Source organism: Lysobacter sp. S4-A87, from assembly GCF_022637455.1.
Classification (GTDB): domain Bacteria; phylum Pseudomonadota; class Gammaproteobacteria; order Xanthomonadales; family Xanthomonadaceae; genus Lysobacter_J.
Genome location: NZ_CP093341.1, coordinates 1144005 through 1199199 on the forward strand (window position 1 = coordinate 1144005; position 55195 = coordinate 1199199).

General features: G+C 67.9%; 55 protein-coding genes, 5 tRNA genes and 1 other RNA gene (2 of these 61 only partly in view). 16 read left to right on the forward strand and 45 right to left on the reverse strand.

Annotated features, from left to right (window positions below):
• The 5 genes from lepB to rpoE all read right to left on the reverse strand — a co-directional run.
• Positions 1 to 375, reverse strand: the 5' portion of a protein-coding gene (gene lepB, locus MNR01_RS05065; RefSeq protein WP_241919863.1) for a signal peptidase I. 411 nt of this gene lie to the left of the window's left edge; 375 of the gene's 786 nt are visible here — the first part of the coding sequence; it begins with the start codon at positions 373 to 375; the stop codon falls past the left edge of the window.
• 213 nt (positions 376 to 588) lie between these two features.
• The gene (gene lepA / locus MNR01_RS05070) at positions 589 to 2382 is read right to left on the reverse strand and encodes a translation elongation factor 4 (RefSeq protein WP_241919864.1); all 1794 of its coding nucleotides are present in this window, start codon (positions 2380 to 2382) and stop codon (positions 589 to 591) included.
• A gap of 178 nt (positions 2383 to 2560) precedes the next feature.
• Positions 2561 to 4081, reverse strand: coding sequence for a DegQ family serine endoprotease (locus MNR01_RS05075; protein WP_241919865.1), 1521 nt, complete (start codon positions 4079 to 4081; stop codon positions 2561 to 2563).
• Between the two features lie 88 nt (positions 4082 to 4169).
• Positions 4170 to 5105 carry a sigma-E factor negative regulatory protein gene (locus MNR01_RS05080; protein WP_241919866.1) on the reverse strand — a complete coding sequence of 312 codons (936 nt, stop codon included), beginning with the start codon at positions 5103 to 5105 and terminating at the stop codon, positions 4170 to 4172.
• A complete protein-coding gene (gene rpoE, locus MNR01_RS05085; RefSeq protein WP_241919867.1) occupies positions 5102 to 5722 on the reverse strand; it encodes an RNA polymerase sigma factor RpoE in 621 nt (206 codons plus the stop codon). Before rpoE ends, MNR01_RS05080 begins: the two co-directional genes overlap by 4 nt.
• Positions 5723 to 5976: 254 nt before the next feature.
• On the opposite strand from rpoE, the gene MNR01_RS05090 reads away from it, so the two are divergent.
• Positions 5977 to 8031, forward strand: coding sequence for a 3-hydroxyacyl-CoA dehydrogenase NAD-binding domain-containing protein (locus MNR01_RS05090; RefSeq protein ID WP_241919868.1), 2055 nt, complete (start codon positions 5977 to 5979; stop codon positions 8029 to 8031).
• A 64-nt stretch (positions 8032 to 8095) separates the two neighbouring features.
• Here the strand turns inward: MNR01_RS05090 and MNR01_RS05095 are convergent, their stop codons facing one another.
• The 13 genes from MNR01_RS05095 to MNR01_RS05155 all read right to left on the reverse strand — a co-directional run bounded on the left by MNR01_RS05095 (position 8096) and on the right by MNR01_RS05155 (position 19066).
• Positions 8096 to 8461, reverse strand: coding sequence for a PilZ domain-containing protein (locus MNR01_RS05095; protein WP_241919869.1), 366 nt, complete (start codon positions 8459 to 8461; stop codon positions 8096 to 8098).
• Positions 8458 to 9435 carry a DNA polymerase III subunit delta' gene (locus MNR01_RS05100; protein ID WP_241920540.1) on the reverse strand — a complete coding sequence of 326 codons (978 nt, stop codon included), beginning with the start codon at positions 9433 to 9435 and terminating at the stop codon, positions 8458 to 8460. Before MNR01_RS05100 ends, MNR01_RS05095 begins: the two co-directional genes overlap by 4 nt.
• A gap of 5 nt (positions 9436 to 9440) precedes the next feature.
• A complete protein-coding gene (tmk, locus tag MNR01_RS05105) occupies positions 9441 to 10094 on the reverse strand; it encodes a dTMP kinase (RefSeq protein ID WP_241919870.1) in 654 nt (217 codons plus the stop codon).
• Entirely contained in the window at positions 10091 to 11161 is a 1071-nt protein-coding gene (mltG, locus tag MNR01_RS05110) for an endolytic transglycosylase MltG (RefSeq protein ID WP_241919871.1), read from the reverse strand. Before mltG ends, tmk begins: the two co-directional genes overlap by 4 nt.
• Positions 11158 to 11979, reverse strand: a complete 822-nt coding sequence (pabC, locus tag MNR01_RS05115) for an aminodeoxychorismate lyase (RefSeq protein ID WP_241919872.1) — start codon at positions 11977 to 11979, stop codon at positions 11158 to 11160. Before pabC ends, mltG begins: the two co-directional genes overlap by 4 nt.
• Entirely contained in the window at positions 11976 to 13343 is a 1368-nt protein-coding gene (locus tag MNR01_RS05120; protein ID WP_241919873.1) for an aminodeoxychorismate synthase component I, read from the reverse strand. Before MNR01_RS05120 ends, pabC begins: the two co-directional genes overlap by 4 nt.
• A 158-nt stretch (positions 13344 to 13501) precedes the next feature.
• Positions 13502 to 14755 (reverse strand): beta-ketoacyl-ACP synthase II, encoded by a 1254-nt coding sequence (fabF, locus tag MNR01_RS05125; protein WP_241919874.1) that lies wholly within the window; start codon positions 14753 to 14755, stop codon positions 13502 to 13504.
• A 128-nt stretch (positions 14756 to 14883) separates the two neighbouring features.
• Positions 14884 to 15123 carry an acyl carrier protein gene (gene acpP / locus MNR01_RS05130; RefSeq protein WP_031373652.1) on the reverse strand — a complete coding sequence of 80 codons (240 nt, stop codon included), beginning with the start codon at positions 15121 to 15123 and terminating at the stop codon, positions 14884 to 14886.
• Between the two features lie 142 nt (positions 15124 to 15265).
• Positions 15266 to 16012, reverse strand: coding sequence for a 3-oxoacyl-ACP reductase FabG (gene fabG / locus MNR01_RS05135; RefSeq protein WP_241919875.1), 747 nt, complete (start codon positions 16010 to 16012; stop codon positions 15266 to 15268).
• Positions 16009 to 16971: an ACP S-malonyltransferase gene (fabD, locus tag MNR01_RS05140; RefSeq protein WP_256451868.1), complete on the reverse strand. Its 963-nt coding sequence runs from the start codon at positions 16969 to 16971 to the stop codon at positions 16009 to 16011. The genes fabG and fabD overlap by 4 nt, the downstream gene beginning before the upstream one ends.
• Positions 16972 to 17180: 209 nt before the next feature.
• Positions 17181 to 18161, reverse strand: a complete 981-nt coding sequence (locus tag MNR01_RS05145) for a beta-ketoacyl-ACP synthase III (RefSeq protein ID WP_241919876.1) — start codon at positions 18159 to 18161, stop codon at positions 17181 to 17183.
• A gap of 172 nt (positions 18162 to 18333) precedes the next feature.
• Positions 18334 to 18528, reverse strand: coding sequence for a 50S ribosomal protein L32 (gene rpmF, locus MNR01_RS05150; protein ID WP_115842959.1), 195 nt, complete (start codon positions 18526 to 18528; stop codon positions 18334 to 18336).
• 19 nt (positions 18529 to 18547) lie between these two features.
• On the reverse strand, positions 18548 to 19066 hold the full coding sequence (locus MNR01_RS05155) for a YceD family protein (RefSeq protein ID WP_241920542.1): 519 nt from the start codon (positions 19064 to 19066) through the stop codon (positions 18548 to 18550).
• Positions 19067 to 19217: 151 nt separating this feature from the next.
• Here MNR01_RS05155 and MNR01_RS05160 point away from each other — a divergent pair, with 151 nt between their 5' ends.
• Together MNR01_RS05160 and MNR01_RS05165 are read left to right on the forward strand one after the other, a co-directional pair.
• On the forward strand, positions 19218 to 19574 hold the full coding sequence (locus tag MNR01_RS05160) for a hypothetical protein (RefSeq protein WP_241919877.1): 357 nt from the start codon (positions 19218 to 19220) through the stop codon (positions 19572 to 19574).
• 14 nt (positions 19575 to 19588) lie between these two features.
• Positions 19589 to 20167 (forward strand): Maf family nucleotide pyrophosphatase, encoded by a 579-nt coding sequence (locus tag MNR01_RS05165; RefSeq protein WP_241919878.1) that lies wholly within the window; start codon positions 19589 to 19591, stop codon positions 20165 to 20167.
• 1 nt (position 20168) lies between these two features.
• Here MNR01_RS05165 and MNR01_RS05170 read toward each other — a convergent pair whose 3' ends face one another.
• From MNR01_RS05170 to MNR01_RS05180, 3 genes are all read right to left on the reverse strand, one after another.
• Positions 20169 to 22028, reverse strand: a complete 1860-nt coding sequence (locus MNR01_RS05170) for a hypothetical protein (RefSeq protein ID WP_241919879.1) — start codon at positions 22026 to 22028, stop codon at positions 20169 to 20171.
• Positions 22025 to 23026: a glycosyltransferase family 2 protein gene (locus tag MNR01_RS05175; protein ID WP_241919880.1), complete on the reverse strand. Its 1002-nt coding sequence runs from the start codon at positions 23024 to 23026 to the stop codon at positions 22025 to 22027. The genes MNR01_RS05170 and MNR01_RS05175 overlap by 4 nt, the downstream gene beginning before the upstream one ends.
• A 74-nt stretch (positions 23027 to 23100) precedes the next feature.
• On the reverse strand, positions 23101 to 24918 hold the full coding sequence (locus tag MNR01_RS05180; RefSeq protein ID WP_241919881.1) for a glycosyltransferase family 39 protein: 1818 nt from the start codon (positions 24916 to 24918) through the stop codon (positions 23101 to 23103).
• A 150-nt stretch (positions 24919 to 25068) separates the two neighbouring features.
• Between MNR01_RS05180 and MNR01_RS05185 the strand changes: the two genes are divergently transcribed.
• From MNR01_RS05185 to MNR01_RS05200, 4 genes are all read left to right on the forward strand, one after another.
• Entirely contained in the window at positions 25069 to 26022 is a 954-nt protein-coding gene (locus MNR01_RS05185; RefSeq protein WP_241919882.1) for an AAA family ATPase, read from the forward strand.
• 78 nt (positions 26023 to 26100) lie between these two features.
• A complete protein-coding gene (locus tag MNR01_RS05190) occupies positions 26101 to 27030 on the forward strand; it encodes a DUF58 domain-containing protein (protein ID WP_241919883.1) in 930 nt (309 codons plus the stop codon).
• A complete protein-coding gene (locus MNR01_RS05195) occupies positions 27023 to 29014 on the forward strand; it encodes a DUF3488 and transglutaminase-like domain-containing protein (RefSeq protein WP_241919884.1) in 1992 nt (663 codons plus the stop codon). The genes MNR01_RS05190 and MNR01_RS05195 overlap by 8 nt, the downstream gene beginning before the upstream one ends.
• Positions 29011 to 29499 carry a Slp family lipoprotein gene (locus tag MNR01_RS05200; RefSeq protein WP_241919885.1) on the forward strand — a complete coding sequence of 163 codons (489 nt, stop codon included), beginning with the start codon at positions 29011 to 29013 and terminating at the stop codon, positions 29497 to 29499. The genes MNR01_RS05195 and MNR01_RS05200 overlap by 4 nt, the downstream gene beginning before the upstream one ends.
• Positions 29500 to 29538: 39 nt before the next feature.
• Here the strand turns inward: MNR01_RS05200 and MNR01_RS05205 are convergent, their stop codons facing one another.
• From MNR01_RS05205 to dnaX, 4 genes are all read right to left on the reverse strand, one after another.
• Positions 29539 to 29889: a histidine triad nucleotide-binding protein gene (locus MNR01_RS05205; protein WP_241919886.1), complete on the reverse strand. Its 351-nt coding sequence runs from the start codon at positions 29887 to 29889 to the stop codon at positions 29539 to 29541.
• A gap of 59 nt (positions 29890 to 29948) precedes the next feature.
• Entirely contained in the window at positions 29949 to 30551 is a 603-nt protein-coding gene (gene recR, locus MNR01_RS05210) for a recombination mediator RecR (RefSeq protein WP_241919887.1), read from the reverse strand.
• 134 nt (positions 30552 to 30685) lie between these two features.
• Positions 30686 to 31006, reverse strand: coding sequence for a YbaB/EbfC family nucleoid-associated protein (locus MNR01_RS05215; RefSeq protein WP_241919888.1), 321 nt, complete (start codon positions 31004 to 31006; stop codon positions 30686 to 30688).
• Between the two features lie 78 nt (positions 31007 to 31084).
• Positions 31085 to 32899 carry a DNA polymerase III subunit gamma/tau gene (dnaX, locus tag MNR01_RS05220; RefSeq protein WP_241919889.1) on the reverse strand — a complete coding sequence of 605 codons (1815 nt, stop codon included), beginning with the start codon at positions 32897 to 32899 and terminating at the stop codon, positions 31085 to 31087.
• Between the two features lie 156 nt (positions 32900 to 33055).
• On the opposite strand from dnaX, the gene MNR01_RS05225 reads away from it, so the two are divergent.
• Positions 33056 to 33148 (forward strand) — tRNA-Ser (locus tag MNR01_RS05225).
• A gap of 104 nt (positions 33149 to 33252) precedes the next feature.
• Positions 33253 to 33349, forward strand: an RNA gene (gene ffs / locus MNR01_RS05230) — signal recognition particle sRNA small type.
• Positions 33350 to 33402: 53 nt separating this feature from the next.
• Here the strand turns inward: ffs and MNR01_RS05235 are convergent.
• The 7 genes from MNR01_RS05235 to MNR01_RS05265 are packed head-to-tail and all read right to left on the reverse strand — an operon-like array spanning position 33403 to position 38209.
• Positions 33403 to 34404 carry a YncE family protein gene (locus MNR01_RS05235; RefSeq protein WP_241919890.1) on the reverse strand — a complete coding sequence of 334 codons (1002 nt, stop codon included), beginning with the start codon at positions 34402 to 34404 and terminating at the stop codon, positions 33403 to 33405.
• Between the two features lie 30 nt (positions 34405 to 34434).
• Positions 34435 to 34860 carry a molybdenum cofactor biosynthesis protein MoaE gene (locus tag MNR01_RS05240; protein WP_241919891.1) on the reverse strand — a complete coding sequence of 142 codons (426 nt, stop codon included), beginning with the start codon at positions 34858 to 34860 and terminating at the stop codon, positions 34435 to 34437.
• A gap of 19 nt (positions 34861 to 34879) precedes the next feature.
• The gene (locus MNR01_RS05245; RefSeq protein WP_241920543.1) at positions 34880 to 35122 is read right to left on the reverse strand and encodes a MoaD/ThiS family protein; all 243 of its coding nucleotides are present in this window, start codon (positions 35120 to 35122) and stop codon (positions 34880 to 34882) included.
• The gene (gene moaC, locus MNR01_RS05250; protein ID WP_256451869.1) at positions 35119 to 35628 is read right to left on the reverse strand and encodes a cyclic pyranopterin monophosphate synthase MoaC; all 510 of its coding nucleotides are present in this window, start codon (positions 35626 to 35628) and stop codon (positions 35119 to 35121) included. The genes MNR01_RS05245 and moaC overlap by 4 nt, the downstream gene beginning before the upstream one ends.
• 21 nt (positions 35629 to 35649) lie before the next feature.
• Positions 35650 to 36687, reverse strand: a complete 1038-nt coding sequence (gene moaA / locus MNR01_RS05255) for a GTP 3',8-cyclase MoaA (RefSeq protein ID WP_241919892.1) — start codon at positions 36685 to 36687, stop codon at positions 35650 to 35652.
• Positions 36684 to 37457, reverse strand: a complete 774-nt coding sequence (locus tag MNR01_RS05260; protein WP_241919893.1) for an MBL fold metallo-hydrolase — start codon at positions 37455 to 37457, stop codon at positions 36684 to 36686. The genes moaA and MNR01_RS05260 overlap by 4 nt, the downstream gene beginning before the upstream one ends.
• A gap of 2 nt (positions 37458 to 37459) precedes the next feature.
• Complete coding sequence (locus tag MNR01_RS05265; protein ID WP_241919894.1) at positions 37460 to 38209, reverse strand: 3-deoxy-D-manno-octulosonic acid kinase; 750 nt, start codon at positions 38207 to 38209, stop codon at positions 37460 to 37462.
• A gap of 170 nt (positions 38210 to 38379) precedes the next feature.
• Between MNR01_RS05265 and MNR01_RS05270 the strand changes: the two genes are divergently transcribed.
• Both MNR01_RS05270 and MNR01_RS05275 read left to right on the forward strand, forming a co-directional pair.
• Positions 38380 to 39486 carry a glycosyltransferase family 9 protein gene (locus MNR01_RS05270; protein ID WP_241919895.1) on the forward strand — a complete coding sequence of 369 codons (1107 nt, stop codon included), beginning with the start codon at positions 38380 to 38382 and terminating at the stop codon, positions 39484 to 39486.
• Positions 39486 to 39836: a hypothetical protein gene (locus MNR01_RS05275; RefSeq protein WP_241919896.1), complete on the forward strand. Its 351-nt coding sequence runs from the start codon at positions 39486 to 39488 to the stop codon at positions 39834 to 39836. Before MNR01_RS05270 ends, MNR01_RS05275 begins: the two co-directional genes overlap by 1 nt.
• Positions 39837 to 39877: 41 nt before the next feature.
• Here the strand turns inward: MNR01_RS05275 and MNR01_RS05280 are convergent, their stop codons facing one another.
• Positions 39878 to 40285, reverse strand: coding sequence for a DUF6165 family protein (locus tag MNR01_RS05280; protein WP_241919897.1), 408 nt, complete (start codon positions 40283 to 40285; stop codon positions 39878 to 39880).
• A gap of 119 nt (positions 40286 to 40404) precedes the next feature.
• Between MNR01_RS05280 and MNR01_RS05285 the strand changes: the two genes are divergently transcribed.
• Positions 40405 to 40495: transfer RNA gene (locus tag MNR01_RS05285), tRNA-Ser, on the forward strand.
• A gap of 181 nt (positions 40496 to 40676) precedes the next feature.
• Positions 40677 to 41381: a PP2C family serine/threonine-protein phosphatase gene (locus tag MNR01_RS05290; RefSeq protein ID WP_241919898.1), complete on the forward strand. Its 705-nt coding sequence runs from the start codon at positions 40677 to 40679 to the stop codon at positions 41379 to 41381.
• Between the two features lie 42 nt (positions 41382 to 41423).
• On the opposite strand, the gene dnaQ is transcribed toward MNR01_RS05290, so the two are convergent.
• The 3 genes from dnaQ to MNR01_RS05305 form a co-directional block, all read right to left on the reverse strand.
• Positions 41424 to 42161, reverse strand: coding sequence for a DNA polymerase III subunit epsilon (gene dnaQ / locus MNR01_RS05295; protein ID WP_241919899.1), 738 nt, complete (start codon positions 42159 to 42161; stop codon positions 41424 to 41426).
• Positions 42162 to 42231: 70 nt separating this feature from the next.
• Positions 42232 to 42732 carry a ribonuclease HI gene (gene rnhA / locus MNR01_RS05300; RefSeq protein WP_241919900.1) on the reverse strand — a complete coding sequence of 167 codons (501 nt, stop codon included), beginning with the start codon at positions 42730 to 42732 and terminating at the stop codon, positions 42232 to 42234.
• Between the two features lie 65 nt (positions 42733 to 42797).
• On the reverse strand, positions 42798 to 43358 hold the full coding sequence (locus tag MNR01_RS05305) for a class I SAM-dependent methyltransferase (protein WP_241919901.1): 561 nt from the start codon (positions 43356 to 43358) through the stop codon (positions 42798 to 42800).
• Positions 43359 to 43599: 241 nt separating this feature from the next.
• Between MNR01_RS05305 and gloB the strand changes: the two genes are divergently transcribed.
• The 3 genes from gloB (at position 43600) to MNR01_RS05320 (ending at position 46538) form a co-directional block, all read left to right on the forward strand.
• Positions 43600 to 44367, forward strand: coding sequence for a hydroxyacylglutathione hydrolase (gloB, locus tag MNR01_RS05310; protein WP_241919902.1), 768 nt, complete (start codon positions 43600 to 43602; stop codon positions 44365 to 44367).
• Between the two features lie 23 nt (positions 44368 to 44390).
• On the forward strand, positions 44391 to 45584 hold the full coding sequence (locus MNR01_RS05315) for a lytic transglycosylase domain-containing protein (protein ID WP_241920545.1): 1194 nt from the start codon (positions 44391 to 44393) through the stop codon (positions 45582 to 45584).
• 159 nt (positions 45585 to 45743) lie between these two features.
• Positions 45744 to 46538, forward strand: a complete 795-nt coding sequence (locus tag MNR01_RS05320) for an enoyl-ACP reductase (RefSeq protein WP_241919903.1) — start codon at positions 45744 to 45746, stop codon at positions 46536 to 46538.
• A gap of 235 nt (positions 46539 to 46773) precedes the next feature.
• Here the strand turns inward: MNR01_RS05320 and MNR01_RS05325 are convergent, their stop codons facing one another.
• The 9 genes from MNR01_RS05325 to tig all read right to left on the reverse strand — a co-directional run.
• Positions 46774 to 48753 carry a SurA N-terminal domain-containing protein gene (locus tag MNR01_RS05325; RefSeq protein WP_241919904.1) on the reverse strand — a complete coding sequence of 660 codons (1980 nt, stop codon included), beginning with the start codon at positions 48751 to 48753 and terminating at the stop codon, positions 46774 to 46776.
• 248 nt (positions 48754 to 49001) lie between these two features.
• Positions 49002 to 49078: transfer RNA gene (locus MNR01_RS05330), tRNA-Asp, on the reverse strand.
• Positions 49079 to 49188: 110 nt separating this feature from the next.
• A tRNA-Asp gene (locus MNR01_RS05335) sits at positions 49189 to 49265 on the reverse strand.
• Between the two features lie 35 nt (positions 49266 to 49300).
• Positions 49301 to 49375, reverse strand: a tRNA-Val gene (locus MNR01_RS05340).
• Positions 49376 to 49388: 13 nt separating this feature from the next.
• On the reverse strand, positions 49389 to 49661 hold the full coding sequence (locus MNR01_RS05345; RefSeq protein WP_158734067.1) for an HU family DNA-binding protein: 273 nt from the start codon (positions 49659 to 49661) through the stop codon (positions 49389 to 49391).
• 207 nt (positions 49662 to 49868) lie between these two features.
• Positions 49869 to 52301 carry an endopeptidase La gene (lon, locus tag MNR01_RS05350; RefSeq protein ID WP_345779032.1) on the reverse strand — a complete coding sequence of 811 codons (2433 nt, stop codon included), beginning with the start codon at positions 52299 to 52301 and terminating at the stop codon, positions 49869 to 49871.
• Between the two features lie 244 nt (positions 52302 to 52545).
• Entirely contained in the window at positions 52546 to 53838 is a 1293-nt protein-coding gene (gene clpX / locus MNR01_RS05355) for an ATP-dependent Clp protease ATP-binding subunit ClpX (RefSeq protein ID WP_241919905.1), read from the reverse strand.
• A 185-nt stretch (positions 53839 to 54023) separates the two neighbouring features.
• Positions 54024 to 54650 carry an ATP-dependent Clp endopeptidase proteolytic subunit ClpP gene (gene clpP, locus MNR01_RS05360; RefSeq protein WP_241919906.1) on the reverse strand — a complete coding sequence of 209 codons (627 nt, stop codon included), beginning with the start codon at positions 54648 to 54650 and terminating at the stop codon, positions 54024 to 54026.
• Between the two features lie 165 nt (positions 54651 to 54815).
• On the reverse strand, positions 54816 to 55195 hold the 3' portion of the coding sequence (gene tig / locus MNR01_RS05365; RefSeq protein ID WP_241919907.1) for a trigger factor. It continues 916 nt past the right edge of the window; 380 of the gene's 1296 nt are visible here — the last part of the coding sequence; the start codon falls outside the window, past its right edge — the gene reads right to left on this strand; it ends in the stop codon at positions 54816 to 54818.

The following is a 55195-nucleotide window of genomic DNA, read 5'->3' on the forward strand; positions in this document are numbered from 1 at the left end:
CGGGTGGTGCGGCGGGCGGAACACGACCACGTCGCCCCGGGACGGTTCGCCCAGGCCGACGAACTTGTGGTTGTTGATCGGCAGGCGCAGGCCGTAGGTGAACTTGTTGACGAGGATGAAATCGCCCGTCAGCAGCGTCGGCATCATCGAGTTGGACGGGATGCGGAAGGGTTCGGCGACGAAGCTGCGCAGGATCAGCACCACCGCCAGCACCGGGAAGAACGCCTTGGAGTAGTCGACGACCACCGGCTCCTTGTCGTCATCAAGCAGGCCCTGGCGCGCGGCACGGCGCTTGGCCAGCCACAGCTTGTCGAGCAGCCAGACCAGGCCGGAGAACAGGGTCAGGACGACCAGGATGATTTCAAACCAACGCATGCTTGCTCCTCGGGAGAGCCGGAAATGGAGAATCGGGATTGGAGGAACGGAACAGCGTGGATTGGCGAGGGGTTGCCCCCCGGCAACCTCTCATCCCGAGCATAGCGAGGGATCTGCTGTTCGTCATGGGCGCCATGAGGCGGCTGGGTTGCCCGATTGCGTACGCCCGCTCCCCGGCCGCGACGTCCTGCTGGGATGCCGACTGCCCCGACATTACTTGTTGTCGACCTGCAGCACGGCGAGGAAGGCCTCCTGCGGGATCTCCACGCGGCCGACCTGCTTCATCCGCTTCTTGCCCTCTTTCTGCTTCTCGAGGAGCTTCTTCTTGCGGCTGATGTCGCCGCCGTAGCACTTGGCCAGGACGTTCTTGCGCATCGCCTTGACGGTCGAGCGGGCGATGATCTGCGAGCCGACGGCGGCCTGGATGGCGACGTCGAACATCTGTCGCGGGATCAGCTCCTTCATCCGCTCGCACAGGTCGCGACCGCGGCGGTCGGCATGGCTGCGGTGGGTGATGATCGACAGCGCGTCGACCTTGTCGCCGTTGATCAGCGTGTCCACGCGCACGAACGGACCGGCCTGGAAGCGCAGGAAGTGGTAGTCCAGCGAGGCGTAGCCGCGGCTGACCGACTTGAGCTTGTCGAAGAAGTCGAGCACGACTTCGGCCATCGGCAGCTCGTAACTGATCTGCACCTGGCCGCCCATGTAGTTGATGCCGATCTGCACGCCGCGCTTTTCTTCGCACAGCGTGATCACGTTGCCGACGTAATCGGGCGGCGTGAGGATGTTGGCGCGGATGATCGGCTCACGGACCTCTTCGATCATGTTCACCGGCGGAAGCTTGGCCGGGTTGTCCATCGGCACGATCGAGCCGTCGGTCTTGAGCACCTCATAGATCACCGTCGGCGCGGTGCTGATGAGGTTGAGGTTGTACTCGCGCTCCAGGCGCTCCTGCACGATCTCCATGTGCAGCATGCCCAGGAAGCCGCAGCGGAAACCGAAGCCCATCGCCTCGGAGCTTTCCGGCTCGAAACGCAGCGCGGCATCGTTCAGGCGCAGCTTGTCGAGGGCTTCGCGCAGGTCCGGGTAGTCCTCGGCGTCGACCGGGAACAGACCCGCGAACACGCGCGGCTGCATTTCCTGGAAGCCCGGCAGCGGCTTGGCCGCCGGATCGGCTGCCGAGGTCAGCGTGTCGCCGACCGGCGCGCCGTGCACGTCCTTGATGGCGGCGTGGATCCAGCCCACTTCGCCGGCACCCAGCTTGGGCAGGTCCTTGCGCTTGGGGGTGAACACGCCGACCTTGTCGACCTGGTGGGTGCGGCCGGTCGACATCACCAGCAGCTTGTCACCGGGCTTGATCTCGCCCTGCATCACGCGCACCAGCGAGACCACGCCCAGGTAGTTGTCGAACCACGAGTCGATGATCAGCGCCTGCAGCTTGTCGGTGTCACGCGGCTTCGGCGGCGGGATGCGGTGGACGATCGCCTCGAGCACGTCGACGACGTTCAGGCCGGTCTTGGCGCTGATCGCCACGGCGTCTTCGGCGTCGATGCCGATCACCGCTTCGATCTCGGCCTTGGCGCGCTCGATGTCGGCGGTGGGGAGGTCGATCTTGTTGAGCACCGGCACCACTTCCAGGCCCTGCTCCACCGCGGTGTAGCAGTTGGCGACCGACTGCGCTTCCACGCCCTGGGCGGCGTCGACCACCAGCAGCGCGCCTTCGCAGGCGGCCAGCGAGCGACTGACTTCATAACTGAAGTCGACGTGGCCGGGGGTGTCGATGAAGTTCAGGAAATAGGTCAGCCCGTCCTTGGCCTTGTACGGCAGGGAAACAGACTGCGCCTTGATGGTGATGCCGCGCTCGCGCTCGATCGGATTGGAATCCAGGACCTGCGCTTCCATCTCGCGGGCTTCGAGGCCGCCACAGAGCTGGATGATGCGGTCGGCCAGGGTCGATTTGCCGTGGTCGACGTGGGCAATGATGGAAAAGTTTCTGATCTGCTGCATGCGGGGCCGCGCGAGGCTAGCCGGTTCCTGGAAAATCAACGCGCGATTATCGCACACGCCCCGGTTGCACCGGCTCCACGCCTTCTGGAGGCGCCCCGCCCAGACGCGCAGGCCGGACGGCAGGCGCGCAGGGAGGTCATGGCGTCGGCGCAGACGGGTGAGCGCAGGGCGGCCGGGCTCAGCCCGCCTTGGCGGCGTCGTCGGCGGTGACGGCGATGAACTGGGTGCCGCCCTGGCGGCGCACCAGCAGCATCACCGTCTGCCCCGGCTTGACCGAGGCCAGCTCGCGGTCCAGCGCCGAGGCACTGGCAACCGAGTTGCGGCCGACCGACAGGACCACGTCTCCGGGACGCAGGCCGGCGTCGGCGGCGGCATCACCCGGGGTGCGTACGAGCACCCCTTCGTTGCCGCGCAGGCCCAGCCGCTGGCGGTCGCCACTGCTCAGGTCCTGCCCGACCAGGCCCAGCGCATTGCCGGCCGAGGGTCGCGACGGCTCGCCACCGGCGGCCGGAGGCGGCGAACCGGAGGCGCCGGCCGCCGTGGCGTCGAGCTCGGCGACCACGACCGTCAGATCGACATTGCGGCCGTCCCGGTAAACGCTGACCTTGGCCCTGGTGCCCGGCGGCATCGACCCGATGATCGGCGGCAGGTCGCTGGATTCATTGATGGCCCGGCCATCGACCGCGCGGATCACGTCGCCGCGCTCGATGCCCGCCTTCTCGGCAGGGCTGCCGGGCAGCACGTCGGCGATCAGCGCGCCGCTGCTGTCGGGCAGGCCCAGGCCCTTGGCCGACTCGCTGGTGATCGGCTGCACCTGCACGCCGAGCTGGCCGCGGCTGACCTTGCCGGTGGCGCGCAACTGCTCCGCCGCGCCCATCGCCACGTCGATCGGGATGGCGAAGCTCACGCCCATGTAGCCGCCGGAGTTGCTGAAGATCTGCGAGTTGATGCCGACCACTTCGCCGCTGGTGTTGAGCAGCGGGCCACCGGAGTTGCCCTGGTTGATCGCGACGTCGGTCTGGATGAAGGGCACGTAGCGCTGGTTGGCGTACGGGTTGCTGCGGCCGACCGCGCTGACGATGCCGGCGGTGACCGAATGGTCGAGGCCGAACGGCGAACCGATCGCGATCACCCACTGCCCGGCCCTGGTCGAGCTGGCGTTGGCCATGCGCAGGAACGGCAGGCCCTTGGCGTCGATCTTGAGCAGCGCGACGTCGGACTGCTCGTCGCTGCCGATCACCTTGGCGGTGAACTCACGACGATCGGACAGCTTGACCGTGACCGTATCGGCACCTTCCACGACATGGTGGTTGGTCATCACGTAGCCGTCGGCCGACATCAGGAAGCCGCTGCCCATCGAGGTGCCGCCGCCGCGCGGACCGCGCGGACCGCCGGGACCGCCCGGGAAGGGCATGTCGTCACCGAAGAAGCGGCGGAAGATCTCGGGGATCTGTTCGTCGTCGTCGGGTGCCCCGCGCACATTGCGCTGCGGCGCCGCATCTGCCCGGATGTTGACCACCGCAGGTCCGACCCGCTGGACCAGGTTGGTGAAGTCGGGAAGCCCGCTCACCAGCGGCGCGGCCGGCGTCGCTGCAGGCGGTGGCGCGATCGGCGTGGCGGGCGGCTGCGCGGTGCAGGCCACGGGCAGCGAAGCGGCGATGGCAGTAACAAGGACCAGGGAACGAAGCGGACGGTTCATCGAATTCGGCCTCGGGAGAGATCGGATTGCACTAGAAGTTGCGGGTGGTGGCGCCGCCAGCGACGGCGCCGCGGGAGTCTGGCGGTCGTCAGTTCCGCGGACCGGCCGAGTCGTTTTCGGTCACGCCAGTCTGGTCGGCCGCCGGCGTCATGCTCGGCTCGAACGGATAGAACGAGGGCGAGGACGCGCCGCTGCCATAACTGGCCGTGATCCCGGCACCGCTGCCGGCGTATTGCGGCAACACTGCACGCGGCCACGGCCTGGCGGTGGCTTCGGGGTGTTGTGGCTGGAAAGGCTTGGGCGCGACGGCATCGGTACCGGTCGCGGACATCGCCACCGTCGACGCGACCGCCGATGCCGGTGCGACGGCCGCCACTGCCGTAGCGGCAGTCGGGGCCGACTGGCGGCTGGCACGCAGGGCGGCGCGCTGGCTCTGGCTGCGCGTGGAACGACGCTCGGCCGCGCGGCGCGGCACTTCCACCGCCGCCACGGCGGCAGCGCCGAGGCCGGCCTGATGATCGGGCGCATCGGGCGCATCGGGCACGCTGGGTGACGGCACACTGGGTGACGGCACGCCAAGTGGAGCAATGTCCGGCGCCGTGGCTGCGGCCGCGACCTGCGTGGTCGCACCGTCATCGGCAGCCGGTGCCGTCTCGCTCAAGAACGGCCGCGTCACGAACAGGGCGGCAACTGCGACCGAGGCTGCCAGCGCGCCGCCAATCCAGCCGCGCCGGCTGGCCGACGCGCTGCGCCGGGGGCTGGACGATGTCGCCGACGTGGCGATCGGTGCCAGTGCCGGCTCATGCGCGATCGCCTGCGCGACGCGGTCGGCGAAGCTGCTGCTCGCCATCGCCGTGGCCTGGCCACGCAGCACATCGCCATAGAGTTGCCAGCGGCCGCAGGCCTGGCGCCATTGCGCGTCGTGTCCGAGCCGCTTCAGCGCGAAGCGGGCAGCCTCTCCCTGCAGTTCGCCGTCGAACAGCGCGCAGAGATTTTCGCGATCATCAGTGGCAGGCGTATTCATCGCTTCGAAGCTTCCGCAGAGTCGTTGTCGAGCAGGGGTCGCAGTTCGGCATCGATCGCTTCGCGCGCACGGAAGATTCGCGAGCGGACGGTGCCGATGGGGCAACCCATCTTCTGCGCGATCTCGTCATAGCTCAGACCTTCCACCTCGCGCATGGTGATGGCGGTCCGCAGTTCTTCCGGCAGGGTTTCGACCACGCGCATCAGCGTGCGTTCAATTTCCTGTCGCAGCAGTTCATGTTCCGGTGTGTCGGTGTCGCGCAGGCGCGTGCCGGTGTCGAACTGCTCGGCGTCGCCGGCGTCGATGTCGTCGGTCGGAGGCCTGCGGTTCTGTGCAACCAGGTAATTCTTTGCAGTGTTCACGGCGATCCGGTGCAACCACGTATAGAACTGGGCATCACCGCGGAAGTTCGGCAGCGCCCGGTAGGCGCGTATGAAGGTTTCCTGGGCAACGTCCTGGCATTCGCTCCAGTCGGGGATGTAGCGCCCGATCAGCGCGGTGATCCGATGCTGGTACTTGCGCACCAGCGCATCGAAGGCCGCACTGTCGCCGCGCTGGACACGCTCGACCAGCTCCTGGTCCAACTCCACATCTTTGGGCAACACTAATTCGGCCATACCGCGCCGGCACTCCTGTGGGCTCGGCCATGGCCGAACAATGGGACAACCCTGTCGGGGGAAAGTTCAATCACGATCATTAATGGGGTCGGGCCCAGCAGGCCGCAAGCGCCAGGGGTCAGGGGTCCGGCGCAGTCCGTCACAACGGTCACCTCACCCGATCGAAGCACGTCAACAGCCACACTCCGATTTGACGCCGGGGAAACATCCTCGGGATGATAGCGTTCTCTCCATACCTGAACGAATGGTGCCGAATGATTGCTGGCCTTGACGGTCTTCGCTTCCAGCACTGGCAGACCGAGCTGCGTGGCGACGGTGTGCTGGTGCTCTCGTTCGACCGCGCCGGCGCGCCGGTCAACACCTTTGCCCAGGACGTCCTGATCGAGCTGGACACGCTGATCGAGCGCCTGGCGCTGGATCCGCCCAAGGGCCTGGTGCTGCGTTCGGCCAAGGCCTCGGGTTTCATCGCCGGGGCCGACATCAAGGAATTCCAGACCTTCGACGCCAAGGGCACGGTCGGCGACGCGATCCGTCGCGGCCAGCAGACCTTCCAGCGCCTGGCCGAACTGCCCTGCCCGACCGTGGCGGCAATCCACGGCTTCTGCATGGGCGGCGGCACCGAGATCGCCCTGGCCTGCCGCTACCGCGTCGCCAGCAACGACCCGTCGACCCGCATCGGCCTGCCGGAAGTGAAACTCGGCATCTACCCGGGCTGGGGTGGCAGCGTGCGCCTGCCGCGCCTGATCGGTGCACCGGCCGCATTCGACATGATGCTGACCGGACGCACGCTGTCGGCTTCGGCCGCGCGCGCAAATGGCCTGGTCGACAAGGTCACCGATCCGTCGAGCCTGATCGATGTCGCCGCCGCCTATGCGCTGCGCGGCAGCCAGCGTCCGTTCAAGCAGCGGGCCCTGGCGTGGGCGACCAACACCCTGCCCGCGCGCAAGCTGCTGGCACCGATGCTGACCAAGCAGGTCGCACGCAAGGCGCGCAAGGAGCACTACCCGGCCCCGTACGCGTTGATCAACACCTGGGCCAACAGCGGCGGCGGCATCCAGAACCTGTTGTCGGCCGAACGCAAGTCGGTGGTGAAGCTGGCTTCCACGCCGACTGCACGCAACCTGATCCGCGTGTTCTTCCTGCAGGAGCGGCTCAAGGGCCAGGGCGGCAAGGAGCATGGCATCAGCCACGTGCATGTCGTCGGCGCCGGCGTGATGGGCGGCGACATCGCCGCGTGGTCGGCCTACAAGGGCTTCAACGTCACCCTGCAGGACCGCGAACAGCGCTTCATCGACGGCGCATTGACGCGCGCGCAGACGCTGTTCGAGAAGAAGGTCAAGGACGAAGCCAAGCGCATGGATGTGTCGGCTCGCCTGAAGGGTGACCTTGCCGGCGAGGGCGTCGCCAGTGCCGACCTGGTGATCGAGGCGATCATCGAGAAGGCCGAGGCCAAGCGCGAGCTGTACGCCGAGCTCGAACCGCGCATGAAGTTCGACGCGTTGCTGACCACCAATACGTCCTCGATCCCGCTGACCGAGCTGCGCGAGCACATCGGTCGCCCCGCGCATTTCGCCGGCCTGCACTACTTCAACCCGGTGGCGTTGATGCCGCTGGTGGAGATCATCCACCACGACCGCGTCGCACCGCAGACGCAGCAGCGCCTGGCGGCGTTCTGCAAGGCGATCGACAAGCTGCCGGTGCCGGTGGCGGGAACGCCGGGCTTCCTGGTCAACCGCGTGCTGTTCCCGTACATGCTCGAAGCGGCAACCGCCTACGCCGAAGGCATTCCTGGCGCGGCGATCGACAAGGCCGCGGTGAAGTTCGGCATGCCGATGGGCCCGATCGAACTGATCGACACGGTCGGCCTGGACGTCGCTTCGGGCGTCGGCGGCGAGCTGGCACCGTTCCTCGGCCTGCCGATCCCGACCGCGCTGGCGACCCCGCCGCAGCAGGGCAAGCGTGGCAAGAAGGATGGCCAGGGCCTGTACAAGTGGGAGAACGGCAAAGCGATCAAGCCTGCGCTGCCCAAGGACTACCAGACCCCGTCGGACCTGGAAGACCGCCTGATCCTGCCGCTGCTCAACGAAGCGGTCGCCTGCCTGCACGACGGCGTCGTCAGCGATGCCGACCTGCTCGATGCCGGCGTGATCTTCGGCACGGGGTTCGCGCCGTTCCGTGGCGGCCCGATCCAGTACATCCGCGAAACCGGCGCCGACGCGCTGCTGACGCGACTGCAGCAATTGCACGCGCGTTACGGCGACCGTTTTGCGCCGCGCCCGGGTTGGGACAGCGGCGCGTTGCGCGGCTGATCGAGGCGCAAGGCTGACGTCCATGGATCCCCGCCTTCGCGGGGATGACGGCGCCAACCACGGATCACATCGTATGCGTCGCCCGCTCAGCGTTGAGCGACCCGGCCAGCAGCGCCTCGATCTTGCCGCGAACCGATTCCCCCTCCGCACTGTCGGCGAACTGCACACCGATACCCGCCGGACGGTTGCCCTGCGCACCGACCGGCGTCACCCAGACCACCTTGCCGGCAACCGGCAGGCGCTCGTTCGACTCCGGCAGCGTCAACAGCAGGAACACCTCGTCGCCGAGGAAATAACGCTTGGGCGTGGCCACGAAGACACCGCCGCCCTTCAGGAACGGCATGTATGCGCTGAACAACTGCGCCTTGTCCTTGATCGCGCAGGACAGGATGCCCTGACGCGCGCCGCCTGCAGAATTCATGCCGCTCATTGCCTGCTCCCCCCTTCCGCCCGCCGCCCATGGAGGGCGCGCCAGGCCAACAACAATTCGGTGACTGCCAGGTCCGCCCGCACGGTGGTGCGCAGCAGATCACGGGTCCGGTTCGCCTGATCGAACCACGCGGCCAGACTGCGCGTTCGCTCCGGGTCGGTCAAGCCGGCGGCATCAGCCAGGGCCAGGTCGGCGGCGTGACTCAGGCGCAGAGCGCCGTTTTCGTCGCCGACCCAGCGCTGCGCCGTCTCGACGGCGCCGATGTCGCCGCGGCCGAGTTTGGCCATGTCGCTGGCGACCTCGCGGCGCAATGCCAGGCCGTCGTTGCCGAGCCATTCGTTGGCCAGCCCGGGATGGCCGCGGGCAGCCTCGAGTCCCTCGCGCGCGCTGGCTTCGGAGTGCCCCCGCTGCTTCAGCCAGGCGAGCGACTCGGCGGCCTGCGGCAAACGGAACTCGTAGCGCTGGCAGCGGCTGCGGATCGTCGCCGGCAACCGCGCCGGATGCGCGCTGAGCAACCACAGGTATCGGCCAGGCACCGGCTCTTCCAGGGTCTTGAGCAGGGCGTTGCAGGCGGCGTGATTCACCGCCTCGGCCGGATCGATGATCACCACCTGCGCGCCGCCGTACTGCGGCGTCAGCGACAGTTTCTCCGACACCTGGCGGATCTGCTCGATGACGATCTCGGTGCGCAGCCGCGTGCCTTCCTTGTTCGGAATGAACGACACGAACTGGTAGTCGGGGTGCGTGCCAGCCGCGAGCAGGTGGCAGCTGCGACAGCTGCCGCACGGCTCACCGGCGGCACTGGGCTGCTGGCACAACAGGCGCTGAGCGAGACGTTCGGCCACGGCGCGCTTGCCCAGTTGTGCAGGCCCGCAGAACAGCAGCCCATGCGCCAACCGACCGCCTGCCTGCGCTGCCACGGCCTGGTCGTACACGCGCTGCTGCCAGGGTGCGAACGCGATGCCGGGTCCCATCGCGCTCATGCCGACGTCTCGATGAAGATGCGCAGTTGCGCGACGGCCTGCGCGGCGACGGCGTCGGCCGGTTGGGTCGCGTCGATCACCCGGAAACGCTGCGGATCGGCCGATGCGCGGGCCAGGTAGCCGGCGCGCACCCGCTCGAAGAAGTCTTCACGCTCGGCCTCGATGCGGTCGCTGGCGCCGCGCCCACGCGCGCGCTGCAGGCCGATCGCCACCGGCACGTCCAGCAGCAGTGTCAGTGCCGGCGCGATGCCGACCACGCGGCGTTCCAGCTCGGCGATGAAATCCGCATCGCCACCGCGTGCGGCACCCTGGTAGGCGTAGCTGGCGTCGGTGAAGCGGTCACTGATGACCCAGGCGCCACGCTCGAGCGCGGGCACGATGGTCTCGCGCACATGCTGCGCACGGGCGGCGAACACCAGCAGCAGTTCGGCGTCGGTGGTCGGCGGTTCGTGATGGGTGTCGAGCAGGAGGCCGCGGATCTGCTCGGCCAGCGGTGTACCGCCGGGTTCGCGCGTGCTCACCACTTCGTCGCCGGTGGCCTGCAGCACATCGCGCAGCGCCGCCAGCACGGTCGACTTGCCGGCCCCTTCACCGCCTTCAAGCGTGATGAAGCGGGGCTGGCGCTGCAGGGGCGTGCCGTGGCTGGTCATTGGCGGCTCCTGGATTGCGCGGCGCGGTAGTTCTTCAGATAGGCGCGGACATTGACCTGGTGTTCGGCGTAGGTGCGCGCGAACAGGTGGCGCCCGCTGCCATCGCCGACGGCAACGAAGAACAACGCATCGCCGTCGGCAGGCCGGGCAACCGCTTCGAGCGCGCCGATGCCCGGCATCGCGATCGGTGTCGGTGGCAGGCCGGGGATCAGATAGGTGTTGTATGGATTCTGCGCGCGCAGGTCGCTCCTGCGGATATTGCCGTCATAGGTGCTGCCGATCCCGTAGATGACTGTCGGGTCCGTCTCCAGGCGCATGCCGAGCTTGAGCCGGCGCGAGAACAGGCCCGCGATCTGCGGCCGCTCCGAGGCAATGCCGGTTTCCTTCTCGACGATCGAGGCCAGTACCAGCATCTCGTCGGGCGTCCTGAGCACGTTGTCGGCGCTGCGCTGCTGCCAGGCCGCATCGAGGGCCTTGTCCATCGCGGCATGCGCGCGCTTGAGCACGTCCAGGTCGCTGTCGCCGCGCGTGTACAGATAGGTCTCGGGCAGGAAGCGGCCTTCGGGGTGCTGGCCCGGTGCGCCGACGGCCTTCATCAGCGCGGCGTGGTCGAGCTTGCCGGTCTCCAGCTTGAGCGGCTTGGCCTTGGCAAGCGCCGCGCGCAGTTCGCGGATGTTCCAGCCTTCGACGATGGTGAAGCGGTGGCGGATCACCCGGCCGTCGCGCATCGCCACCAGCAACGAGCGTGGCGACGTGCCCGGTTCGATCGCGTACTCGCCTACCTGCAGCTTGCCGGCAGCGCCGAGCTGCTTGGCCAGCGCGCGCCATTCCAGCAGGTCGCCTTCGCGCACGCCGGCCTCGCGCAGCTTGCGCACCACGGTGGGTAGCGAATCGCCACGCTCGACCATCACCGTCTCGCCCGACTCCAGGCCCGACAGCGGTGCATCGGCGAAACCGGTATAGCGCTGCCAGAGCCAGAATCCGGCGCCGGCGGCGATCAGCAGCAACAACAGCAGGAAGCCGGCGGAAATACGTCCAAAAGATCGACGCGCGGATTTACGACTCACGAAACCTCCGTGGCGAAAGCGGGATGCTCGGCGGCCAGGCGGTGCTGCAGCGCGACCACCTGCGGATGCGGTTGCCATGTGCGGGCGCCGAGCCGCGCCACCGGCAGGATACCGCGCACGCCATTGCACAGGAAAACCGCATCGGCGGCTTCGACATCGGTCACAGCCAGACGTGCCTCGCGTGCCGGCAGCGCCTGCAGCGCCCAGGCCCGGCACACGCCGGCAATGCCGCAGCGGTCGATAGCGGGGGTCACCCAGGCACCGTCGAGGAGGATGAACACGTTGGCGGCCGTGGCGCAGACCACGTCGCCTTCATGGCTGCACATCAGGCCTTCGTGGATGGCCGGATCGTCCCATTCGCTGCGCGCGAGCACCTGCTCGAGGCGGTTGCAGTGCTTGATCCCGGCCAGCGCCGGTTGCAGCGCCAGTCGCGTTTCGCACCAGCGCAGATCGAGGCCGGCGTCCGGCGATGCGGGCAACGGATGGCGCGAGAGTGTCCAGTGGGGCACGCCGGCGGAGGCTGGCGAATAGCCGCGTCCACCGCTGCCCCGGGTGACGATCAGCTTCAGCACGGCATCGTCGCCGGCGAGCAGTTGCGTCGCCTCGGCAAGGACCCTGCTTTCTTCGGGAAGCGTCATGCGCAACATCGCCGCGCCGCGCTGCAGGCGTTGCCAGTGTGCGGCCCACCAGTGCATCTGTCCGCGGTGCGCGCGCACGGTCTCGAACAGCCCATCGCCGTAGGCCAGGCCGCGGTCGTGGTCGGGAAGCGCCTGCACCGGCTGGTCGCCGGCGAAGTAGCGCACGGCGGTCGCACTCATCCGGCGACACCCAGCGCGCGCAGCATGCCGCGCGCCTTGGCCCTGGTTTCGTCGAGTTCGCGCTGCGGATCGGAGTCGGCAACGATGCCGGCACCGGTGCGGAAGCGCAGCGTTGCTCCGCCCTGCCCGGCTTCCAGTTCCGCGCTGCGGATCAGGATGTTGAGGTCGAGGTCGCCGTCGCGGTTGAGCCAGCCCATCGCACCGGTGTAGGCGCCACGGCCGACGCCTTCGAGTTCGGCGATGATCTGCATGCAGCGCACCTTCGGGCAGCCGGTGATCGTGCCGCCGGGGAACACCGCGCGGATCACCTGCCCGGGCGTCGCCTCCGCGCGCAGGCGGCCGCGGACGTTGCTGACGATGTGGTGGACGTGGGCGTAGCTCTCCACCGTCATCAGCTCGTCGACCTCGACGCTGCCCGGCGTGCAGACACGTCCGAGGTCGTTGCGCTCCAGGTCGATCAGCATCACGTGCTCGGCGCGCTCCTTCGGATGGCCGACGAGTTCCTGGATCCGCGCGGCGTCGTCATCGCCGGCGAAGCGCGGACGCGTGCCGGCGATCGGCCGCGTCTCGACCAGGTCGCCGCGTATCGATACCAGACGCTCGGGCGACGCACTGACCACGGCCCAGTCCTCGCCCGCGAACACGCCTGCGAACGGCGCCGGGTTGTTCTGGCGCAAGCGCTGGAACAGCGCCGCCGGTGGCAACGGTTCGTCGAAGCGCGCCAGCCAGCCACGCGACAGGTTGGCCTGGAACACGTCGCCGGCGGCGAGGTAGTCGAGCACGCGGCGCACGCCACGGGTGAAGCGCTCCGGCTCGTCTTCCTCCAGCGAGGCAGGTGCCTGCCACGGCGCGATCGCCGGGACTTGGTCGAGCGCCTGGATGTCCGCCAGCACATGCGCGACAAGGGCCTCGTGGCCTGTTTCGGTCACCAGCACGCATTCGCCGCTGGTGTGGTCGCGCAACACCGCAGCCGGACAGCGCAGGGCCAGTGCCACCGGCAGGCGTCCTTCCGCGCGCGGCAGTTTCAGCACCGGCTCGACCTGGGCGGCGGCCTCGTAGCCGAACAACAGTGCCCAGCCACCGCGGAACGGCCAGCGCGGCTCGTCGCGGGCGACGCGCAGGGATTGCCATTGCGCGTCGAGCGCGGCAAAGAAATCGGCGTCGACCGCGGCACCGTGGCTGTCCCGGGTGGTGCCGTCGGCGTCCAGGCGCAGCGAATCGCCGCTGGCCACGAGCAGCAGATCCCAGCGCCCCTGGGCGGTGCCGTGGGCGCTGGATTCCAGCAACAGCGGGTAGCGCGAGGGGCTCAGACGCTGCAGCGACAGCAGGTCGAAGGAGGCAGGCAGGGAACGGGTCAGCAGCATCTGTGTATTAGACCGCGTTTCGGTCGGCGTAGCCCGGGTAAGCGAAGCGCACCCGGGATCTGTGCGTGGTCGTCTCCCCGGGTGCGCTTCGCTTACCCGGGCTACAAACAACGATCCCCGCCGTGGCGGGGATCGTCAGGCAACCGCTGCGGAGAAACTCAGATCCGGTTGAACACCAGCGTGCCGTTGGTGCCGCCGAATCCGAAGCCGTTGGACACCGCGACGTCGATCTTCGCCTCGCGGGCCACGTTCGGCACGTAGTCCAGGTCGCAGCCCTCGCCCGCTTCGTCCAGGTTGATGGTCGGCGGGATGATGCCGTGGTGCAGCGCCAGCACCGAGAAGATCGCCTCGACACCGCCGGCGGCGCCGAGCAGGTGGCCGGTCATCGACTTGGTCGAGCTGACCATCGTCTTGTAGGCGTGGTCACCCAGCGCGCGCTTGATCGCCAGCGTCTCGGCCAGGTCACCCAGCGGCGTCGACGTGCCGTGCGCGTTGAGGTAACCGACCTGGTCGGCATTGACACCCGCGTCCTTGAGCGCGGCGGCCATGCAGCGGGCCGGGCCCTCGCCGTTCTCGCTGGGAGCGGTCATGTGGAACGCGTCCGAACTGGCGCCGAAGCCGGACAGCTCGCAGTAGATGCGCGCGCCGCGTGCCTTGGCGCGCTCGTACTCTTCCAGGATCAGGATGCCGGCGCCGTCACCGAGGACGAAGCCGTCGCGGTCCTTGTCCCACGGGCGCGAAGCGCGGGTGGGGTCGTCGTTGCGGGTCGACATCGCCTTCATCGAGCAGAAGCCGGCCACCGACGTCGGCGAGGAACCGCGCTCGGCGCCACCGGCGACCATCACGTCGGCATCGCCGTACTGGATCATGCGCATCGCCATGCCGATCGAATGGTTGGCGGTGGCGCAGGCCGAAACGGCGGAGAAATTGGGGCCCTTGATGCCGGTCAGCAGCGAGACCTGGCCAGGCAGCATGTTGATGATCGTGCTGGGCACGTAGAACGGCGAGACCTTGCGCGGGCCGCCTTCGTGGTACTTGATGGTCTGCTCTTCGATGCCGAGCAGGCCGCCGATGCCCGAACCGATCAGCGCGCCGATGCGCTCGGCATTGGACTCGTCGACCGTGATGCCGGCGTCCTGGATCGCCATCATCGATGCGGCGACACCGTAATGGATGAACTCCTCCATCTTCTTCGCATCCTTCGGGCTCACCCACTGGGTGATGTCGAAGTCGCGCACTTCACCGGCGATGCGGGTGGTGAAGGCCGAAGCGTCGAAATGGGTGATCGGGCCGATGCCGGAGCGACCATTGACGATGCCGTCCCAACTGCTGGCGAGGTCGTTGCCGAGCGGCGAAACGATGCCGAGGCCTGTGACCACGACGCGACGATTGAAGGCCGGACGATTGGACATGAAACACTCCGTCTACGAACACTACGCCAGCGCATGGGCCGGCTCATAAGACACGGGGCCGCAATGCGGCCCCGGTCTGGTTTTGCAGGAAGCGCGTCGGCCGATTGGCCCGCTTCCATCGGGCACGGTTACGACTTGACGTGAGCCTTCACGTAGTCGATGGCCTGCTGCACCGAGGTGATCTTCTCGGCCTCTTCGTCCGGAATCTCGCACTCGAACTCTTCTTCGAGCGCCATCACCAGCTCGACGGTGTCGAGCGAGTCAGCGCCGAGGTCGTCGACGAACGAAGCGTTGTTGGTGACTTCTTCTTCCTTGACGCCAAGCTGTTCGACCACGATCTTCTTGACGCGTTCTTCGATGCTGCTCATGGGTACTCACTCCTCCCGGACGGGATATTCGACGGAATAGTCTAAAGGAACATGGGTGGAATCACAGGCGTTCGCGAGGATACGCAAAAGCCCTTTTGCTTCAAATGGTTACAAGCGCAAGCATTGCCGCAATGGCAAGGTCTTACGGCATGTACATGCCGCCGTTGACGTGCAGGGTCTCGCCGGTGATGTAAGCGGCCGACGGACCGGCCAGGAAAGCCACCGCCCTGGCGATGTCGGCAGGTTCGCCGAAGCGGCCCAGGGCGATCTGGCCCAGCATCGCGCTCTTGGCGTCTTCGGGCAATGCCTTGGTCATGTCGGTGTCGATGAAACCCGGGGCAACCACATTGACCGTGATGCCGCGACTGCCGATTTCCCGGGCCATCGACTTGCTGAAGGCAATGATGCCGGCCTTGGCCGCGGCGTAGTTGGCCTGGCCGGCGTTGCCGGTCACGCCGATCACCGAGGCGATGTTGATGATGCGGCCCTTGCGCGCCTTCATCATCGCGCGCATCACCGCCTTGCTGGTGCGGAAGACGCTGGTCAGGTTGGTGTCGAGGATGGCCTGCCAGTCCTCGTCCTTCATCCGCATCAGCAGGTTGTCGCGGGTGATGCCGGCGTTGTTGACCAGGATCGAGATCGCGCCGAACTCCTTGGCGATGCCGTCGATCAGGGTATCGATCGAGGCAGCGTCACTGACGTCGAGGACGCGGCCATGGCCGCCGCTCGCGGCCAGGCGGTCGCCGATCGCTTTCGCGCCGGACTCGGAGGTGGCGGTGCCGATCACCGTCGCGCCCTGCGCGGCCAGTTCGTCGGCAATTGCCGCGCCGATGCCGCGGCTGGCGCCGGTGACGAGGGCGACCTCACCAGACAGCAGTTTCTCGCTCATGCCTTGTTCCATTCTTCGATTGCGGTTTCAAACTCGCCGGGCGTGCCGATGGCGCGTCCGTCGAGCGATTTGTCGATGCGCTTGACCAGGCCGGCAAGGACCTTGCCAGGGCCGCACTCGGCGACACGAGTGACGCCCTTCGCAGCCAGTGCCTGCACGCAACCGTTCCACTGTACCGGCAGATAGAGCTGGCGGACGAGCGCTTCGCGGATGGCGTCCACACTTTCGTGGATTCCGGCGTCGACGTTCTGCACCACCGGCAGCTTCGGCATGTGCCATGCCATTCCGGCCATCGCTTCGGCCAGGCGGTTGGCGGCTTCACGCATCAGCGGCGTGTGCGAAGGAACGCTGACGGCAAGCTTGACCATCTTGCGCACGCCGCGCTCACCGAGCACGGCCATGGCCCTGTCGACGGCATCGGCGTGGCCGCCGATGACGATCTGGCCGGGCGAGTTGTAATTGGCGGGAACGACCACGCTCGTGCCCGAGACGCCCTCGCAGACTTCCTGCACCAGCGCATCCTCGGCGCCGAGCACGGCGGCCATGGCGCCGGTGCCGGCCGGGGCTGCTTCCTGCATCAGCTGACCGCGCAGGCGCACCAGATGCGCGGCGTCCTTGAGCGACAGCGCGCCGGCGGCGACCAGGGCGGTGTACTCACCCAGGCTGTGACCGGAAAGCAGGGCCGGCGTGGCACCGCCGCGCTGCTGCCACAGGCGCCACACCGCCACGCCAGCGGCGAGCAGGGCCGGCTGCGTGTACTCGGTGCGGTTGAGCATTTCTTCCGGACCGCCCTGGCTGAGCGCCCAGAGGTCCACGCCGGCGCCGTCGCTGGCGTCAGCAAACGACTCGCGGATGATCGGATGCAGTTCGCCCAGTTCGGCCAGCATGCCGAGCGACTGCGAGCCCTGGCCCGGGAACACGAACGCCAGGGTCGAATCGGTGTGGGGGGATACGGTCACGCGTGAAGGCCTTGCGAAATTGAGTGCGCATGATACGAGTGTTTGCTCTAGTACGTCTGTACGGGCCTGTACTGAAGCGTGCCTGCCCTCACGCCAACCCCTCCCGCAAGCGGTACCAATGGCTCACAAACGAAAACGCCCCCGCTGCTGCCAGCGGAGGCGTCGCGGATGCCGGAAAAAAGCACCCGATCGTGAAGCGTGAAGCCGGCTCAGTAGCGCAGCAGCGCCGAGCCCCAGGTGAAACCGCCACCGAATGCCTCCAGCAGCACCAGCTGGCCGCGCTGGACACGACCCGAGCGCACCGCCTCGTCCAGCGCCAGCGGCACCGAACCGGACGACGTGTTGCCGTGCTTGTCGACCGTGACGATGACGCGATCCATCGGCATGTCCAGGCGCTTGGCGGTGGCTTCGATGATGCGCAGGTTGGCCTGGTGCGGGATCAGCCAGTCGATGTCATGGCGATCCAGGCCATTGGCCTCGAGCGTCTCCTCGACCACCGAATCCAGCGCCTTGACCGCGTGCTTGAAGACCTCGTTGCCGGTCATCAGCACCTTGACGCCGGCATTGGGCTCGTCCGGCTTGAAGCCGACCGAAACACCGACCGGATTCCACAGCAGCTCCTTCTTGCCGCCGTCGGCGTGCATGTGGGTGCTGAGGATGCCGGTCTCGGTATCGGCCTTGAGCACGACCGCGCCGGCACCATCGCCAAACAGCACGCACGTGGAGCGATCGCTCCAGTCGAGCATGCGGGTCAGGGTCTCGGCACCGACAACCAGCACCGTCCTGGCGGCGCCGGAACGGATGAACTTGTCGGCCACCGTCAGCGCATAGACGAAGCCCGAACAGGCGGCGTTGACGTCAAACGCCGCGCAGCCGCCGGCACCGATGCGGTGCTGGAGCAGGCAGGCGGTGGACGGGAAAATCAGGTCCGGCGTGGTCGTGCCGACCACGATCAGGTCGAGATCCTTCGCATCGACGCCGGCCGCTTCCAGAGCACGCACGGAGGCGTGGTAGGCCAGGTCGCTCGTGGTCTCGCCCTCGGCAGCGATATGGCGCTCACGGATGCCCGTACGCGCGGCAATCCATTCATCGCTCGTGTCGATGAACTTGGCCAGGTCGTCGTTGGTCAGCACCTTCTCGGGAAGGTAGCTGCCGGTTCCCGCGATGCGGGAATAAATCTGTTGCGTCATCGCCACTCCGCTGCACAGCCATTGTCGGGACTCCGCCAGCCATGCCGACGGACATACACCGCCGCGATGGCCGCTGAGCGCGCTGAACCTTTACGGTTCCGACAGTCCAGGCTGTGCGGCGGCCGCGCGAGTCCGGGAGGAGCTGCGCGCGGCGCGACGGTGAGCGAAGAGCTTACTCTTCGTCGGCAACCTTGGACTTGGTGTCGATCACCTTCTTGCCGCGGTAGTAACCGTCAGCGGTGACGTGGTGACGCAGGTGGGTCTCACCGGTGGTCGGATCGGTCGCCAGCTGCTTGGCGGACAGCGCATCGTGCGAACGGCGCATGCCACGCTTGGACGGGGAAACGCGGGACTTCTGGACAGCCATGGTCTTGCTCCAAAAAAACTCAGTTCGATTGTTTCTTCAATGCCGACAGCGCAGCGAACGGATTCACGCGCTCCGGCTCTTCGGCCTGCTCGGTCGCCGGCCAGTCGCGCTCCACCGCCTCCGTGCCGGGCATTATCGGCACGACAGGAACGGCGAGGATCAACTCGTCCTCGACCAGCTCGACGGTCCGCAGCTGGCCATCTTCCGGCACCAGCAACGGCTCGTATCCTTCTGGCAGCGCCGCCTCGTCCGCTTCATCACGGATCAGGCCAAGGCGCTGCACGATGTTCACCGGGTACAGGAACCGCTGCAGGCTGCGCTGACAGATCAGCGGCAGCTCGGCATCGATTCGCAGTTCGACATAAGGCACCCGCAGCGCGTCGTGATCGAACTCGAGCGCAAAGCGAACCTCACCTTCGGTGTCGACCAGACTGTTACGCAGCCGCGTCAGTGATGACAACGGCACACGGCCTTCCAGGCCGCGCCGTGCCGCCACCATGCGCCATGCATCAAGAATCCCGGGCAGGTCGGCTGACATAAGCTGCGGAATGTTAGAGATCGCGCCTCCCCCTGTCAAACCTGAACCGGCGATCCGGGAAGCTACGCCGCCCCGCTCGTCGGCGGCGATTGCGGGCGCCGCCGCCGCGGCCTCAAACTGCGGTCCAATTCCGCTCTGTCGACCCGTGCCCGTGACCATCGTCCTGCTCCTGCTGCTGTCCTCCCTGGCGATCGCTGCACTCTTCGCCTGGGGCCGCCCGGGACGCCGCGAACGAGCGGTCCGCGAGGTCCTGGACGCCGCCGATGCCCTCGAGGACCGGCTGCGCCTGGCCCGGGCCGAAATCGAGGCGGTTGCCGGCAACGGCGGCCATGACCCGGTCGGCGACGCCATGCGCGAGATGCTGCGCCAGCGGCTGTGGCTGCGCGACCATGGCCGCGATGCCAGCCTCACCCAGTTGGCCGAAGTACGCAGCTCGATTGACGCAGCTCGCGACCGGATCGACCAGCAATTATCCCTGATCGAGCGCGCCCGGTCGCCCCTGGCCTGAGTGGGCTGCCCGCCGTGCCACCCCACCTGATCCTGGCATCGACCTCGGTTTACCGCCGGGAACTGCTTTCGCGCCTGCGCCTGCCGTTCGAAACCGCCCGACCCGACAGCGACGAGACCCCGCTGCCCGGTGAGTCGCCGGCCGCCCTCGCCCGCCGCCTGGCCCAGGCCAAGGCCACCGCCGTGGCCGCGCTACACCCCGGTGCCTGGGTCATCGGCTCCGACCAGGTCGCCGAGTTCGATGGCCGCCCCCTGGGCAAGCCCGGCGGTCGCCAGGCCGCCATCGACCAGCTGGCCGGCATGTCCGGGCACAGCGTCCAGTTCCATACCGGGGTGTGCGTCATGCTGGCCGGACGGGCGCCGCTGCTGGCCCTCGACCGGACCGTCGTGGAGTTCCGCGCCCTCGATCTCGCCCAGATCGAGCGTTATGTCGATGCCGAGCAGCCTTTCGACTGCGCCGGCAGCTTCAAGTCGGAAGGCCTGGGCATCAGCCTGTTCGAGGCCATCGACAGCCGCGACCCGACTGCGCTGATCGGCCTGCCATTGATCGCGACGGCGCGACTGTTGCGCCAGGCGGGATTCGAACTGCCCTGAGTCAGGGAGCCGGTCGCTCGACCGGGCACCACTGGAAAGGCAATGCCTCCGTGCCGATCGACGCGGCATGGACACGGCAACCGTCGGGAGACATCCGCAGCCCGTAGCGCGCCAGCGTCTGGACCGCCGCATCGGCCAGCGCGCGGTTCTCCACCGCAACGTCGCGACCTGATTCTTCCGCTCGTGGCGCCAGCCGGCAGCGTCCATCGCCGACCTGCACATCGGCCCGGCGATTGCGCGCGATCTTGCGCAGCAGGCCGCAATCTCCGCGATCCAGGTGCAGGCGGCCGGCCCAGGCGTTGATCTGCGCCATTCGCGCCAGGCGCTTGACCATGCGATTGTCGACATCGGCCGGCAACATCGCATAGACCCCGCCCGGGCGCGCGGCGATGCGTGCGCGAATGGTGTCCGCATAGTGCTCCGACTCCGGCAGATTCGACCCCACCGACGCATACGCCGCCGCAGCCGGCAGGAACGGAATGCGCCACGCCTGCGGCTCGGTCCCCACCAGCAGCACCGTTGACTGCGCCGGTTGGGCCATGGCCGGCGCATCGACCCGGAACGGCCTGTCGGTCCAGCCTGCGTGCCCCCAGTTTCCCCATCCGGTCAGCCAGGTACCGGCCAGCGTCACCGCGATCGTCGCCACGATGGCGCACGTCGCCACGCGGGCCGCCAGCGCCGGCGCGAATACGCGCTCGGCCAGCAACCACAGCACCAGCGGCGCAAGCACTTCGAGCACCGCCAGATAGCGGTGGATGCTGAAGACTGCCAACCAAGCGACGAACGCCACCGCAAAGAACACCAGCAGCAACCTCGCCGCTGTCGTGACGGCAACGTCCTGTCGAACTACGCCGGCGCTTCGACGCCACAACCAGCTCGCCACGGCGGCAATCGCCAGCAGGTAAAGCACTGCCCAGATGATCTGGAGCAAGGGTATTTCGCTGATCAGGAACGGATTGATCGTGAACTTGAGCGGACGCAGCGCCGCTTCGACCACCCCGGACGGCAACCAGCGCTGGTCAGCCACCGACACCGGTATCGCCAGCGGCGCCTGGAACCAGCCATTGAACTGCGGGAACAGCGGATTTCCGAACTGGCGCCACATGCCCCACAACCACGGTCCGGCAACCACGGCGATCGTCGCGGTGGTCGCCACCGTCAGCGAGGCGGCGCACTTGATCCGTCGCGTCCACGACCAAGGGCCGGAAAGTACCGCCACGCCCAGCGCCAGCGCATAGATCGCGTTGGTCAGCTTGAACGAGACTCCCAGGCCCAGCACCACGCCGGCGAGCCACCATCGCCACGACATCCGTCCGGCCGGCACGCCGTCGACGGAGGCCGCCTGCAACACCAGCAGCAGCGCAGCCAGCACGAATATCGCACTCGTGTTGTCGCCCATCGTGGTGCCCAGCTCGGAGAGGAACACCGCACTGAAGCAGCCGGCCAGCGCCAGCATCGGGACCAGGCGGTGTCGGCCCGGTCGCCCGGCCAGTGCCAGCCAGCCGATGCCGGCAGCCAGGGCAAAGGCGAGCCCGTGCCACGTGCCCAGCACCATCGCTGTCAATCGCGGCCAGTGCTGTGCCGCGAGGAAATACGGCAGGTCGAGCCAGGGCACGAAGTAGCTCTGCAACTGCGCCGGAGCCAGATCCGTGGCGAGCCGGTCGGTCAGCCAGGCGTAGGCGTTGTAGAGGTGGTAGTTGCGCAGGTCCCAGTTGCTGTCCTGGCCTCGCCAGACCGACATCAGCCCGAACAGCAGCGCGACCGCAACGGCCGCCCGCGCCGCATGGGCGGCGCCGTGAAATCCAAAGCGCCGGTCCAGCCATGCCGTGGCCGACTTCCAGCTCCGATGCGGAGCGTTCAAGGCGTCCTCGCTTCCTGCCCTTGGGTCGCCGTCATCGCGTCAGGCCGGTGTGCACCAGTGCCGGAGCCATTGCCGGACACCGACAGGTACATCAGGTGCTTGAGCTCGACACGTCCCCGCGTGACCGTGTCCAGGATCAGGCCGCAGGCGAACAGCACCGCGCCCAGCAACACCAGCGCCACGCACAGGATCGCGGTGGGAAACCGCGGCACCAGCCCGGTCTGCAGGTAAGTCAGCAGCAGCGGCCAGGCCAGCACGAACGAGGCCAGCACGCACAGCCCCGTGACGATGGAAAAGAACGCCAGCGGCCGCTCGTTCTTGAAGAGCCTGGCGATGGTGAACAGGATCCGCGCGCCGTCGCGATAGGTGCGCAACTTGCTGGCCGAACCCTCCGGCCTGACGCCATAGGCCGTGGCGACCTCGGCCACCGGCATCCGCAGCTGCAGCGCGTGCACCGCCAGTTCGGTCTCGATCTCGAAGCCGCTGGAATGTGCGGGGAACGACTTCACGTAGCGGCGCGAAAACACCCGGTATCCGGACAGCATGTCGTCGAAACTGCGGCCGAACAGCAGCCCCACGCAACGCGTCAGCAGGACGTTGCCGGTGCGGTGGCCGGAGCGGTACGCGGCGCGGTCCTGGTGGGCGCGCGAACCCACGACCATGTCCAGGTCGTCGCGGCACAGGCGATCGACCAGCATTGGCGCGGCCGCGGCATCGTAGGTGTCGTCACCATCGACCAGCACGTAGATGTCCGCCTCGACTTCGGCAAACATCCGGCGCACGACATTGCCCTTGCCCTGCAGCTGGACGTGCCGGACCCTGGCCCCTGCGGCCAGCGCGACCTGTGCGGTGCCGTCCGAGGAGTTGTTGTCGAATACATGAAGCTCGGCCCCGGGCAAGCTGGCCCGGAAATCCGCGATCACCTTGGCGATCGCCGCCGCTTCGTTGTGGCATGGCACAAGCACGGCGATCCGTGGCGCCCGTTCGGCTGCATCCATTACGTCTTCCCCGAATTCAGGCGCACAGTCTACCGGCGTGGCGTGGCGGCGGAAGTGACGCCACGCCCAGCCCCTCACTCAAGCTGGATCGGACGTTCCGCCCAGGTTTCCTCACTGCCGTCGCGTCCGCGCAGGCGCAGGCCCAGCCAGTGCCGCCCCGGCCGGAACGACTCGGGCGGCAGCGACACTTCAGCGTCGAAGCCCACGTTCGGATGCTGCGGATCGCTCGACTGCGGCCACGCGTCGGTGAGCCCCGGGAAGGCACGGCCGTAGCGCGCCTGCGCGACCACCTGGCCGTCGAGCATGACGTCGATGCCGGCCAGGCCAACGCCGTCCTTGAAGGCCCAGCCGTTGACCTTGAAGCGCCTGCCGACACGAGCGTCCGCCACCGGCGTATCGACCCAGGCCATCGCCGGTGTCGTGCAGTCGCCGTGCACCGGTTTGCCGTCCATGGCGAACAGGAGGAAGCGCTGGCGACCATGGTCGATGTTCAGCACTTCCGCCGGCGGCAGTGGTCCGACCATTGCGCACAGGTCGTGGTAGCGGGCGAGCAGGTCGCGGTACTTGATCTCGGTGGCACCCACCACGACCAGCACCGGCTCGTCGCCCCATTCGGCACGCCCGGCACTCTGCAGCCCCCACAGGCGCAGCTGCGGCGCGCGGCCATGCTTGTGATTGATCGGATGGTCGAGCACGGCGATGCGCGGGTCGCCCAAGGCAAAACCCAGTTCGGCACCGATCTTGAAGTTGTCCGCCACCAGGCGCGTGCCGGCCGGCATCGCCGCCAGGCGCGCACGCACGGCCCGCGCCAGCGGCTCCCACCCGGAGAAGTTGCTCGGATACCACTTCTCCGCCGCATTGCGTTCGCGCACGCCGGGCTGCGACACCGCCAGGTAATAACCCAGGTTTGCCACCAGGCCCAGGCCGGCGAGCCAGGCCGTGGCCAGCCGCCAGCCACGTGGCCAGCGCCACAGCACCGCCGGTAGCAGCGGCAGCAGCGCGAGGTAGCCTGGCAACGGCCAGTGGAAGCTGACCCGCTCGGTATCGGCAAAGAATCCGAGCGCGAAAAATCCCACCACGACGCCGGCGCCGAGCAGGGCGAAATAGCGATGCGGGGCGTCGATGCCCGCCAGCCCGCGGCGCGCGGCGACGGCCAGTGCGGCAAACAGCAGTGGTGTCACCAGCAGGGCCTGGATCGCGATGAACCAGACCGCATCGGCATGGAACGCCCAGGGATGGCGATCGACCAACTGGAAGCGCAGCCCGGCATCGGCATTGTCGAGGTTCCAGGCCACCAGGGGCGCCCAGGCCGACGCCCCGAACGCAATGGCCACCAGCACGCGCACGTCACGCAGCGCTCGCCGGCCTTCGGCCAGCATGGCCAGGGCGATGAAGCCAACACCAATCACGGCAATGAAGCGGTAATGGCACAGTGCGCCCAGCGCCAGGCCGACGGCGAGTTCAAGCGCGGTCTCGGGCGTCACCTGACGCAGCAGGCGCGCCCCGGCGTCGACACACAGCAGGGTCGCCAGCGCCATCGCCGCATCCGGCAACGCCATCACGCCCAGGCTGCCCGCCAGCGGCAACAGCAGGGTGAAGCAACCGGCCAGCCAGCCGGCGCGCGCACCGAACTCGCGCGCGGCGATATGCACCATCAGGCACGGCACCAGCGCGGCGATCAACAGAAATGGCAGGCGCACGGCAAAGGCATGGTCGCCGCCGACCAGGGTTCCCAGGCGGGTCAGCCACGCCGTCAGGCCGGGCAGGTCCGAGTAGGCCGCGGCCAGGTGCTGCCCTTCCTGCCAGTAGAACGCCTCGTCGACGAACAAGGGCAGACGCGCGGCCACGACCAGCTTGATCGCCAGCACTGCGACCCACAGCACCCAGAACATGCGACGTTCCTGCACTGCATCCCGCATCCGTTCGTGACCTCGCTACACTCTGGGTGAATTCGTCGCGACCGGCCTGCGCAAAGGCGGCGTGACGGGCGAAGCGCCGGCGGACGGCGCCAGCTGCAACATCCAACAAGGAGCACACGCGCGATGGCGGTATCCCTTTCGACGGCGACCATGCTAACCGATGGCCTGCGAGGCGCCCTTGAACGCGCCCAGGCGCAGGTCAATTCGCTGGTATTGGGCAAACCGCACGAGGTTCGCCTGGCGTTCGTGGCGCTGCTGGCCGGCGGCCACCTGCTGATCGAGGATCTGCCCGGGCTGGGCAAGACGACGCTTGCCCACGCCCTGGCGGCGACACTCGGCCTGGATTTCCAGCGCGTGCAGTTCACCTCCGACCTGTTGCCGGCCGATGTCGTCGGCGTGTCGGTGTTCGATCCACAGGCGCGCCAGTTCCAGTTCCATCCCGGCCCGGTGTTCGCGCAGGTGTTGCTGGCGGACGAGATCAACCGCGCGCCACCGCGCACGCAGAGCGCATTGCTGGAAGCGATGGCCGAATACCAGGTGACCATCGACGGCACCACCCATGCGCTGCCAGAACCGTTCTTCGTCATCGCCACGCAGAATCCGGTCGACCTCTCCGGCACGTATCCATTGCCGGACTCGCAGCTCGACCGGTTCCTGCTCCGCCTGAGCCTGGGGTATCCGGATGCGGACGCCGAACGCCTTCTGCTGGCGGGCGACGACCGACGCGACCTGATCGCACGCGTCCTGCCGTTGCTGGGCAGCGAGGACGTGCTGGCTGCGCGCCGCGCCGTACAGCAGGTGCATGCGAGCGAAGCACTGGTCGCCTACGTGCAGGCGCTGATGGCGCGCAGTCGCCGCCACCCGGGCGTGCGCGTCGGCCTGTCGCCGCGCGCCGGCCTGGCATTGCTGCGCGCGGCACGCGCCTACGCGCTGCTGCTTGGACGCGCACACGTGCTGCCTGAGGACGTGCAGGCGTTGTTCCCCGCCGTGGCCGCGCACCGCCTGGTCGCCGAAGTCGACGCCGGCAAGGATGCGTCACTGGCAAAAGCCATCCTGCACGCGGTACCGGTGGACTGAGCGATGCTGCAGCCGGATCTTCATGCGCCGGATCCTCATGCGCCGGCGCGACTGCGCTCGCGACTGCATGCGTGGGCCATGATCTGGACGCGTCCGCGCGATCCAGAATCCTTGCCGGCCCGCCTGCATCGCCGCCGAATCTACGTGCTGCCGACCCGATTCGGAATGTTCTACGCCCTACTGCTTTTCACCATGCTGCTGGGTGCGCTGAACTACAACAACAACCCGGCGCTGCTGCTCGGCCTGATGCTGGCCGGTGCCGGACTGGCCAGCCTGGTCGCGGCGCAGATGCAGTTGTCGGGGCTTGAACTTGTCACCGTCGATGCCGAGCCCGTAGCCGCCGGTGCGCCACTGTCCGTGCGACTGCACGCGCGTGCCGCGCCGGGTCGCGCCAGGCGCGGATTGCGCCTGGATGACGACGGCAGCTTTTCGGCCTCGCCGGGCATCCTCAACCTGGAACGCGGCACAGGCGAGGGGCAACTGCTGCTGCCGACGCAGCAGCGCGGCTGGTTCGACCTGCCCAAGCTGCGCCTGTCGACCACACGTCCGCTCGGCCTGGCGCGGGCTTGGGCGTACGTGTGGCCGGAGTCGCCCCTGCTGGTGTATCCCGCACCCGAGGCCGACGGCCCGCCGCTGCCTGCCGGCCATGGCGACCGCGTGCAGGCGCGCGTGAACCCGAGCGGCGACGACGTCCACCATCTGCGCGCTTACCGTAGCGGCGACGCACGCAGGACCATCGCCTGGAAACCCTCGGCACGACGCGACACCTTGCTGGTGCGCGAGTTCGAGCAACCCATAGGCGCCGAGATCGTGCTCGACTGGCGCGAGACCGCGGGCATCGGCTACGAAGCGCGCATAGCCCGCCTGGCACGCTGGATCGACGACGCCGAACGCGAAGGCCGGCGCTATCAGTTGCGCCTTCCCGGCCATGCCGCGCTCGGACCCGACCGCGGCACCCAGCACCGCCATGCCTGCCTGCGCGCGTTGGCACTGATGCCCCATGGCTGACCCGACGCTGCCGGCACTGGATCCGCGCAGTCGTCGCTGGGTGCTGCTGAGCGCCGGCGCCTGCCTGTTGCCGCTGCTGCTGCAACTGCCCGCGCAGATCGCGGTGACGATCGGAGCCAGTGCGCTCGCAGTGGCCGCGCTGTCCTGGCGCCAGCCCGTGCATGGCCTGTTGCGCCTGCTCCTGTCGCTGGTACTGATCGCGGTCGTGCTGGGCATGAGTGGCTTCTCGATCGGTCGCGATACCGGTTGCGCATTGCTGGCGGCAATGCTGGCGATCAAGCCGTCCGAGACCTTCAGTTTGCGCGACGCGCGCAGCCTGCTCGGATTTGCATTGTTCGCGCCGTTCGCCACGTTCCTGCTCGATCAGGGCCCGCTGTCGCTCGCGCTGGGCCTGACCGCGACACTGCTGGCGCTGGCGGCACTGATGCTGCTGGCCGATATTGAATCCGGCGATGTCCGCCGCGACGCATCGCCATGGCAGCGCATGGCCGGCACCGGCCGGCTGCTCGCACTCGGCCTGCCGGTCGCCCTGGCGGCATTCTGGTTGTTCCCGCGATTGTCCTCGCCGTTGTGGGGCGTTCCCGAACGCGCAATGGGTCGGCCCGGCCTGTCTGACCGCATGAGCCCGGGCGACTGGATCGAACTGCTCGACGATGACCGCCCCGCACTTCGCGCCAGGTTCTTCAGCGACATGCCGCGACCGCAGCAGATGTACTGGCGCGGGCCGGTGATGTGGGATTTCGACGGGCGCACCTGGACGCAACCGCGCTGGACCGCCGGCTGGTCGGAGACGGCGATCGAACGGAGCCCGCAGCGCTGGGACTACGAGATCGAGCTGGAACCCACCGATCGTCGCCAGCTCGTCGCGCTGGACCTGCCGGTCGCAGCGCCCGAGGGCAGCGAACTCGACCCGGACCAGAGCCTGAAATCGCACACCCCGTTGACCGGCATCAGCCGCTGGCGGATGCAATCGGCGGTACCCGTGCGCTATCAGGCCGCCCTGCCCGGCCAGCTTCGCCAGTACGCGCTGCAGCTGCCGGCCGGCTACAACCCGCGCACCGTGGGCCTGGCACGGCAATGGCGCCAGGAGGCCGGCCCGCTCGCTGACGGCGAGATCGTCGACCGTGCCCTGGCCTGGATCCGCCGCGACTTCGCCTACACCTTGGATACGCCGCTGCTCGGCCGCAACAGCGTCGACGAATTCCTGTTCGACCAGCGTGCGGGATTCTGCGAACACTTCAGTTCATCGTTCGTCGTGCTGATGCGCGCGGCCGGAATTCCGGCGCGCGTGGTCACCGGCTACACCGGTGGCTACCGCAACAAGGTCGGTGGCTACTGGCTCGTCCGTCGTTCCGACGCCCACGCCTGGGCCGAGGTCTGGTTGCGCGGGCGCGGCTGGGTGCGCGTGGATCCGACTGCGGCGGTGGCGCCCGAGCGCATCTACGACACGCTCCAGGATCGGTTGCCCGGCGCCGACCTGGCCGGCGGTCGATCGTTGCTCGACTTCGGTGACTGGATGCGCAGTGGCTGGAACGACTTCGTGCTCGGCTTCGACGCCCAGCGCCAGCAGCGACTGCTGCGGCCGCTCGGCATCGACCGCATCGACGACCGCACCCTGGTGCTGCTGCTGATGCTGGCGATCGCGCTGGGCCTGTTGTGGATGTTCTGGTTCAGCCGCCGCAACGAGCGCGAGCCCGACCCGGTGCTGCGCGCCTGGCATGCATTGGCGCGCCGCTATCGCCATCTGGGGCTGGAACGTTACCCGGACGAGCCGGCCGGGCGCTGGGTGCAGCGCGTCGCTGCGGCACGCCCCGAACTGGCCGCGCAGTTGCAGGAACTCAGCCAACGTTTCAGCGATTGGCGGTACGCTGAGGGCGAACCGGGGGGACGTTCGACCCGCGCCTTGACCCAGGCGCTGCGCGCGCATCGCCCGTCCGCCCGCAACGGATCGCCAAGCTCACGGATACCAGGAGAACGCCGATGAACGTTCGTCTCGCCCTACTCGCCTTCGCCACGATGATGCTGGCTGCCTGCGTCACGGCACCGCAGCCGCTGCAGGGCGAGTTCAATCCGATCACGCCGCGCGATGCGTCGGTCAACGACATCACCGGTGCCACGGTGCGCTGGGGCGGCCGCGTCGTCAGCGTCGAACCGCAGCCCAACCGCACCTGCTTCGAAATGATCTCGACGTACCTGGGCGACAACGCCCGTCCGTACTGGGGCAGCGACGACACCGGCGGCCGCTTCATCGCCTGCCGTACCGGCTTCTATGACCCGGCGGTCTTCGAGAAGAATCGCGAAGTCACCTTCATCGGCCGCGTCAGCGGCTACCAGAATCGCCGCATCGGCGAATACGACTACCGCTTCCCGCAGGTCGAGGCCGACGTGGTCTACCTGTGGCCCGTGCGCGAAACGGTCGACGTCGTCGGCTATCCGGCGGCACCGTGGCCGTGGTGGGGTTGGTGGTAAGCCGGAACGTCCTTCAGTAGCGGCCCTGCCGGAGCCGGCTCAGCGCGAGGTTCCGAACCGGCCCAGCGGCGCTCCCGCCAGCAGGTGCAGATGGATCTGGAACACCGTCTGCCCGCCGTGACCGTTGCAGTTCATCACGATCCGGTAGCCGTCCTCGGCGAAGCCCTCGCGCTTGGCGTAGTCGGCCGCCGCCACCGCCAGGCGGCCGACGATTGCGGCCTGGTCGGGCTGCAGGTCGTTGAGCGTGGCGACATCGGTCTTGGGCACGAACAGCACGTGCACCGGCGCCTGCGGCGCGATGTCACGGAACGCGATCAGGTGCTCGTCCTCGAAGACGACATCGGCCGGAATTTCGCGCTTGATGATCTTGTGGAAGATGGTTTCGGACATGGCGGTCTGGATGCAGGCGGGGTGACCGCGACTTTACGCCCAGGCAGTGCCCGCTGGCATCAGTCCCGGTCCGTCATCTCGCTGCGGCTGCCGAAGGCATGCGACAACGTGCCGCGGTCGACGTACTCCAGCTCGCCGCCCAGCGGCACGCCGTGCGCGAGCCGGCTCGGCCGCACCTTGTGCTGGCGGGCCAGCTGCGCGAGGTAGTGCGCGGTCGCCTCGCCTTCGACTGTCGGGTTGGTGGCGATGATCAGTTCCTGCACTTCGCCTTCGGCCAGGCGCGCGGCCAGCGAGTCCAGGCCCAGCTCGCGCGGTCCGATGCCGTCCAGCGGCGACAACCGTCCCTGCAGTACGAAGTACAGGCCGCGATAACCTGTGGCCTGTTCGATTGCGAGGCGATCGGCGGGAGATTCGACCGCACACAGCTGGTGCGCATCGCGCGAGGCACTGGCGCAGGTCGCGCAGACCTCGCCTTCGGTGAAATCGCGGCAGCGCGCGCAATGGCCAATGTTCTCGACAGCAGCCGACAGGGCATCGGCCAGGCGCTGGCCACCGGCGCGCTCGCGTTCGAGCACGTGGTAGGCCATGCGCTGCGCCGACTTCTGGCCGACGCCGGGCAACACGCGGAACGCTTCGATGAGTTGTTCGAGAAGTGAGCTCATGCGCCTCGCCCCTCCCCCTGCGCTCGCGGAGGGAGGTGATGTGATGCAGCGGTGCGGTGCTGCGCCGGGCCGACGTTCCCCTTCGGGCGAAAGGGAGCGTGCCGAATCAGATGTGCGGAATCAGACGTGCAGAATCAGAACGGCATCTTCATGCCGGGCGGAATCGGCATGCCGGCGGTGGCGGCCGACATCTTCGACTGCGACTCGGCGTTGACCTTGTTGACCGCGTCGTTGAATGCCGCGGCGATCAGGTCCTCGACCATTTCCTGGTCGCTGAGCACGCTCGGATCGATGCGGACCTTGCGGCACTCCATGCGGCCGGTGATGGTGACACTGACCATGCCGCCGCCGGCGTTGCCGGTGACCTCGAGCTTGGCCAGCTCTTCCTGCGCGCGCTGCACGTTTTCCTGCATCCGCTGCGCCTGCTGCATCAGTTGGGCAATATTTCCACGCATGTCTTGTTACTCGTCTATTGGCAATGGAGCCCCTGCGTCAGGGGCGACGGCCATGCGCACTCGGCGCTGGCGGGGGGATTACTTCTCGTCGTAGGGCCGGATCGAATCCGGCACGACTTTGGCGCCGTGCTGGGAGATCAGCCGCTGCACGTCCGGATCGCTCATGAAGGTCGCTTCGGCGGCCGCCTGGCGCTCGTCGCGGCTGCGCTCGTTGCGCTGGTGCAGCGACTCGGCCGAGCGCGCCTCGACGAAACGCACCTGCGGTGCGGCGCCGAGCGACGGTGCCAGCGCTTCGGCCATCAGCTCGACCAGCGCATTGCTGCGCAGATGGTCGTCGACGGGCGCCAGCGACAGGCTCAACACGCCTTCGGAGTAGGAAACGAAACCCGCGTGCTCGGCGAGCTGACGGGCCGGTCCGCGCAGGCTGGTGGCGGCGACCATCGCGTGCCAGGCATCGGCATCGGCGATGCCGGCGCCGTGGACGAAGGTGGCCTCGGCCGGCGGCGGAGCGCGTGTCGGCGCAGGCTCGACGACAGGTGCCGGACGGGGAGCCGCTATAGGAGTGGGCGCAGCAACTGCCTCTACGGGTGCAGGTGCAGGTGCAGGCGCGGGTGCGGGCCGCGTCGGCGCTGCAGCGGCCGGCGGCTGTGGCCTCGGCGGCTCTGCGGCGAACGGGTTCGGCGGCGGCGTCCGCTCGCGCGGCGCTGCGTCGGCCGGGGCCGCGGTCGCGGCGCCGCGGGGCGTTGCGCTGCGTGCGGCCTGGGCCGGTTCCGACGAGGGCGCGCGGGCGCCATCGCCGTCACCCGGACGGAACGCCAGCATGCGCAGCACGCTCATCTCGAAACCGGCGCGCGGGCTCGGTGCCAGCGCCAGGTCGCGACGACCGTTCAGCGCCATCTGGTACCAGAGCTGCACCACTTCCGGTCGCAATTGCGCGGCCAGGGCATCGATATCGACGCCATCGGCCTCAACCACCGCCTCGGGCACCAGCTGGCGCACCTGGATCCGGTGCAGGGCGTCGCTGAAAGCCTCCAGCACGCTGCCCCAGTCCGGCGAGAACTCGGCCAGGACAGCGACCTCGGCCAGCAAACGCTCGCCATCGCCATCGGCCAGGGACGTCAGCAGTGCGCCAACGCGGGTCCGGTCGACCGTGCCCAGCATGGTCGCCACACCCGCATCGCCCAGGGCGCTGCCGCCGGCGCTGGCGCCGGTGTAGGCAATGGCCTGGTCGAGCAGCGACAGGCCGTCGCGCAGGCTGCCGTCGGCGGCCTTGGCGAGCTGGCGGATCGCGCCGGCCTCGGCGGCGATGCCCTCGGCCTCGAGGATCCGGGTCATCTGCCCGTTGATCTGCTGCTCGTCCAGGCGCTTGAGGTTGAACTGCAGGCAGCGCGACAGCACCGTCACCGGCAGTTTCTGCGGATCGGTCGTGGCGAGCAGGAACTTCACGTGCCCCGGCGGCTCTTCCAGCGTCTTGAGCAGCGCGTTGAAGGCCGACTTGGACAGCATGTGCACTTCGTCGATCAGGTAGACCTTCACCCGACCGCGGCTGGGCATGTACTGGGCGTTGTCGATGACCTCGCGGACGTCATCGACACCGGTGTTGCTGGCGGCGTCGATCTCGAGCAGGTCGATGAATCGCCCCGAATCGATGTCGCGGCACGCACCGCACTCGCCGCAGGGCTCGGCCGAGGTCCCGCGTTCGCAGTTCAGCGATTTGGCGAAGATTCGGGCGATGGTCGTCTTGCCGACACCGCGCGTGCCGGTGAACAGGAAGGCGTGGTGGACGCGGCCGGAATCGAGCGCATTGGTCAGCGCACGGACCACGTGCTCCTGCCCCACCAGTTCGGCGAAGCGCTTCGGACGCCACTTGCGGGCGAGGACGAGGTAGGACATGCCCACATTCTGCCATGCCCGGTCGCGCGCACCGCGACTGCCGTCACGCCGGGTCGTCGCGCTTGTCCCGGGGCCCCGTGGCGGCTAGAATCTGCGACCCCATGAGCGGCTTGATATGGCTGGATGCCACGTTCAGGGGTGCGAAGTGCCAGGTGCGGAGAGGTGTCCGAGTGGTTGAAGGAGCACGCCTGGAAAGTGTGTAAGCGTCTAAACCGCGCTTCGGGGGTTCGAATCCCCCTCTCTCCGCCAGCTTTGCAGCAAGTGTGGGAAAAGCCCCGCCGCCAGCGCGGGGCTTTTGATGAAAGTCTTCGTGTTACCCAGTCTGTGCGTTACTGAAAGTCTCTATGGTGGCCCCGTCGGCCCCTCGCGACGCTAGGTCGAAAACTCCGCCAGGGCCGGAAGGCAGCAACGGTATTGACTGATGCGGGTGCCGAGGTCAGCCGGCGGGGCCATCGCCTTTTGCATCCCCGGGCACGACCCCGGGCACGACCCCGAGCACGAACTCAAGGCACGACCCCCAGCGCATCGGGTTCGCGGCCCGTCTTCCACTGGTCGACGACCTTCCAGCTGGCGGTGTCGACCACCGCAATCCCGTCGCCGCCGCTTATTGCCACGTATACGCGCTTGCCCGACGGATCGGCGATCACGCCGATCGGCAATGCGGCCCGACCCAGCATCGTCTCGCTGTACTGCGCTCCCTTTCGCGACAGGTCGACGGTGTGGATCACGCGCTTGCTGGTCGTATCGATCACCGACAGCGTCGCCGCGCGTGCGTTGGTAGCCAGCGCCGCGCGCGCGTCGGCGCTGAACACCACACGGATCGGGAAGCCCGGACTGGGCACCGTATGGATGGTCGCCAGCGTCGCCGGATCGTGCACGGTGACCGTGCCGGCTTCGCGGTTGCTGACCCAGACCTCGCCGCTGCGCGGGTGCACGGCCACGCCTTCGGCACCTGCACCCGCGGCGACCTCATGCGTCTTGCGGCCCGCCTTCAGGTCGACACGACTGACCGTGCCGGCATCGATCTTGGTGACGTAGGCGGTTGCGCCGTCGGCGGACAAGGCCACCATGTGGCCCCTGCCCTCGCCCAGGTCGATCGCCGATTCCACCTTGCCCTGGCCGATGTCGACCACCAGCAGCTTGCGCGACCCTTCGGTGGTGACGACCGCGCGCCGGTTGCCCGGCAGCAGGCGCATGCCGTGGGGGCGTGTGTTCTCATCCAGCCCGACAGTGCGCACCGGGGCGTCGCTGGCGAGATCGAGCACGCTCAGGCTGTTGCCCGGCGACTGCGACCCGTAGTTGCTGACCAGTGCCGTCCGGCCGTCGCTGCTGACCACGATCTCGTGCGGCCCCTGACCGGTCGCGAACTCGCCGAGCTTGCGCCCATCGCGGGTCGACAGACGCCAGACGGTGTCGGCCGACTTGTTGCCGACCAGCAGCCCGGTCGAATCCGCGGTCGGCACCACCAGCGCCAGTGACAGGCAAAGCAGGAACGGTCGGATCATCGCGACGACTCCGTGCCCCTTGCGGGGCGGTCAGGTCTGCTGCGGGTGCAGCCAGCCGGCGTCGCCGTCGGCATAGCGCTCATGCTTCCAGATCGGCACGCGTGCCTTGACCTCGTCGATGACGAAACGGCAGGCGGCGAACGCGGCGTCGCGATGGGCGGCGCTCACGCCGACCCATACCGCCAGTTCGCCGATCGCCAGGTCGCCGACGCGGTGCACGCAGCGCGCATCGAGGATGTCGAACTTCGCCAGCGCCTCGGCCAGCACGCGCTCGCCTTCGGCTTCCGCCAACGCGGCATAGGCCTCGTAGCGCAGGCCATTCACGGCACGACCGTCGTTGTGGTCGCGGACCCAGCCCTCGAAGCTGGCGTAACCGCCGACGCGATCGTCGAGCAGTTGCGCGCGCAGGCTGGCGGTGTCGAACGGGGTTTCGGAAAGATTGAAATGCGTCGTCATGTCGTTGCTGCAGTTGCGCTCAGCCGCCGCTGACCGGGGGGATGAAGGCGATCTCGCTGCCGGCGCGAACCGGCTGCTCCCAGCGCGCGAACTCGCCGTCGACCGCCACGCGCAGGCGCTCGTGCGGCAGGACGAAGCCGTGGCGCGCACGCAATGTGTCGTAGAGGCCCCGCAGGTCGCCTGCGGCCTCGACCCCTTCGCTGGCGACGCCGGCGGCGTCACGCAGGCTGGCGAAATACAGCACGGTGGCCGCGGCCATCAGGTCGCTCCAAAGTCGTGGCGGCCGCCGCGCTTGCCCAGCACGCGCGCCGGGCCCAGCACGATCGCGTGCGACAGCGCCTTGCACATGTCGTAGACCGTCAGCGCCGCCACGGTTGCGCCGGTCAGCGCTTCCATCTCCACGCCGGTGCGGTGCGTCGTGCGCACGCTGCATTCGATGCGCAGCGTGGTCGCGCCATCCCAGTCGATGCCTATCCGGCAGCCGTCGATCGGCAGCGGGTGGCAGAACGGGATCAACTCGTGCGTGCGCTTGACCGCCATGGTGCCGGCGATGATCGCGGTATCGACGATGCCGCCCTTGGCGCTCTTCAACCCGGAAGCGCGCAACTGCGCGGCCACCGCGGCTGGAAAGCGCACCTTGCATTCGGCACGCGCCTCGCGCGCAGTCGCCGCCTTGGCCGACACGTCGACCATGGCCGGACGACCGTCAGGGTCGATATGGGTGAGCTGCCTTGGCACGGCCTGCTTTGGCGCGGGCTGCTTTGGCACGGGCTGTCTCTTCGCTTTCATTCAACCGCCAATCAGAAACATCTCGACATGCCGGCGCGATGCGCCAGCCGCACCGCGCAGTTCGCTGTAACGGTCGCCGCGGTGCGCCCACAGGCTGGCCGCGCGCTCGCGCAGCGCTGATTCGCCCTGCGCCAGTGCCGGCCGCAGGTCGTGGCCCTCGGACGCGAACAGGCAGGTATAGAGCTTGCCGTCGGCGGACACGCGGGCGCGATGGCAGTCGCCGCAGAACGGTTCGCTGACCGAGCTGACGAAGCCGACTTCGCCCTGGCCATCGGCGAAGGCATAGCGCGAGGCGACTTCGCCACGGTAATTGGCCTCCAGTGCACGCAGCGGCCAGCGCGCGGCGATGCGGTCGCGCAGTTCCGCCGAAGGCACGACGCGGTCGCGCACCCAGCCGTTGCAGGTGCCCACGTCCATGTATTCGATGAAGCGCAGCACATGGCCGCTGCCGCGGAAGTGCTCGAGCAGCGGCAGCACCTGGTCGTCGTTGATGCCGCGCTCGACCACGCAGTTGAGCTTGATCGAAGCGAACCCCGCCACCCGCGCAGCCTCGATGCCGGCCAGGACATCGGCGATGTCGCCACGGCCGCCGCTCATCCGCTTGAAGCATTGCGGATCGAGGGCATCGAGGCTGACCGTGATGCGGCCAAGCCCGGCATCGCGCAGCGCGCGCGCCTGCGCCGCCAGCAGCGAACCGTTGGTCGTCAACGCGATGTCATCCAGGCCGCCGATCGCGGCCAGCCGCTGCACCAGCTGCGGCAGCCGCTTGCGCAGCAAGGGCTCGCCACCGGTCAGGCGCAGCTTGTTGACGCCGAGCGCGACGAAGCCGCGCACCAGCGTCTCGATTTCGTCGAACGACAGCCGCGACGCCGAGTCGAAACCGTAATCGTCCGGCACGCGATCGGCTGGCATGCAATACGGGCAACGGAAATTGCAGGCCTCGATCACCGACAGGCGCAAGTCGCGCAGGGGCCGGCCGCGCAGGTCCAGCGGCAGCGGCGTGGCGGTCGAGGTCGTTGGAGCTGGAACGGCACTCATGACAGTTCCGCCTGCATCGCCGTCGGATCTTCCAGCGCGACGACCTGGCCCGGATGGGCGACACGGTAGCCGCGGGCGGCGAGGATCTGGCCTTCCTCGCGGTTGCCGTAGTGGTACAGCAGGCAGCGCTCGAGCAGCGCCGGCGGGTACTCGCGCTCGAGGTCGTCGATGCCGCTGTGCGAGGGGTTGCCGTGCAGCGCGCAGTCGTGGGCGATCAACTCGCCCGCGTCGGCGAAGCGCGCCAGCATCTCCGGGATCGGGCGGGTGTCGCCGGTCCACACCACGCTGCCATGCAGGCGCAGGCCATAGGCGGTCTCGGGCCAGTGATGGCGCGTCGGGAACACTTCCAGGCGCACGCCGTCGTGCCAGAACGAGCCGCCGACCGGAATCACCTGGAAAGCATCCCAGAAGTTGACCCCACCTTCGGCCAATGCGTTCGGATAGTCGCCCACCCGCTGGTGCAGCAGCGGCACCACGGTGGCCGGCACGTACAGGCGCACCTTGCCGCGCCGCGCCGGGTCGAAGAAGGTCGAGACGAAAAGGCGCTCGAAACCGGCGACATGGTCGAGGTGGGTGTGGGTGATGTACAGCGCCGACGGCGCGTCACCGTAATACGCCTGGTAGGCGGTCAGGCCCTCGCCGCCACAATCGATGGTCAGCCACGGCACGCCATTGCGTTCGATCGTCGCCATGGCTGAGCCGAGCTCGACCGCCGACGCATTGCCGACTCCGTGCAGGCGAAGTTGCCAAACCGTGCTCGGTGAAACCATGCTCAGTAGCCTCGCTCCCAGGCGCGATCGTAGGCCTCGCGCAGACGGCCGAAATCGCGTTCCACATCCTCGACGCTGCGGTTGCCGCGCAGCTTCAGCAGCGACCTCTTGAGGCGTGCGAGGTTGCGCTCGCGCCAGCCGGTGGCGGGAATGCGCATGCGGCCGCGGTCGAGGTCGATGATCCAGCCTCTACCGGTGGTGGTGAACAACAGGTTGTGGGCGTTGAGGTCGGCGTGGTCGAGGCCGGCGCGGTGGGCACGGGCGATCAGGCGACCGGCCTCCTCCCAGGGCGCGCCGTCGCCGGCAACCGCGGCGCGGTCGGCCAGGGTGCGCACGTCATCGAGGCGCTCGAGCAGGATCGCGGCGCGGTAGAACATGCCATCGCGGCGATAGCAGGCGGCGATCGGACGCGGTACCGGCACGCCCTTCTCGGCCATGGTCCGGGTCAGGCGGAACTCGGCGAAGCTGCGCGTGCTGGCGGCACCGTGCCACCAGTAGCGGTCGCGGCTGACGCGTGCGGCCATGCCGCCGCGCAGGTAACGCCGCAGCAGCGCCGGGCCGAATGGCGCATCGACGAACCAGGCACCACCGCGTCCGCCGCTCTCGACCGGGCGCGCACGCTGTTCCCAGAACGACGGCACGAACCACTCCGGGCTCGCTTGCCGCACCCGGTTGCGGTCGAACAGAATGGCTCCGTATCCGCTGTCGTCGCGGAACGGCGTCAACTCTTCGGTAGCATCGAACCCCGTCATCCCCCGGAGTCTAGCAATTCACGTGCCCAGCAACCTGCCTTCACGCGCCGCATGCATTCCGCCTGGGCGGATCGACCGCGGATCGACCGCGGGGCGACCGGGCACGAGCCGCCCGCCCCCGGCCCGGCAATCGGCTTCCCGATGGCCGGGCCTGCATGGATGCGCCTCCGATGAAGCCCGGTAGTTCTGCACCACCACAATCGATTTGCCTGCTGCGCCTGTCTGCGCTGGGTGACGTCACCCATGTCGTGCCGCTGGTGCGCACGTTGCAGGCCGCCTGGCCGCAGGTGCGGATCACCTGGGTGATCGGCAAGGGCGAGTACCGCCTGCTGGCCGGCCTGCCGGGCGTCGACTTCGTCGAGTACGACAAGAAGACCGGCCTGGCCGGCATGCGCGCCCTGCGCCGCGAGTTGCGCCAGCGCCTGGGCGAAAATCAGCGCTTCGACGTGCTGATGCAGATGCAGGTCGCTGCGCGCGCGAACCTGCTGTCGGCCTTCATTCCGGCACGCCGGCGGATCGGCTACGACCGTTCGCGGTCGAAGGACCTGCACGGATTGTTCGTCAACGAACGCATCCCCGATCGCCCCGGCATCCATGTACTCGATGCGATCGGCAGTTTCTGCGAACCGCTCGGCCTGCACCAGGACCGGGTGCTGTGGGACTTGCCGGTACCCGACGAGGCGCGGCAATGGGCGCGCGCGCAATGGCCCGACGACGGCATGCCGACGATGCTGGTTTCGCCCTGCTCCAGCCATGCCCGGCGCAACTGGCGCCCCGAGCGGCATGCGGCACTGGCCGACCACGCCGTCGCGCGCGGCTGGCGGGTGGTGATGTGCGGCGGGCGCAGCGAGCTGGAGCGGAAGACCACCGACGCGATCATGGCCGCCATGCGCCATCCGGCACTGGACCTGGTCGGCAAGGACACCCTCAAGCAACTGCCTGCCCTGCTCGAACGTGGCCAGTTGCTGGTCACGCCCGACTCCGGCCCGATGCACATCGCCAACGCCATGGGCACCCGGGTACTGGGCCTGCACGCGGCCAGCAACCCGGCCCGCAGCGGCCCCTACAGCGACCGCCGCTACTGCGCCGACCGCTATGACGACGCAGCGCGCAAGTACCTGGGCAAGCCGGCCGCGGAGCTGAGCTGGGGCACCAAGATCGAGCACGACGGTGTCATGGACCTGGTCACGGTCGAAGACGCGATCGCTGCGTTCGAGCGCTACTGCGCCGAGCAATTGCCGCCACGCGCGGCCCCAGCAAGTCAGGAGACGAACTGATGGCTGCCTGGTTCACCGTGGTCGCGCCGCTGCTGCCGGAACTGATCCGCGCCGCCCGTCCGATGTTCACCCGCGGCAAGGAGCCGACCCAGATTCCGCAGCAGATCCGCGAGCTGCAGGACGCGGTCGACCTCAACCACCAGGCGATCAAGACCCTCGCCGCCGAAATGGAAATGACCATCACGGCGCTCAAGCAGGCATCGCTGGAACTGGAGCGCACGATCGACGGACTGCGCCAGCAACAGGCCGTGCAGGAACATCGCCTGATGCGGGTGCAGATCGTGGCGGCGGTGGCCGCGACCGTGGCGGCGCTGTCGTTTGCGGTGGCTGCCTACGCGCTGGCCACCTGACTCGTGCGGGAGCGAGCTGATTCGCTCCCGCCGGGGAAGGACTACGGCGTCGCGCCGGTCCGGTAGTCCTGGTAGGACTTCTCCTCGACATAGGCCGAGCCCAGCGCGAGGTTGATGTCCTTCTTGATGCGGGCGCGCTCGTCGTTCTCGAAGTAGACGCTGCGGGCCAGGCGCACGAACTCGTCATCGAAGGCCTGGGCCTTCTCCTTGATGCGGATGTCGTCCTCGATCACCCACAGGCGCTCGTTGACGGCCTTGAGGTCGGCGCGCAGGCGGGCGATGTCCTTGCCGGCAGCCGGATGCGCCATCCAGGTCTGCTCCAGCGCGGACAGTTCATTGCGGACATTGGCCAGCTTGGCGGGGTCGCTCATGCGCTCGGACTTGATCTGCAGGATCGCGATCTTGTCGAGCAGTTCGCCAAAGGACACCGGGACCAGGATTTCGGACATGACGACGCCGTTCGTTCAGGGGAGCGATAGTGTAGCCGGCCGAAGTTGTCGGCGACCGGACGCCGGTGCTTGCCGCAGGCGCGCAAGCCCCGTAGAATTCCCGGCTCGCTGCACCATCCGGAGAGGTGGCAGAGTGGTTGAATGTACCTGACTCGAAATCAGGCGTACGTTTATAGCGTACCGGGGGTTCGAATCCCCCCCTCTCCGCCAGATTCACGCAAACGCCCCCTCGTGGGGCGTTTTGCGTTTTGCGGTCATTGGCCGGCGCAGGCCATGTCCGGCGCCGATATTGCGTTGCCGCCCCCGCCTTTTCCTTGCCTCGCGGCCGCTCGGCCACGATGATTCCGTTATCCGCCATCAAGCACCTGACAGCGACCGGCATGATCGACGCATGATCGAATTCGGACACCTCACCCACGTCGGCCTGCGCCGCGAGCTCAACGAAGACACCTATTACGGTGACGGCGAGCTGGGTCTGTGGCTGGTCGCCGACGGCATGGGCGGTCACGAATACGGCGAGGTCGCAAGCGCGCTGGCACGCGAGACCATCGTCCGCGAGATCCGCGACGGCACGCCGCTGGCGCAGGCCATCCGCATCGCCGACGAAGAGATCATCCGCACGTCCAAGCGCCGCAACGACGCACTGCCGATGGGAACGACCGTGGTCGCCGCGCGCATCGCCGGCAACCGCTTCGAAGTCGCCTGGGTCGGTGACAGCCGCGTGTATCTGTGGCGCGAAGGCCACCTTGCCCAGCTGTCGCAGGATCACAGCTATGTCCAGGAGCTGATCGCCAACGGCGCGATCACCCATGAACAGGCGCGCAGCCATCCCCACCGCAACGTGGTGACGCAGGCCCTGGGTGTGACCGATCCGCGCAACCTCAACGTCGAGACCATGACCGGCGAACTCAGGCCGGGCATGCAGCTGCTGCTGTGCAGCGACGGCTTGACCGAGGAGGTCGATGACCGCGGCATCGCCAGGGTGCTGGCGCAGGACGACTGCAGCGCGCAGGAATGCGTGGACTCGCTGGTCGCCGCTGCGCTGGATGGCGGCGGCTCCGACAACGTCACCGTGATCCTGGTCCGCCACCACTGATCGCAGCCCGGCCTGTCGCCGGGCCGCGCCGTTCGCAGGGACTCAGGCCGGCTCGAGCACCGGCTCGGCTGCCGCGACCACGATGAACTGGTCCCAGACGCACTTGCCGGCCTTCTTGCGCAGCTTCTCCAGGCGCGCTTCGTGCGCGGCCTGCTCTTCGGCGGCCACCTGCACGCGCGGACGCGCCGCGGCCGGGTCGGTACGGAAGCTGACCACCTCGACCTGCGAGCCGGCGGCGTCGCTGGCAAAACCGATCTCTTCCTGACCCGAGGTCAGGGCGAGGTAGACCTCGGCCAGGATCTGGGCATCGAGCAGCGCGCCGTGCAGCTGGCGATGCGAGTTGTCCACGCCCAGGCGCTTGCACAACGCATCGAGCGAGTTGCGCTGGCCAGGGAACCGCTGGCGCGCCATCAGCAGCGTGTCTTCGACGTTGCAGCGTTCGCGCAGGCCGCCGTAATGCGGGCCGACCAGGCGCAGCTCGTTGTCGAGGAAGCCGACGTCGAACGCGGCGTTGTGGATGATCAGTTCGGCGCCGTCGATGAAGGCGATGAACTCTTCGACGACATCGGCGAACACCGGCTTGTCGGCGAGGAAATCCAGGGTCAGTCCGGTGACTTCCTGCGCGCCCTGCTCGAAATCGCAGTCCGGCTTCAGGTAGACGTGGAAGGTGCGTCCACTGGGGCGGCGCTCGATGTATTCCACGCAGCCGATTTCAACCACGCGGTTGCCGCGTTCCCAGCTCAGGCCGGTGGTTTCGGTATCAAGGATGATCTGCCGCATCGGCGTCATTGTCCCACGATCATCGCCTGCCGGGGCAGGCGGGACGGCATGGAAAGCAGACGGCCGGCCATCAGCGGGCCGCGACCGAGCTGCCACGCAGGCGCTGCGCCTGCAGGCGGGCGAGCACGTCGACGCGCTCGTTGTCGGGATCGCCGGAGTGGCCCTTCACCCATTTCCACTGGATCGAATGGCGCTGCGCCGCTGCGTGCAGGCGCTCCCACAGATCGCGGTTCTTGACCGGATCGCCGCCGGCGGTCTTCCAGCCGCGACGGACCCAGTTGCCGATCCACTCGGTGATGCCCTGGCGCACGTACTGCGAGTCGGTGTGGAGGATCACATCGCACGGCTCGCTGAGCGTTTCCAGCGCCATGATCGCCGCCATCAGCTCCATGCGGTTGTTGGTGGTGTCGGCCTCGCCGCCGGCGACTTCGCGTTCGCGACCGCGGAAGCGCAGCAGCGCGGCCCAGCCGCCGGGACCCGGGTTGCCCAGGCAGGCACCGTCGGTATGGATATCGACCTGCTTTCGCTCGTCGGCCTTGCTTGCGTCGGTCTTGCTTGCGTCAGTACTCATCGCAGCATTATCGCCGCCATCGCGCGCCTGTAGCAGCCCGATTGCAGATGTCGATCGATTCGCACCTAGACCTGGCTCCAGCGCAGGTTGCGCAGCGGCGCTGGCGGGATCAGTGCATGCACCCGCTTGTTGACGGTCAGTGCGATGCCGGCGCGCAGGCGATCGGCGGCGCCGACACCGACTTCCCCGTGGGCCACGCGCCAGTGCGGTCCCAGCCACTGCAGGCTGACCGACTCAACCGCGAACCCGGCGCGGCGCAGCGCCGACTGCCAGCCGCCGGGATCGTGTGCGTGCAGGCCGGTGCGGGCCCAGCGCGCGCGATATGGACTCCACGGGTTCAGTGCCGCCAGCCACAACGTGCCGCCGGGCATCAGCATCCGCGCGCATTCGTCCAGGACGAAGTCGATCGAGAAACCGTCGTCGAGCGCGTGCTGGATCAGGATCGCGCCAAACGCCTCGCTGGCGAACGGCAGCGGCAACCGGCAGCGGACCCCGCCGTCGAAGCCGGCGCCGTTGCGGCGCAAGACCAGCCCGCGGCCTCCGGCAAGGTCCGGCGCAGCGGACCCGGCCACGCCGATCCATGCCCAGGGCGCGGCCGGTGGCCGCGACGCCAGCACTCGCGCCATCGCCGCCTCCTGCACCGCCAGCAGGCCCTGCCCAGCCTCGCTGCTGAACCAGGCGAGCGGCGCATGAGCCGGATCTGGTTGACGGGGGTGGGAACGCGGGGGCATGGTCGGGGCCGGTTCGGATACTGGTTGGGAGCGGTTCGTACGGTTGGCCCCGTCGATTGTGCGGCACTCCCACCGCCCACGGGCAAGCTTCCCGGACAAGGTTCCCAGGCTGTCGAGCACCCAAGGATCACTGCGCATGCGCCTTCAGGCCCTGCCCGCCCTGAATGACAACTACATCTGGGTCTGTGCAGCCGACGACGGCTCGCGCGCCCTGATCGTCGACCCGAGCGAGGCAGGACCGGTCCTGGCCGCGGCCGAGGCAGGCCTGCAGCCAGCCGGAATCCTGCTGACCCACCACCACCACGACCACATCGGCGGCGTCCCCGGCCTGCTCGAACGCTGGCCGCGATTGCCGGTGATCGGCCCGGCCGACGAGCGCATCACGACCGCGACCACCCGCGTGGGCGACGGCGACCGGTTCGAGCTGGCCGGCTGGCAGTTCGAGGTCATTGCCCTGCCCGGCCACACCCTCAGCCACGTGGCCTACGTCGGCCACGACCTGCTGTTCTGCGGCGACACCCTGTTCAGCCTTGGCTGCGGGCGGCTGTTCGAAGGCACGCCGGCACAGATGCACGGCTCGCTTTCGCGGCTGGCCGCCCTGCCCGGGCAAACCCGGGTCTGTTGCGGACATGAGTACACGCTCTCAAACGCGGCCTTTGCCCGCGTGGTAGAACCCGGAAACCCGGCGCTGAGGCGTCGCACCGAGGAAGCCCAGACGATGCGCCAGACCGGTCTACCGACCCTGCCCACCACGATCGCCAGCGAACTGGCGGCCAATCCATTCCTTCGCGTCGACAGTTCCGAGGTACGTACCGCGCTGCAGCGGCAAACCGGCCAGGCCCCGGCCGACAGCGTGGAAGCATTCGCCCAGTTGCGGCGCTGGAAGGACGGATTCGTCGCGTGACCTGCGCCCCTACGTGGCGCCGGCTGGCCGCCGGACTCCTGCTGGGCGGCGCCATCGCGCTGCCCGCGACCGCCCAGGACAACCCGGCCAACCCGACCACCCCGGCCCCGGCCCCGGCCTCGACGCCGGCCGCGGTGGCCGGACCGGCCGACCCGGCGACCCGCAATGGTCGCGAGATCTACGAGGACTTCCGCCGCGGACTGGCCGAACCCGAGTGCGAGGCCGGCGGCGTTTCCAAGCGTTGGCGCCAGCATTTCGCCACCGCCCCCAAGCGCCTGGCCGCCGACGACGACCTGCTGCCGCTGTTCGGTTACGTCGTCGACGCCCTGCGCCAGGCGCACCTGCCGACCGAATTCGCGCTGATTCCGTTCGTCGAGAGCGGCTATCGCCCCGGCGCACGCAGTCCGGCCGGGCCGGCCGGGTTGTGGCAGATGATCGCCATCACCGCGCGCAACCATGACGTGCCAATGCGCAAGGGTTACGACGGGCGCCTGTCGCCGGTCGACTCGACCACGGCAGCCGTGCGCTACCTCAAGACGCTGCACGGCATGTTCGCAGGCGACTGGCGGCTGACGGTGATGGCCTACAACGCCGGCGAATACCGCGTGCTGGGTGCGCTCAAGCGCAGCGGCCAGACCGCCCGCGACGCCAGACCCGAACAACTGCAGGGCCTGTCCGACATCACCCAGGCGTACGTCCGCAAGCTGCACGCGCTGTCGTGCCTGATGGAACAGGCCGACGACCGCGAGGAGTGGCTGCGCTCACTGGATCGCCCCGTGCCGCGACTGCAAGCGGTGACCCTGCCTGCGGACGTCAAGCGCATCGACCAGTGGGCCACGCGCACCGGCCAGGACAGCGATCAGCTCAAGCGGCTCAATCCGGTCCACGCCGACGGCATCGCCAGCCGACCGGCGCGCATCCTCGCCACGCCGGCGCCGGCGCCGGCGTCACTGGACCCGGCCGCTGCTGTCGCCGCTTCAGCGGCGCCCACGACCGACGGCGCGCCCGTCGCCGCGGCAGAGCCTTCACGCAAGCACAAGGTCCGTCGAGGCGAAAATGCGTCCACCATCGCCAAGCGCTATGACGTGCGCGTCGCCGATCTGATGCAGCGCAATGGCCTGGCCACCAACGCCGTGCTCAAGCCCGGTCAGATGCTGGTCATCGATCCGCTCGGCGGCCAGGGCAACCGGGTGCCGAGCGAGGCCGGATCGCCGTAACAGCGCCGCCGACCCTACGCCGCCGCATCGTCAGACAGCGACGACGGCACCCGCAACCGCCACCCGCTGGCGGCTACACTAGAGTCTTTGCTCGACCGTACAAGGCCACTGCACTACGGCCACGGCATTACGGTCACAACCATCAGAAGGGAACGGCTCATGGGTTTTCTGCAAGGCAAGCGCGCACTGATCACCGGCATTGCCAGCGAGCGCTCGATCGCCAGCGGCATCGCTGAGGCCATGCACCGCGAAGGCGCGCAGCTGGCATTCACCTACCAGAACGACAAGCTGAAGTCGCGCGTGGAGTCGGCTGCGGCCGAATACGGCAGCGACATCGTGCTGCCGCTGGACGTCAGCGATGACGCCCAGATCGCGGCGTGTTTCGAGCAGCTCGGCCAGCGCTGGGGTGACGGCTTCGACATCCTGGTCCACGCAATCGCTTTCGCTCCGCGCGAGGCCATTGCCGGCCAGTTCCTCGACGGTCTGACCCGCGAGAACTTCGCCATCGCCCACGACGTTTCGTCGTACTCGCTGTCGGCGCTGTCCAAGGCGGCGCGTCCGCTGATGAAGGGTCGCAATGGTTCGATCCTGACGTTGAGCTACCTGGGCGCGGAGCGTGCGCTGGTCGGTTACAACCTGATGGGCGTGGCCAAGGCCAGTCTTGAGGCGTCGGTGCGTTACCTGGCTTGCAACCTCGGCCCGGAAGGCACGCGCGTCAATGCGATTTCGGCCGGCCCGATCAAGACGCTGGCCGCTGCGGGCATCGCGGGCTTCCGCAAGATCCTCGGCCACGTCGAGGAGAACGCGCCGCTGCGCCGCACCGTCACCATCGAAGACGTCGGCAATGTCGCTGCGTTCCTGTGCTCGGACCTGGCCAGCGGCGTCACCGGCGAAGTCACTTATGTCGATGCCGGCTACAACATCCTGGGCATGACGGGGATCGGCAACGAGTGATCCGTCGCGGATGAAACGCGAGAAAGGCCCGGCGATTGCCGGGCTTTTTTTGGTTCTTGTCCGGGCCAGGGCAAGCGCATCCTGTGTGGCCTACGCGTAGCCCGGGTAAGCGCAGCGCACCCGGGGTCATGCGCGTCCGCACCCCGGGTGCGCTGCGCTCACCCGGGCTACAGGGTTGCCGGCAAAAAAAAGCCCGGCGTGGCCGGGCTTCTTCCTGTCGCGTCAGTTGGCGCGGTCAGAGATTGCGCTCGACCACCGTCACCTTGACGCGCTTGCGCAGCTGGGTGACCAGCGCGCGCATGTCGTCGGTGCCGCCGATGCGGGCGATCTGCTGCTGCAGCATCTCGCGCTGCTGGGGCGGCATGGATGCCACGTCGCCCGGCGTTACCTTGCTCACTGCAAACAGCACGATGCGGCCGTCTGCCAGCGGCGCCTGGCCCGGGGTCACCTTGCCGGCGGCCGGCGCGGCGACGGCGAAGATCGCCTCCGAGGCGCTGGCGTCGGGCACCGGTGCACCACGCGGCACCCCCGGCAGTACCTGCGGCGGCGGCAACTGGCGCGAGGCTGAGATCGCCTCGAGCGTCTCGCCACCCTTCATGCGTGCCACCAGCGCGTCGGCATCCTTGCGTGCGGCCTGGGCGCTGCGGTCTGCGCGCACGGCGGCGATGACCTGGTCGCGCACCTGGGCCAGCGACAACGCGCGCTCAGGCGTATGCGCGGTGACGCGAATCATCACGCTGTGGCCCGGTGCCAGTTCGATCGGGTCGCTGATGGTGCCGTCCTGGATCAGGTTGTCGGAGAACGCCGCACGCAGCACCGCCGGATTGGCGGCGATGCCTTCCGGCTTCGTCCGCGCGATCGGGCCGAGCTTCTGCAGCGGGATGTTCATCTCGCGCGCGGCCGGTGCCAGCGAAGACGGGTTCTTCAGGGTCAGATCGACCAGGCGGCTGCTGAATTCGCTGGCCGCACGCTCGCGATCGGCCTCGGCCTGCTCGCGCGCCAGCGATTCACGCGCCTGCTCGAAGCTTTCCTGCGCGCCGCTCTTGAGCTCGCGAAGCTGGATCACGTGCCAGCCGAACTCGCTCTTGACCGGTGCGCTTACTTCGCCCGACTTCATCGCGAACAACGCGTCCTCGAACGGGCCGACCATCATGCCCTTGCTGACCCAGCCCAGGTCGCCGCCGGCGGCCTGCGAGCCGGAGTCGTCGCTGTTGGCGCGGGCCAGCGCTGCGAAGTCGGCGCCAGGCGCCTTGGCCTGCGTGGCCAGCTGCGCCGCCTTCTGCTCGGCGGCCTTCTGCGCGGCCGCGTCGGCACCTTCCGGCACACGCACCAGGATGTGCGAGGCCAGGCGCTGCTCGGCTTCGACGAAGCGGTTCTTTTCCTGCTCGTAACGCTGGCGCAGCGTCGCGTCATCGGCCGGAGCCGGTGCCGGCAGCGTCGCGCTGTTGATCTCGACGTACTCGATCGTCACCGCTTCCGGTGCGCGGTACTGCCCGGCATGGCCCTCGTACCACTTCTGGATTTCCGCGGCACTGACTGCGCCGGTGTCGGCGACCGGTGCGGGCAACGGCAGCACGCTGACGTCGCGCTGCTCGCCCATCAGCTGCAACAGGCGGTCCATCTCGGCGGCGGTGACGAAATTGCTGGCGGCCACACCCACGGTCATCATCGACTGCTGGAGGCTTTCACGCACCTGCTGCTCGAACTGGCGCTCGGTCAACGCCGGCACCTGCGAGGCCAGTGCCAGCTTGTAACGCGTGTAGTCAAACTTGCCGTCGACCTGGAACGCGGGGACTTCCTGGATCGACTTGCGCACCATCGCATCGCTGACGACCATGCCGTCGCGCTGCGCGGACAGTTGCTGCACGCGTGCATCGATCAGGCCATCGAGGATCGCGCGCTTGTTCTCGACGCTTTCGAATGCACGCGCATCGAACGCCTCGCCCTGCTGCGCGCGCTGCTGCTGGCGCGCCTGCTCGAAGCTGCGGCGGAACTCGTCGATGGCAATGGCGTCGTGCTGCCAGAACACCGAAACCGGCCAGAACGACGGCGCCGACGGCCACCAGGTCGGCGGTGCGTCGATCTTCGCCACCGAGTCGTCGGTGCGCTGGCCGAGGTACTGCTCGATGCCGACAAAGGCGAAGGGAATGATCAGCAGGCCCAGGATCACGGTGGCGATCCAGCCCGAGGTCTTGTCGCGAAGTTTCTGCAGCATGTCCGGTACGCGTCAGTCGTAAGCCGGACAGTTTAGCCTGCTTGGAGGCCTGTAAACGCAAGGGCCGCGGGGTTTGGCGGTGGCGACCGGGGGGCGGTTCGCGGTGGCCTGGAGAAGGACCCGGGTGCGCTGCGCTTACCCGGGCTACAGGCAAAAAAAACGCGCCGTTTCCGGCGCGGTTCAAAAATTAGGGCGCCTTGGGCGCACCTGAAAAAAATGAGGCCGCCAGAGGCGGCCTCAGGTAAAACTGGCGGAGTGGACGGGACTCGAACCCGCGACCTCCGGCGTGACAGGCCAGCATTCTAACCGACTGAACTACCACTCCGCGCTTGGAACGCTTTGAAGCATGGCCCTTGCAGGCCCGGCCCCGGAGAAAACCCGGTGCCCTTACCCTTTGGAAAACAAAGGCGCCGTTCCCGGCGCCTTTGGCGAAACTGGCGGAGTGGACGGGACTCGAACCCGCGACCTCCGGCGTGACAGGCCAGCATTCTAACCGACTGAACTACCACTCCGCACTTCTGAAAACGTTCACAGCCTGGTGCTTATCTGGTGGGTGCTGAGGGTTTCGAACCCCCGACCCTCTCCGTGTAAAGGAGACGCTCTACCGCTGAGCTAAGCACCCGCGTGCGAGTCGCTTAGTTTACGGCATCCTTGAGCGCCTTGCCAGCCTTGAACGAAGGATTCTTCGAGGCCTTGATCTTGATCGTCTCGCCGGTCTTCGGGTTGCGGCCCTGACGGGCGGCGCGCTTGCGGACCTGGAACGTGCCGAAGCCGACCAGCGTCACCGTGTCGCCCTTCTTCAGCGCCTTGGTGACGACGCTGATCACTGCGTCGACGGCGTTGGCGGCATCGGTCTTGGACAGCTCTGCAGCTTCGGCGACGGCGCCAACAAACTCAGCCTTGTTCATTCGTTTTGACTCCCTGTGCGGATGTTGCCGCATGTTCTGAGAATCGGGACATGCGCCCGATCGACTGGTGCCGCGCAGATGCTGAAGTGATCAGCTATCTGCGCGGACGCAGCCGTTATACCAGCGGCATTTTAGGGGTGCAAGCCTGAAAGCTAGCTGTGGCGCGGCTTCCAGCGTGATCGAGTTGATCGGAACAAGTGCAACCGATCAGTGCTTGAGGTCCGCTTGCGTCACAGAACCCGTGCCTTCGCGCACCTGCACCTCACCCTGTCCCGATGCCGGCACGGGTGCCAGCGGACGCTCCAGGGCGATGTCGAGCACTTCGTCGATCCACTTCACCGGAATGATCTTCATGCCCTGCGTCACCGCCTTGGGCAAGTCGACCAGATCCTTGCGGTTCTCATCGGGAATGATCACGGTGTGGATGCCGCCGCGCAGTGCGGCCAGCAGCTTTTCCTTCAGGCCGCCGATCGGCAGCACGCGGCCGCGCAGGGTGATCTCGCCGGTCATGGCCACGTCGGCCTTGACCGGGTTGCGGGTCAGCATCGACACCAGGGCCGTGGCCATGGCGATACCAGCGCTGGGGCCGTCCTTGGGGGTGGCACCCTCGGGCACGTGGACGTGGACGTCCTGCTTCTGCAGGAAGTCCAGGTCGATGCCGAGCCGATCGGTGCGGGCACGCACGACCGACAGCGCGGCCGAGGCCGATTCCTTCATGACATCGCCGAGCTGGCCGGTCAGCAGCAGCTGGCCCTTGCCCGGCACCAGCGTCGACTCGATCTGCAACAGATCGCCGCCCACTTCGGTCCAGGCCAGACCGGTCACCAGGCCGATCTCGTTCTGCTCCTCGGCGCGACCGAAGTCGTAGCGGCGCACGCCCAGGTACTTGTCGAGGTTCTTGGAAGTGACGTTGACCGCGGTGGTCTTGGCCTTCTTCGCCTTCGGTCCGGCGAGTGCGATTTCCTTGACCACCTTGCGGCAGATCTTGGCGATCTCGCGCTCGAGGCTGCGCACGCCCGACTCGCGCGTGTAGTAGCGCACGATGTCGCGCACCGCGCTTTCTGCCACCTTCAGCTCTTCAGGCTTCAGGCCATTGGCCTTGATCTGCTTGGGCATCAGGTAACGCATCGCGATGTTGAGCTTCTCTTCCTCGGTGTAACCCGGGATGCGGATCACTTCCATGCGGTCGAGCAGCGGGCCGGGGATGTTGAGCGAGTTCGACGTCGCCACGAACATCACTTCCGACAGGTCGAGGTCGACTTCCAGGTAGTGATCGTTGAACGCGTTGTTCTGCTCCGGGTCGAGCACTTCCAGCAGCGCCGAAGACGGATCGCCGCGGAAGTCCATCGACATCTTGTCGATTTCGTCGAGCACGAACAGCGGGTTCTTGCTGCCGATCTTGTTGAGGTTCTGCACGATCCGGCCCGGCATCGAGCCGACGTAGGTGCGGCGATGGCCACGGATCTCGGCTTCGTCACGCACGCCGCCGAGCGACATGCGCACGAACTTGCGGTTGGTCGCCTTGGCGATCGACTGGCCCAGCGAGGTCTTGCCCACGCCCGGCGGCCCGACCAGGCACAGGATCGCGCCCTTCATGTGCTTCACGCGCGACTGCACCGCAAGGTATTCAAGGATGCGTTCCTTGACCTTCTCCAGGCCGAAATGATCGGCGTCGAGCACGTCCTGCGCGGCCTTGAGGTCCTTGCGGATCTTGCTGCGCTTCTTCCACGGCACGCCGAGCAGCCAGTCCAGATAGTTGCGCACGACCGCGGCTTCGGCCGACATCGGCGACATCTGCTTGAGCTTGTTGAGCTCGGCCTTGGCCTTGGTCTCCACCGGCTTGGGCATGCCGGCTTCGGCGATCTTGCGGGTCAGCTCGTCGACGTCGTTGGGCGCATCGTCGATCTCTCCGAGCTCCTTCTGGATCGCCTTCATCTGCTCGTTGAGGTAGTACTCGCGCTGGCTCTTCTCCATCTGCGACTTGACGCGACCGCGGATGCGCTTTTCCAGCTGCTGCACGTCGATCTCGCCATCGACCAGGCCGACCAGCGTTTCCAGGCGCGTGCCGATGCCATGGGTCTCGAGCAGCTTCTGCTTGTCGCCAATGCGCACGCCCAGGTGCGCGGCGATGGTGTCGGCCAGGCGGCCGGGCTCGTCGATGCCGGACAACGTCTGCATCAGTTCCGGCGGCAGCTTGCGATTGGTCTTGACGTACTGCTCGAACAAGCCCATCAGCGAGCGCGCGATCGCTTCGATCTCGCGCTCTTCGCGATCGCTCTCCGGCTCGACGACTTCGGCCTTGCCGGTCAGCGCGCCACCGGCCTCGGTGACGTCATGCACGTTGACGCGCGACACGCCCTCGACCAGCACCTTGATCGTGCCGTCGGGGAGCTTGAGCAGTTGCAGGACCTGGGCCAGCGTGCCGATCTGGTAGAGATCGGCGGCGCCCGGGTCATCGGTTTCAGCGGACTTCTGCGCGACCAGCAGGATGCGCTTGTCCGATTCCATGGCCTGGTCCAGGGCATGGATGGACTTGTCGCGGCCGACGAAGAGCGGGATCACCATGTGCGGGAACACGACGACATCGCGCAACGGCAGCACCGGCAGGCTCAGAGTCTCGCGTTCTGGTGAGTCGGACATGAGGGGGACTCCGGATAAGCGTGGACGGGCTCGACGCCCGAGGGATCTGTGGGCCTTCAACGCCCATGGCCACGGTTATGGGGGTCCGCGTGAAAGGATGCAAGCGGCGCGCAGGGAAAGCTGCGCGCCGGTCACAATTAATCCTTATTAATCAGGCAATTAGCCGAATTTGACAGGCATTGTCGAGAGCTCCCGGCCGAGCGGCCGGGAGTAGCCTGAATGGGCCCCCTCAGGGGCCGTCCGCTCAGTCGGCGGAAGCGACCTTCGGCGCCGCCGGCGGCGGGGTCTGGTAGATCAGGTACGGCTCGGTCTTGTGGTCGATCACCGACTCGTCGACGACGACCTTGCTGACGTTCTCAAGCGACGGCAGTTCGTACATGGTGTCGAGCAGGACCGACTCGACGATGGTGCGCAGGCCACGGGCGCCGGTCTTGCGCTTGAGCGCCTTGCGGGCGATAGCGGCCAGGGCGTCCGGGCGGAATTCCAGCTCCACGCCTTCCATGTCGAACAGCTTCTTGAACTGCTTGGTGATGGCGTTCTTCGGCTCGGTCAGGATCTTGACCAGCGCCGGCTCGTCGAGCTCCTCGAGCGTCGCGACCACCGGCAGGCGGCCGACGAACTCGGGGATCAGGCCGAACTTGATCAGGTCTTCCGGCTCGACGTCAGCCAGCAGCTTGCCGATGTCGGACTTGCGCTCGCTGCTCTTGACCTTGGCGCCGAAGCCGATGCCGCCGGCCTCGGTGCTGCGCTGCTGGATGATCTTGTCCAGGCCGGCGAACGCGCCGCCGACGACGAACAGGATGTTGCGCGTGTCGACCTGCAGGAATTCCTGCTGCGGGTGCTTGCGACCGCCCTGCGGCGGCACGCTGGCGACGGTGCCTTCGATCAGCTTGAGCAGCGCCTGCTGCACGCCTTCGCCGGACACGTCACGGGTGATCGACGGGTTGTCGCTCTTGCGCGAGATCTTGTCGATCTCGTCGATGTAGACGATGCCCTGCTGCGCCTTCTCGACGTCGTAGTCGCACTTCTGCAGCAGCTTCTGGATGATGTTTTCCACGTCCTCACCGACATAGCCGGCTTCGGTCAGCGTGGTCGCATCGGCGATCGTGAACGGCACGTTGAGCAGGCGCGCCAGCGTTTCGGCCAGCAGCGTCTTGCCCGAACCGGTCGGACCGACCAGCAGGATGTTGGACTTGGCAAGCTCGACGTCGTCGTTCTTCTGACGGCTCTCGATGCGCTTGTAATGGTTGTACACGGCGACCGCGAGCGTGCGCTTGGCGCGCGTCTGGCCGATCACGTACTGGTCGAGCACCTCGAGGATCTCGCGCGGCTTGGGCAGGTGGCTGCGGGCCGACTGCGCCTTTTCCTCGAGTTCCTCGCGGATGATGTCGTTGCACAGCTCGACGCACTCGTCGCAGATGAACACGCTCGGGCCCGCAATGAGTTTGCGGACCTCGTGCTGGCTCTTCCCGCAGAACGAGCAGTACAGAATCTTGTTGCTGTCGCCGGTGCTGCGGCCCTGTCGATCGTCGCTCATGCTTGTGCCCAAGTGGTGCTTTTGGTGGTGCTTTTGGTGGTGCTCATGTCGGAACCCGTCCTGTCTTGAACGCGTTCAGGTGCTACGGCCCGAGAATAACACAGCGCTCCGGCCCGCTTCGCGGGCCGGCTCAGGGGCCGAAATGATAGGTGGATCAAGGACCTGGACGGACTCAGGAGGGCGTCTCAGGTGGTCTGGATCGAGTCTTCCGGGCGCCGTTCCAGCACCTGGTCGACCAGGCCGTACTCACGGGCGGCCTCGGCGCTCTTGAAGTTGTCGCGCTCGGTGTCGCGCGCGATGGTCTCAAGGGCCTGGCCGGTGTGCTTGGCGAGGATCTCGTTGAGGCGCTGGCGCAGGGTCAGGATTTCGCGGGCGTGGATGTCGATGTCCGTCGCCTGGCCCTGGAAGCCGCCCAGCGGCTGGTGGATCATGACCCGCGAATTGGGCAGCGCGTAACGCTTGCCCTTGGCGCCGGCAGCCAGCAGCAGCGCGCCCATCGAGGCGGCCTGGCCGACGCAGATGGTGCTCACGTCCGGCTTGATGTACTGCATGGTGTCGTAGATCGCCAGGCCCGCGGTGACCACGCCACCGGGCGAGTTGATGTACAGGCTGATGTCCTTCTCGGGGTTTTCGGCCTCGAGGAACAGCATCTGCGCAACGATCACGTTGGCGACATGGTCGTCGACGCCGCCGACCAGGAAGATCACGCGCTCCTTGAGCAGGCGCGAGTAGATGTCGTAGGCACGCTCGCCGCGGCTGGTCTGTTCGACCACCATCGGGACGAGGTTCAAAGCTCGGGTCAGGTTGTCCATGGAATCGACGGCACCTTGGGTCTGGAATTGGGCGCTTGCTGGAAGCGTAGTACGGTCAAATTGGGGCCAACCGGACCGGAGCGCAAGGGGCACGTACGCAGCTCGCTGCGAACCGCGGCGGTACGGCACCGTCCGGTGCCGTCGCCGTGGTCCGGCGCGAAGCGGTTACTGGCGGATCGCGTCGTTGAACGACAGCGGCTGCTCGTTGTGCTGGGCGCGCTCGGCGATCCAGTCGATCACCTGCTCTTCCATCACCCGCGCCTGCAGGCCCGACATCAGCTGGGCGTCGTTGCGGTACAGCTCGACCACCTGCTGCGGCTCCTCGTAGGTCGAGGCGATCAGCTGCAGGGTCTCGTTGACGCGCTTGGGTTCCAGACGCAGCTCGTTGCGGCGGGCGATCTCGCCGACGATCAGGCCGACCAGCACGCGCTTGCGCGCAGCGTCCATGAAGCCCATGTGGGCGTCGGCCGGGATCTCGCCGATGGCGCGGCCCTGGCGGCGGGCCTGCTCGATGGTCTGGCGGGCCATGTCGCGGGCTTCGTTCT

Excerpts from the sequence above, each read along its gene's own strand:
- lepA (WP_241919864.1), bottom strand. The coding sequence starts at position 2,382 with ATGCAGCAGATCAGAAACTTTTCCATCATTGCCCACGTCGACCACGGC.
- MNR01_RS05075 (WP_241919865.1), bottom strand. The coding sequence starts at position 4,081 with ATGAACCGTCCGCTTCGTTCCCTGGTCCTTGTTACTGCCATCGCCGCT.
- MNR01_RS05080 (WP_241919866.1), bottom strand. The coding sequence starts at position 5,105 with ATGAATACGCCTGCCACTGATGATCGCGAAAATCTCTGCGCGCTGTTC.
- rpoE (WP_241919867.1), bottom strand. The coding sequence starts at position 5,722 with ATGGCCGAATTAGTGTTGCCCAAAGATGTGGAGTTGGACCAGGAGCTG.
- MNR01_RS05090 (WP_241919868.1), top strand. The coding sequence starts at position 5,977 with ATGATTGCTGGCCTTGACGGTCTTCGCTTCCAGCACTGGCAGACCGAG.
- MNR01_RS05095 (WP_241919869.1), bottom strand. The coding sequence starts at position 8,461 with ATGAGCGGCATGAATTCTGCAGGCGGCGCGCGTCAGGGCATCCTGTCC.
- MNR01_RS05100 (WP_241920540.1), bottom strand. The coding sequence starts at position 9,435 with ATGGGACCCGGCATCGCGTTCGCACCCTGGCAGCAGCGCGTGTACGAC.
- tmk (WP_241919870.1), bottom strand. The coding sequence starts at position 10,094 with ATGACCAGCCACGGCACGCCCCTGCAGCGCCAGCCCCGCTTCATCACG.
- pabC (WP_241919872.1), bottom strand. The coding sequence starts at position 11,979 with ATGAGTGCGACCGCCGTGCGCTACTTCGCCGGCGACCAGCCGGTGCAG.
- MNR01_RS05120 (WP_241919873.1), bottom strand. The coding sequence starts at position 13,343 with ATGCTGCTGACCCGTTCCCTGCCTGCCTCCTTCGACCTGCTGTCGCTG.
- fabF (WP_241919874.1), bottom strand. The coding sequence starts at position 14,755 with ATGTCCAATCGTCCGGCCTTCAATCGTCGCGTCGTGGTCACAGGCCTC.
- acpP (WP_031373652.1), bottom strand. The coding sequence starts at position 15,123 with ATGAGCAGCATCGAAGAACGCGTCAAGAAGATCGTGGTCGAACAGCTT.
- fabG (WP_241919875.1), bottom strand. The coding sequence starts at position 16,012 with ATGAGCGAGAAACTGCTGTCTGGTGAGGTCGCCCTCGTCACCGGCGCC.
- MNR01_RS05145 (WP_241919876.1), bottom strand. The coding sequence starts at position 18,161 with ATGACGCAACAGATTTATTCCCGCATCGCGGGAACCGGCAGCTACCTT.
- rpmF (WP_115842959.1), bottom strand. The coding sequence starts at position 18,528 with ATGGCTGTCCAGAAGTCCCGCGTTTCCCCGTCCAAGCGTGGCATGCGC.
- MNR01_RS05155 (WP_241920542.1), bottom strand. The coding sequence starts at position 19,066 with ATGTCAGCCGACCTGCCCGGGATTCTTGATGCATGGCGCATGGTGGCG.
- MNR01_RS05175 (WP_241919880.1), bottom strand. The coding sequence starts at position 23,026 with ATGGATGCAGCCGAACGGGCGCCACGGATCGCCGTGCTTGTGCCATGC.
- MNR01_RS05180 (WP_241919881.1), bottom strand. The coding sequence starts at position 24,918 with ATGTTCTGGGTGCTGTGGGTCGCAGTGCTGGCGATCAAGCTGGTCGTG.
- MNR01_RS05185 (WP_241919882.1), top strand. The coding sequence starts at position 25,069 with ATGGCGGTATCCCTTTCGACGGCGACCATGCTAACCGATGGCCTGCGA.
- MNR01_RS05190 (WP_241919883.1), top strand. The coding sequence starts at position 26,101 with ATGATCTGGACGCGTCCGCGCGATCCAGAATCCTTGCCGGCCCGCCTG.
- MNR01_RS05195 (WP_241919884.1), top strand. The coding sequence starts at position 27,023 with ATGGCTGACCCGACGCTGCCGGCACTGGATCCGCGCAGTCGTCGCTGG.
- MNR01_RS05200 (WP_241919885.1), top strand. The coding sequence starts at position 29,011 with ATGAACGTTCGTCTCGCCCTACTCGCCTTCGCCACGATGATGCTGGCT.
- MNR01_RS05205 (WP_241919886.1), bottom strand. The coding sequence starts at position 29,889 with ATGTCCGAAACCATCTTCCACAAGATCATCAAGCGCGAAATTCCGGCC.
- recR (WP_241919887.1), bottom strand. The coding sequence starts at position 30,551 with ATGAGCTCACTTCTCGAACAACTCATCGAAGCGTTCCGCGTGTTGCCC.
- MNR01_RS05215 (WP_241919888.1), bottom strand. The coding sequence starts at position 31,006 with ATGCGTGGAAATATTGCCCAACTGATGCAGCAGGCGCAGCGGATGCAG.
- dnaX (WP_241919889.1), bottom strand. The coding sequence starts at position 32,899 with ATGTCCTACCTCGTCCTCGCCCGCAAGTGGCGTCCGAAGCGCTTCGCC.
- MNR01_RS05235 (WP_241919890.1), bottom strand. The coding sequence starts at position 34,404 with ATGATCCGACCGTTCCTGCTTTGCCTGTCACTGGCGCTGGTGGTGCCG.
- MNR01_RS05240 (WP_241919891.1), bottom strand. The coding sequence starts at position 34,860 with ATGACGACGCATTTCAATCTTTCCGAAACCCCGTTCGACACCGCCAGC.
- moaA (WP_241919892.1), bottom strand. The coding sequence starts at position 36,687 with ATGAGTGCCGTTCCAGCTCCAACGACCTCGACCGCCACGCCGCTGCCG.
- MNR01_RS05260 (WP_241919893.1), bottom strand. The coding sequence starts at position 37,457 with ATGGTTTCACCGAGCACGGTTTGGCAACTTCGCCTGCACGGAGTCGGC.
- MNR01_RS05265 (WP_241919894.1), bottom strand. The coding sequence starts at position 38,209 with ATGACGGGGTTCGATGCTACCGAAGAGTTGACGCCGTTCCGCGACGAC.
- MNR01_RS05270 (WP_241919895.1), top strand. The coding sequence starts at position 38,380 with ATGAAGCCCGGTAGTTCTGCACCACCACAATCGATTTGCCTGCTGCGC.
- MNR01_RS05275 (WP_241919896.1), top strand. The coding sequence starts at position 39,486 with ATGGCTGCCTGGTTCACCGTGGTCGCGCCGCTGCTGCCGGAACTGATC.
- MNR01_RS05280 (WP_241919897.1), bottom strand. The coding sequence starts at position 40,285 with ATGTCCGAAATCCTGGTCCCGGTGTCCTTTGGCGAACTGCTCGACAAG.
- MNR01_RS05290 (WP_241919898.1), top strand. The coding sequence starts at position 40,677 with ATGATCGAATTCGGACACCTCACCCACGTCGGCCTGCGCCGCGAGCTC.
- dnaQ (WP_241919899.1), bottom strand. The coding sequence starts at position 42,161 with ATGCGGCAGATCATCCTTGATACCGAAACCACCGGCCTGAGCTGGGAA.
- rnhA (WP_241919900.1), bottom strand. The coding sequence starts at position 42,732 with ATGAGTACTGACGCAAGCAAGACCGACGCAAGCAAGGCCGACGAGCGA.
- MNR01_RS05305 (WP_241919901.1), bottom strand. The coding sequence starts at position 43,358 with ATGGCGCGAGTGCTGGCGTCGCGGCCACCGGCCGCGCCCTGGGCATGG.
- gloB (WP_241919902.1), top strand. The coding sequence starts at position 43,600 with ATGCGCCTTCAGGCCCTGCCCGCCCTGAATGACAACTACATCTGGGTC.
- MNR01_RS05320 (WP_241919903.1), top strand. The coding sequence starts at position 45,744 with ATGGGTTTTCTGCAAGGCAAGCGCGCACTGATCACCGGCATTGCCAGC.
- MNR01_RS05325 (WP_241919904.1), bottom strand. The coding sequence starts at position 48,753 with ATGCTGCAGAAACTTCGCGACAAGACCTCGGGCTGGATCGCCACCGTG.
- MNR01_RS05345 (WP_158734067.1), bottom strand. The coding sequence starts at position 49,661 with ATGAACAAGGCTGAGTTTGTTGGCGCCGTCGCCGAAGCTGCAGAGCTG.
- lon (WP_345779032.1), bottom strand. The coding sequence starts at position 52,301 with ATGTCCGACTCACCAGAACGCGAGACTCTGAGCCTGCCGGTGCTGCCG.
- clpX (WP_241919905.1), bottom strand. The coding sequence starts at position 53,838 with ATGAGCGACGATCGACAGGGCCGCAGCACCGGCGACAGCAACAAGATT.
- clpP (WP_241919906.1), bottom strand. The coding sequence starts at position 54,650 with ATGGACAACCTGACCCGAGCTTTGAACCTCGTCCCGATGGTGGTCGAA.